This window comes from Streptomyces sp. NBC_00258 (genome assembly GCF_036182465.1).
In the GTDB taxonomy this organism is placed as follows: domain Bacteria; phylum Actinomycetota; class Actinomycetes; order Streptomycetales; family Streptomycetaceae; genus Streptomyces.
This window is the reverse complement of the sequence record NZ_CP108081.1, coordinates 2,064,571-2,120,446: the sequence shown is the minus strand read 5'-3', so window position 1 is coordinate 2,120,446 and position 55,876 is coordinate 2,064,571. Positions and strand designations below refer to the sequence as shown.

54 protein-coding genes and 2 pseudogenes (2 of these 56 running past the window's edge) are annotated in these 55,876 nt (G+C 70.4%); 22 read left to right on the top strand and 34 right to left on the bottom strand.

All coding sequences use genetic code 11. The features are described from left to right. Positions 1–202, top strand: partial view of a DUF6624 domain-containing protein gene (locus OG718_RS09845; protein WP_306936066.1) — the end only. The gene continues 539 nt to the left of window position 1, outside the view; only the last 202 of its 741 coding nucleotides appear in the window; its start codon lies beyond the left edge, outside the window; it ends in the stop codon at positions 200–202. A gap of 26 nt (positions 203–228) precedes the next feature. Here OG718_RS09845 and OG718_RS09840 read toward each other — a convergent pair whose 3' ends face one another. Next, positions 229–582 carry a hypothetical protein gene (locus OG718_RS09840; RefSeq protein ID WP_306936065.1) on the bottom strand — a complete coding sequence of 118 codons (354 nt, stop codon included), beginning with the start codon at positions 580–582 and terminating at the stop codon, positions 229–231. Between the two features lie 197 nt (positions 583–779). Then, a complete protein-coding gene (locus tag OG718_RS09835; RefSeq protein WP_260695519.1) occupies positions 780–1,607 on the bottom strand; it encodes a PaaX family transcriptional regulator in 828 nt (275 codons plus the stop codon). A gap of 400 nt (positions 1,608–2,007) precedes the next feature. Between OG718_RS09835 and OG718_RS09830 the strand changes: the two genes are divergently transcribed. The 4 genes from OG718_RS09830 to OG718_RS09815 are packed head-to-tail and all read left to right on the top strand — an operon-like array spanning position 2,008 to position 5,495. Further along, the gene (locus tag OG718_RS09830; RefSeq protein WP_143641141.1) at positions 2,008–2,985 is read left to right on the top strand and encodes an ABC transporter substrate-binding protein; all 978 of its coding nucleotides are present in this window, start codon (positions 2,008–2,010) and stop codon (positions 2,983–2,985) included. Next, positions 2,982–3,839 carry an ABC transporter permease gene (locus tag OG718_RS09825; RefSeq protein WP_186001338.1) on the top strand — a complete coding sequence of 286 codons (858 nt, stop codon included), beginning with the start codon at positions 2,982–2,984 and terminating at the stop codon, positions 3,837–3,839. Before OG718_RS09830 ends, OG718_RS09825 begins: the two co-directional genes overlap by 4 nt. Continuing rightward, positions 3,836–4,618, top strand: coding sequence for an ABC transporter permease (locus OG718_RS09820; RefSeq protein ID WP_328843926.1), 783 nt, complete (start codon positions 3,836–3,838; stop codon positions 4,616–4,618). The genes OG718_RS09825 and OG718_RS09820 overlap by 4 nt, the downstream gene beginning before the upstream one ends. Positions 4,619–4,655: 37 nt before the next feature. Further along, entirely contained in the window at positions 4,656–5,495 is an 840-nt protein-coding gene (locus OG718_RS09815; RefSeq protein WP_328843925.1) for an ABC transporter ATP-binding protein, read from the top strand. 73 nt (positions 5,496–5,568) lie between these two features. Here OG718_RS09815 and OG718_RS09810 read toward each other — a convergent pair whose 3' ends face one another. From OG718_RS09810 to OG718_RS09790, 5 genes are all read right to left on the bottom strand, one after another. Beyond that, a complete protein-coding gene (locus OG718_RS09810) occupies positions 5,569–8,586 on the bottom strand; it encodes a helix-turn-helix transcriptional regulator (protein ID WP_328843924.1) in 3,018 nt (1,005 codons plus the stop codon). Between the two features lie 127 nt (positions 8,587–8,713). Then, the gene (locus OG718_RS09805; RefSeq protein ID WP_328843923.1) at positions 8,714–9,007 is read right to left on the bottom strand and encodes a hypothetical protein; all 294 of its coding nucleotides are present in this window, start codon (positions 9,005–9,007) and stop codon (positions 8,714–8,716) included. An 88-nt stretch (positions 9,008–9,095) separates the two neighbouring features. Continuing rightward, positions 9,096–9,443: a UBP-type zinc finger domain-containing protein gene (locus OG718_RS09800; RefSeq protein ID WP_143641145.1), complete on the bottom strand. Its 348-nt coding sequence runs from the start codon at positions 9,441–9,443 to the stop codon at positions 9,096–9,098. Then, positions 9,440–10,888, bottom strand: coding sequence for an ATP-binding protein (locus OG718_RS09795; protein WP_143641146.1), 1,449 nt, complete (start codon positions 10,886–10,888; stop codon positions 9,440–9,442). Before OG718_RS09795 ends, OG718_RS09800 begins: the two co-directional genes overlap by 4 nt. After that, the gene (locus OG718_RS09790) at positions 10,885–12,561 is read right to left on the bottom strand and encodes an FAD-dependent oxidoreductase (RefSeq protein WP_143641147.1); all 1,677 of its coding nucleotides are present in this window, start codon (positions 12,559–12,561) and stop codon (positions 10,885–10,887) included. The genes OG718_RS09795 and OG718_RS09790 overlap by 4 nt, the downstream gene beginning before the upstream one ends. A gap of 179 nt (positions 12,562–12,740) precedes the next feature. Between OG718_RS09790 and OG718_RS09785 the strand changes: the two genes are divergently transcribed. Beyond that, positions 12,741–13,568, top strand: coding sequence for a DUF1206 domain-containing protein (locus OG718_RS09785; RefSeq protein WP_143641312.1), 828 nt, complete (start codon positions 12,741–12,743; stop codon positions 13,566–13,568). Between the two features lie 53 nt (positions 13,569–13,621). Here OG718_RS09785 and OG718_RS09780 read toward each other — a convergent pair whose 3' ends face one another. From OG718_RS09780 to OG718_RS09770, 3 genes and pseudogenes are all read right to left on the bottom strand, one after another. Further along, entirely contained in the window at positions 13,622–16,069 is a 2,448-nt protein-coding gene (locus OG718_RS09780) for a GH92 family glycosyl hydrolase (protein ID WP_328843922.1), read from the bottom strand. Between the two features lie 255 nt (positions 16,070–16,324). Next, positions 16,325–17,473 carry a S1 family peptidase gene (locus OG718_RS09775; protein WP_328847717.1) on the bottom strand — a complete coding sequence of 383 codons (1,149 nt, stop codon included), beginning with the start codon at positions 17,471–17,473 and terminating at the stop codon, positions 16,325–16,327. Between the two features lie 338 nt (positions 17,474–17,811). Next, positions 17,812–18,095: pseudogene (locus OG718_RS09770) on the bottom strand (endo-1,4-beta-xylanase); the annotation flags it as partial. A gap of 92 nt (positions 18,096–18,187) precedes the next feature. Here OG718_RS09770 and OG718_RS09765 point away from each other — a divergent pair. From OG718_RS09765 to OG718_RS09755, 3 genes are all read left to right on the top strand, one after another. Then, the gene (locus tag OG718_RS09765; protein WP_328843921.1) at positions 18,188–18,961 is read left to right on the top strand and encodes a L,D-transpeptidase family protein; all 774 of its coding nucleotides are present in this window, start codon (positions 18,188–18,190) and stop codon (positions 18,959–18,961) included. A 110-nt stretch (positions 18,962–19,071) separates the two neighbouring features. Then, entirely contained in the window at positions 19,072–19,767 is a 696-nt protein-coding gene (locus OG718_RS09760; RefSeq protein ID WP_143641150.1) for a response regulator transcription factor, read from the top strand. Beyond that, positions 19,767–21,641: a sensor histidine kinase gene (locus tag OG718_RS09755; protein ID WP_328843920.1), complete on the top strand. Its 1,875-nt coding sequence runs from the start codon at positions 19,767–19,769 to the stop codon at positions 21,639–21,641. Before OG718_RS09760 ends, OG718_RS09755 begins: the two co-directional genes overlap by 1 nt. A gap of 318 nt (positions 21,642–21,959) precedes the next feature. Here the strand turns inward: OG718_RS09755 and OG718_RS09750 are convergent, their stop codons facing one another. From OG718_RS09750 to OG718_RS09720, 7 genes are all read right to left on the bottom strand, one after another. Beyond that, positions 21,960–22,181: a hypothetical protein gene (locus OG718_RS09750; protein ID WP_055616422.1), complete on the bottom strand. Its 222-nt coding sequence runs from the start codon at positions 22,179–22,181 to the stop codon at positions 21,960–21,962. A 145-nt stretch (positions 22,182–22,326) separates the two neighbouring features. Further along, positions 22,327–22,890: a hypothetical protein gene (locus tag OG718_RS09745; RefSeq protein ID WP_143641152.1), complete on the bottom strand. Its 564-nt coding sequence runs from the start codon at positions 22,888–22,890 to the stop codon at positions 22,327–22,329. A gap of 192 nt (positions 22,891–23,082) precedes the next feature. After that, positions 23,083–23,388 carry an Atu4866 domain-containing protein gene (locus tag OG718_RS09740; RefSeq protein ID WP_143641153.1) on the bottom strand — a complete coding sequence of 102 codons (306 nt, stop codon included), beginning with the start codon at positions 23,386–23,388 and terminating at the stop codon, positions 23,083–23,085. Between the two features lie 84 nt (positions 23,389–23,472). Beyond that, entirely contained in the window at positions 23,473–25,149 is a 1,677-nt protein-coding gene (locus OG718_RS09735) for a hybrid sensor histidine kinase/response regulator (protein WP_328843919.1), read from the bottom strand. 8 nt (positions 25,150–25,157) lie between these two features. After that, the gene (locus OG718_RS09730) at positions 25,158–25,832 is read right to left on the bottom strand and encodes a response regulator transcription factor (RefSeq protein WP_143641155.1); all 675 of its coding nucleotides are present in this window, start codon (positions 25,830–25,832) and stop codon (positions 25,158–25,160) included. A gap of 281 nt (positions 25,833–26,113) precedes the next feature. Beyond that, positions 26,114–26,662, bottom strand: a complete 549-nt coding sequence (locus tag OG718_RS09725) for a HEAT repeat domain-containing protein (protein ID WP_260695497.1) — start codon at positions 26,660–26,662, stop codon at positions 26,114–26,116. An 83-nt stretch (positions 26,663–26,745) separates the two neighbouring features. Next, positions 26,746–26,958, bottom strand: coding sequence for a DUF4287 domain-containing protein (locus tag OG718_RS09720; protein ID WP_328843918.1), 213 nt, complete (start codon positions 26,956–26,958; stop codon positions 26,746–26,748). Positions 26,959–27,145: 187 nt separating this feature from the next. Here OG718_RS09720 and OG718_RS09715 point away from each other — a divergent pair, with 187 nt between their 5' ends. Further along, positions 27,146–27,943: a VOC family protein gene (locus tag OG718_RS09715; protein ID WP_306936051.1), complete on the top strand. Its 798-nt coding sequence runs from the start codon at positions 27,146–27,148 to the stop codon at positions 27,941–27,943. Between the two features lie 71 nt (positions 27,944–28,014). Here the strand turns inward: OG718_RS09715 and OG718_RS09710 are convergent, their stop codons facing one another. Continuing rightward, positions 28,015–28,824, bottom strand: a complete 810-nt coding sequence (locus tag OG718_RS09710; protein ID WP_143641158.1) for an SAM-dependent methyltransferase — start codon at positions 28,822–28,824, stop codon at positions 28,015–28,017. Between the two features lie 162 nt (positions 28,825–28,986). On the opposite strand from OG718_RS09710, the gene OG718_RS09705 reads away from it, so the two are divergent. Continuing rightward, positions 28,987–29,295, top strand: coding sequence for a GNAT family N-acetyltransferase (locus OG718_RS09705; RefSeq protein ID WP_200394181.1), 309 nt, complete (start codon positions 28,987–28,989; stop codon positions 29,293–29,295). Between the two features lie 76 nt (positions 29,296–29,371). Here OG718_RS09705 and OG718_RS09700 read toward each other — a convergent pair whose 3' ends face one another. From OG718_RS09700 to OG718_RS09690, 3 genes are all read right to left on the bottom strand, one after another. Continuing rightward, positions 29,372–30,400 (bottom strand): LLM class flavin-dependent oxidoreductase, encoded by a 1,029-nt coding sequence (locus tag OG718_RS09700; protein WP_328843917.1) that lies wholly within the window; start codon positions 30,398–30,400, stop codon positions 29,372–29,374. Between the two features lie 97 nt (positions 30,401–30,497). Continuing rightward, entirely contained in the window at positions 30,498–31,205 is a 708-nt protein-coding gene (locus tag OG718_RS09695) for an AAA family ATPase (RefSeq protein ID WP_328843916.1), read from the bottom strand. Positions 31,206–31,267: 62 nt separating this feature from the next. After that, a complete protein-coding gene (locus tag OG718_RS09690) occupies positions 31,268–31,693 on the bottom strand; it encodes a DUF5997 family protein (protein ID WP_328843915.1) in 426 nt (141 codons plus the stop codon). Positions 31,694–31,730: 37 nt separating this feature from the next. On the opposite strand from OG718_RS09690, the gene OG718_RS09685 reads away from it, so the two are divergent. The 6 genes from OG718_RS09685 (at position 31,731) to OG718_RS09660 (ending at position 37,415) form a co-directional block, all read left to right on the top strand. Beyond that, positions 31,731–32,522: a LysR substrate-binding domain-containing protein gene (locus OG718_RS09685; protein ID WP_328843914.1), complete on the top strand. Its 792-nt coding sequence runs from the start codon at positions 31,731–31,733 to the stop codon at positions 32,520–32,522. 80 nt (positions 32,523–32,602) lie between these two features. Next, the gene (locus tag OG718_RS09680; protein WP_328843913.1) at positions 32,603–33,829 is read left to right on the top strand and encodes a sensor histidine kinase; all 1,227 of its coding nucleotides are present in this window, start codon (positions 32,603–32,605) and stop codon (positions 33,827–33,829) included. After that, positions 33,826–34,494, top strand: coding sequence for a response regulator (locus OG718_RS09675; RefSeq protein WP_143641164.1), 669 nt, complete (start codon positions 33,826–33,828; stop codon positions 34,492–34,494). The genes OG718_RS09680 and OG718_RS09675 overlap by 4 nt, the downstream gene beginning before the upstream one ends. 76 nt (positions 34,495–34,570) lie before the next feature. Next, positions 34,571–35,512, top strand: a complete 942-nt coding sequence (locus OG718_RS09670) for an ABC transporter ATP-binding protein (protein ID WP_328843912.1) — start codon at positions 34,571–34,573, stop codon at positions 35,510–35,512. Then, positions 35,512–36,285, top strand: a complete 774-nt coding sequence (locus OG718_RS09665; protein ID WP_328843911.1) for an ABC transporter permease subunit — start codon at positions 35,512–35,514, stop codon at positions 36,283–36,285. The genes OG718_RS09670 and OG718_RS09665 overlap by 1 nt, the downstream gene beginning before the upstream one ends. 83 nt (positions 36,286–36,368) lie before the next feature. Next, positions 36,369–37,415 (top strand): alpha/beta hydrolase, encoded by a 1,047-nt coding sequence (locus tag OG718_RS09660; protein WP_143641167.1) that lies wholly within the window; start codon positions 36,369–36,371, stop codon positions 37,413–37,415. Positions 37,416–37,430: 15 nt separating this feature from the next. Here the strand turns inward: OG718_RS09660 and OG718_RS09655 are convergent, their stop codons facing one another. The 3 genes from OG718_RS09655 to OG718_RS09645 all read right to left on the bottom strand — a co-directional run bounded on the left by OG718_RS09655 (position 37,431) and on the right by OG718_RS09645 (position 39,125). Next, a complete protein-coding gene (locus tag OG718_RS09655) occupies positions 37,431–37,715 on the bottom strand; it encodes a twin-arginine translocase TatA/TatE family subunit (RefSeq protein ID WP_143641168.1) in 285 nt (94 codons plus the stop codon). An 86-nt stretch (positions 37,716–37,801) separates the two neighbouring features. Next, positions 37,802–38,434 (bottom strand): hypothetical protein, encoded by a 633-nt coding sequence (locus OG718_RS09650; protein WP_143641169.1) that lies wholly within the window; start codon positions 38,432–38,434, stop codon positions 37,802–37,804. Between the two features lie 115 nt (positions 38,435–38,549). Beyond that, positions 38,550–39,125, bottom strand: a complete 576-nt coding sequence (locus OG718_RS09645; RefSeq protein WP_143641170.1) for a TerD family protein — start codon at positions 39,123–39,125, stop codon at positions 38,550–38,552. 216 nt (positions 39,126–39,341) lie between these two features. Between OG718_RS09645 and OG718_RS09640 the strand changes: the two genes are divergently transcribed. Both OG718_RS09640 and OG718_RS09635 read left to right on the top strand, forming a co-directional pair. Then, complete coding sequence (locus tag OG718_RS09640) at positions 39,342–39,731, top strand: BlaI/MecI/CopY family transcriptional regulator (protein ID WP_186001339.1); 390 nt, start codon at positions 39,342–39,344, stop codon at positions 39,729–39,731. A gap of 6 nt (positions 39,732–39,737) precedes the next feature. Further along, complete coding sequence (locus OG718_RS09635; protein WP_328843910.1) at positions 39,738–40,670, top strand: M56 family metallopeptidase; 933 nt, start codon at positions 39,738–39,740, stop codon at positions 40,668–40,670. 89 nt (positions 40,671–40,759) lie between these two features. On the opposite strand, the pseudogene OG718_RS09630 reads toward OG718_RS09635, so the two are convergent. From OG718_RS09630 to OG718_RS09605, 6 genes and pseudogenes are all read right to left on the bottom strand, one after another. Continuing rightward, positions 40,760–40,837 (bottom strand): annotated as a pseudogene (locus OG718_RS09630) (Tellurite resistance TerB); the annotation flags it as partial. 135 nt (positions 40,838–40,972) lie between these two features. Continuing rightward, positions 40,973–43,882 (bottom strand): ATP-binding protein, encoded by a 2,910-nt coding sequence (locus OG718_RS09625; protein ID WP_328843909.1) that lies wholly within the window; start codon positions 43,880–43,882, stop codon positions 40,973–40,975. 177 nt (positions 43,883–44,059) lie between these two features. Further along, the gene (locus OG718_RS09620; RefSeq protein WP_306936040.1) at positions 44,060–45,085 is read right to left on the bottom strand and encodes a (-)-alpha-amorphene synthase; all 1,026 of its coding nucleotides are present in this window, start codon (positions 45,083–45,085) and stop codon (positions 44,060–44,062) included. Next, positions 45,069–46,448 carry a cytochrome P450 gene (locus OG718_RS09615; protein ID WP_260695503.1) on the bottom strand — a complete coding sequence of 460 codons (1,380 nt, stop codon included), beginning with the start codon at positions 46,446–46,448 and terminating at the stop codon, positions 45,069–45,071. Before OG718_RS09615 ends, OG718_RS09620 begins: the two co-directional genes overlap by 17 nt. Before the next feature lie 326 nt (positions 46,449–46,774). Beyond that, the gene (locus OG718_RS09610; protein ID WP_143641174.1) at positions 46,775–47,428 is read right to left on the bottom strand and encodes a TetR/AcrR family transcriptional regulator; all 654 of its coding nucleotides are present in this window, start codon (positions 47,426–47,428) and stop codon (positions 46,775–46,777) included. Between the two features lie 26 nt (positions 47,429–47,454). Continuing rightward, a complete protein-coding gene (locus OG718_RS09605) occupies positions 47,455–49,512 on the bottom strand; it encodes a galactose-binding domain-containing protein (RefSeq protein WP_373466116.1) in 2,058 nt (685 codons plus the stop codon). A 320-nt stretch (positions 49,513–49,832) separates the two neighbouring features. Between OG718_RS09605 and OG718_RS09600 the strand changes: the two genes are divergently transcribed. The 3 genes from OG718_RS09600 to OG718_RS09590 all read left to right on the top strand — a co-directional run bounded on the left by OG718_RS09600 (position 49,833) and on the right by OG718_RS09590 (position 52,039). After that, positions 49,833–50,435, top strand: coding sequence for a LamG domain-containing protein (locus tag OG718_RS09600; RefSeq protein ID WP_143641176.1), 603 nt, complete (start codon positions 49,833–49,835; stop codon positions 50,433–50,435). Between the two features lie 10 nt (positions 50,436–50,445). Next, positions 50,446–51,246, top strand: a complete 801-nt coding sequence (locus tag OG718_RS09595; protein ID WP_328843908.1) for a fibronectin type III domain-containing protein — start codon at positions 50,446–50,448, stop codon at positions 51,244–51,246. 109 nt (positions 51,247–51,355) lie between these two features. Further along, a complete protein-coding gene (locus OG718_RS09590) occupies positions 51,356–52,039 on the top strand; it encodes an NUDIX domain-containing protein (protein ID WP_143641318.1) in 684 nt (227 codons plus the stop codon). Positions 52,040–52,133: 94 nt separating this feature from the next. Here OG718_RS09590 and OG718_RS09585 read toward each other — a convergent pair whose 3' ends face one another. The 4 genes from OG718_RS09585 to OG718_RS09570 form a co-directional block, all read right to left on the bottom strand. After that, a complete protein-coding gene (locus tag OG718_RS09585; protein WP_143641178.1) occupies positions 52,134–52,901 on the bottom strand; it encodes a sulfite exporter TauE/SafE family protein in 768 nt (255 codons plus the stop codon). A gap of 217 nt (positions 52,902–53,118) precedes the next feature. Next, a complete protein-coding gene (locus tag OG718_RS09580) occupies positions 53,119–53,739 on the bottom strand; it encodes an L-threonylcarbamoyladenylate synthase (RefSeq protein ID WP_055611488.1) in 621 nt (206 codons plus the stop codon). Between the two features lie 129 nt (positions 53,740–53,868). After that, positions 53,869–55,272 carry a Si-specific NAD(P)(+) transhydrogenase gene (gene sthA / locus OG718_RS09575; protein WP_306936034.1) on the bottom strand — a complete coding sequence of 468 codons (1,404 nt, stop codon included), beginning with the start codon at positions 55,270–55,272 and terminating at the stop codon, positions 53,869–53,871. 64 nt (positions 55,273–55,336) lie between these two features. Next, on the bottom strand, positions 55,337–55,876 hold the 3' portion of the coding sequence (locus tag OG718_RS09570; protein WP_328843907.1) for a tetratricopeptide repeat-containing protein. The gene runs 2,124 nt beyond the window's last position; 540 of the gene's 2,664 nt are visible here — the last part of the coding sequence; the start codon falls outside the window, past its right edge; its stop codon occupies positions 55,337–55,339.

The window sequence follows — 55,876 nt, the reverse complement described above, 5'->3', positions numbered from 1 at the left end:
CTGCCCGGCGCCGCACCACGCGTACATCGCCGACCACTGCGCCGTCGAACTCGGCCAGCCGCAGTTCTACGGAACCCGCGTCGACCCCTCGACCTTCCTTCCGTATCCGGTCCGTCAGCCCCGGACGCTCGACGAGCGCCGTGAGGACGTCGGGCTGTGCCCGCTCGACGAGCAGATGCGGGCGCTGCGCCTCGGCGGCTGAAACCCGGGGCGGTGGCGGAGGCGGTGCTACGGCTCCAGCCGCAGCTGCCATTCCTGCTCCTGGTCGCCGGAGACCATCCCCTCCTCGCGGACGGTGAAGACGGAGGTCAGGGTCTCGTCGGCCCGCCGTACCGCCTCGGGGCTGCCCTGCAGGGTGACGGTCACGGGCGCGGAGAGTGGCGGCGTGGCCGGGGGTGTGACACCGGCACCGACCGGTACGTCGTTGTCGAACGCGGCCGTGTAGACCGTGGCGCCCCCGTCCCCGGGCATGTCCTCCGCCGCTCCGAAGGCGGATTCGAGGGTGTGGACGACCGCCCGCGCGTCGGCGGCCGTGCCGCCGCTGAGCGTGAGCGTCAGAGCGAGATGCGTGCCAGGCGTCATGACCAGCCACCTTTTCTTGTGCGGATGCGCGCCGTCCCGTTCGTGTAACCGGTCCTCCCGGCGACAAACGGCGGCCCGGCCCTGCGTGGGGCATGTCTCCATGACACCGCCATCCACCGGACCTCGCAGCCGCACCGCCCGGGTGCCGCGAGCCGCCGCAGGCTTCCCGCTCGGCTTCCCGTCGGTTTCCCGCCGGGTCAGGAGGGTCGCAGCGAGGTGGTCTCCATGAGGTGGGCGGCCATCCGGCGGGCGGGGTCCTCGGTCTGTTGCGCGATGCGGTGGAAGGTGTCGTGAGCCGATCGGGCCGGCCAGGCGGCGGGCAGGTGCCGGGCGGGCAGCCGCGGGTCCGTGCGGATGATCCGGAGCCACTCGCTGGTCAGGCGCAGCCGGGTCCCCAGCGGGTCCCCGGAGTCGGAGCCGAGCCAGTCGGTCCAGCGCTTGTCGAAGTCGGTGTACCGGGCGGCGACGCCGTCCAGGTCCCAGGTGTCACGGATCATCAGGCCGATGTCGGTGGCCTCGTCGGCCGTCGCATGGAAGATCTTGACGTGGGCCGCGAGCCCGAGTTCGGAGACGAGCGCGGACACGTCGAAGTCGCCGGGCGCGATCCACAGCCCGCTGTAGAGGGGGCCGAAGCCCGACCAGGCCAGCCGGGAGCGCAGATCGTGCCGCTGGCGCTGCCAGGACTCGGGCAGGGAGAAGCCGAGCAGCGTCCAGGTGCCGTCCCAGTCGTCGTTGACGGCGCCGGTGTCCCAGAGCCGCTTCTTGCCGTTCCAGAGGATCTCCGTGGCCTGCGGGGTCAGCCCGAAGTACATCCGGCGTCCCTCCCGCTGACGTTGCAGCAGACCACGGTTGACCATCCGGGTCAGCGTGGACCGCACCGCCTGCTCCCCGACCCCGGCGCGCGCCAGCACCTCGATGACGCTGCCGGAGTACACGCACAGCGGCCCCTCCTCCAGAACGTGGCCGCCGAAGAAGGCGAACATCAGCGACTGCGGGCGAAGCTGCGGTCCTTCGGGGAGGTCCATGGCCGCCTGTGGAGTCTCGTCGTGCACGTCGGGAAGGGTACGGCCGCCCACCTTGCAACCTCCCCTGTCCGGAGTACTGACAGCGCGAACATAGGTGTGTAGATTGCGGCCGTCAAGAAAGTGCACAACATCTGGACGGGTCGACTGGTCTCGACGAGGCAGCGGCGGCTACTCCCCGCTCCGCTGCCTCGCCGTCGGAAGTCCGCGCGTCCGGCGGCCGTGGCTCCGGGAGTGCCCGGGGCCGAGCCGGACATCGAAACCGGCTCGGCGTCCACTTCCGATGCGTTCCCGGAGCTCGCGGTTCTCCGCTCGACCCGCTCGACCCGCTCGATCCGCTGGACCTGTCCGGTCACGGCGGGGTGTGCACACCACCACAGGTGTTTTCCGTCAGGAGGAGCCCATGCAAAGGCGCATTCTCGGGCTAGCCATAGCCGTGGTCACGGTCGCAGGCGCGGCCGGATGCGGATCCTCGTCCTCCTCGAGCGGCGCTTCGTCGTCCTCCGGCGGAGGCAAGACCACGGAGGTCAAGGTCGGCATCATCCCGATCGTCGATGTGGCACCGCTCTATCTGGGCGACAAGAAGGGCTTCTTCAGCAGCCGGGGCATCAAACTGAAGATGGAGAGCGCCCAGGGCGGCGCCGCGATCATCCCCGGTGTGGTGAGCGGCCAGTTCCAGTTCGGCTTCAGCAACACCACCTCGCTGATGCTCGCCCAGACCAAGGGCGTACCGGTCAAGTCGGTGGTGAACGGAGCGGCCTCCAACGGCAAGATCGGCGCCGACGTCACCGGCGTCGCGGTCAAGAAGAACAGCTCGATCAAGTCGGCCAAGGACCTCGCCGGAAAGACGGTGGCGGTCAACACCCTGCAGAACATCGGGGACACGACGGTCCGCGAGTCGGTCCGCAAGGCCGGCGGCGACCCGTCCAAGGTCAAGTTCGTCGAGATACCGTTCGACCAGATGCCGGCCGCCCTGGACGGCGGGCAGGTGGACGCGGCCTGGATGGGCGAGCCCGCGACGACGATCGCCAAGGGGCAGGGCGCCCGTGTCATCGCCTCGCCGTTCGCCGAGACCGACCCGAAGCTCACCGTGGCCACGTACTTCACCTCGGCCAAGGTGATGCAGGAGAACCCGGACCTCGTGAAGAAGTTCAGCGAGGCGATGGCCGAGTCGCTGACCTACGCCTCCGAGCACCCCGACGAGGCGCGCCAGATCCTCACCTCCTACACCAAGATCAGCGGCGATGTGATCGAGAAGCTCATCCTGCCCAGCTGGCCCGCCGAGGTCGACATGGCCTCCCTGGAGAAGCTGGCCGCCCTCGGCGAGGAGGACGGCATCTTCGGCGACAAGAAGCCCGACCTGAACACGCTGTTCTCATGACCGGCCCCGCTCTCACCCCTGCACTGGCGGAGCCCGCCGGGACCGACACCGGTCCCGGCGGCGCACCCGCCCGGCGAGGTCCGGTCCCCGTAGCGGTACTGCGTGGCCTTGCCGGTCTCGCCGGACTGGTTACGGTGCTCGAAGTGCTGCCGCACACCGGCCTGGTGTCGGCCGACTACCTGCCGCCCGCCTCGGAAACCGTCCGCACCCTGGGGACCCTGCTCGCCGAGCCGGCGTTCTGGACCGCGCTCGGCGACACCCTGACCGGATGGGGCCTGGGGCTGGCCGTCGCCGTCGTGGCGGGCGTCGCCGCCGGAGTGGTCATCGGTTCCGTGCCCGTTCTGCGCGCGGTGACCGCCTCCACCATCGAGTTCCTGCGCCCCATCCCGTCCGTGGCCCTGATCCCCGTCGCGGTCCTGCTCTACGGCACCGACCTCAGGTCGAAGCTGCTGCTCGTCGTGTACGCCTCCTTCTGGCAGGTGATCGTCCAGGTCCTGGCCGGTATGCAGGACGTCGACCCGGTCGCCGAGGACACCGCCCGCAGTTATCTGCTCGGCACCTGGGGCCGGGTCCGCCATGTCCTGTGGCCGACCGCGCTGCCGTACGTGATGACGGGGGTGCGGCTGGCCGCCACCGTGGCGCTCATCCTCACCATCACCGCCGAACTCGTCATCGGCGCGCCCGGTCTCGGCCACGAGATCGCCGTCGCACAGGTCTCCGGAGCCGTGCCGCGGGTCTACGCCCTGGTCCTGGTCACCGGCCTGCTCGGCGTGGCCGTCAACCTGGCGGCACGAGCGGTCGAACGACGGGCACTGCACTGGCACCAGTCCGTACGCACGGAGGTGACCGCATGACCGCCCTTGCCGTGGCCCGACGCGGCCTGCTCGTCCTGGGCCTGCCCGCCGTCTTCTTCACCGTGTGGTGGTTCACCACCGCCGACAGCACCGACTTCTACTTCCCGCCCCTGGCCACCATCCTGGACAGCTTCGGGAAGGTCTGGACGACGGAACGGCTGCTGTCGGACGTGGTCCCGAGCCTGCTGCGCCTCGTGGCCGGCTATCTCCTCGCCGTGGTCGTCGGAGTGGGGCTCGGCCTGGTCGTCGGTATGCGGCGGGCCGTACGGGACGTCCTGGAACCGGTCCTCGAACTCTTCCGGGCCATCCCGCCACCCGTGCTGATCCCGGTGATCATGCTGTTCGCGGGCATCGGCGACACCATGAAGGTGCTCGTCATCGTCAGCGGCTGCATGTGGCCGATCCTGCTCAACACCGTCGAAGGCGTCCGCGCGGTCGACGAGGTGCTCGGCGACACCTGCCGCTCCTACGGCATCACCGGCGTCGCACGCCTGCGGCATCTGGTGCTGCGCGCGGCGAGCCCGCAGATCGTCACGGGCATGCGCCAGGCCCTGTCGATCGGGATCATCCTCATGGTCATCAGCGAAATGTTCGCCGCCAGCAACGGCCTGGGCTTCACGATCGTGCAGTTCCAGCGCTCCTTCGCCATCCCCGAGATGTGGAGCGGGGTCCTGCTGCTCGGCATCCTCGGCTTCCTCCTGTCCCTGCTCTTCCGGTTCGCCGAGAACCGAGCCCTGGCCTGGTACCACGGTCTGCGCCGCGCGCAGCGCAACCCCTGACGCACCCTCCGACGCAACGCCTGAGAAGGAGACGTCGATGCTCGACGTACAAGACCTGCAGAAGATCTACACCGGTCGGCACCGCAACGTCGAGGCGCTGCGCAACCTCACCTTCCACATAGCCGAGGGCGAACTGGTGTGTCTGGTCGGCCCGTCGGGCTGCGGCAAGACCACCCTGCTGAAGTGCATGGCGGGCCTGCTCGCCCCCACCCGCGGCGAGGTACGTCTCGACGGCCGCCCGGTCGCCGGACCGCCGCCCGGCATGGCGGTCGTCTTCCAGGAGTACGGCCGCTCCCTGTTCGCCTGGATGAACGTGCGCGACAACGTCGCCCTGCCACTGCGCCGCAAGAAGCTCGGCAAGGCGCGCGAGCGGGAGTTGGTGGACCACGCCCTGGCGGTGGTCGGCCTCTCCGACGCCCACGAGGCGTACCCCTGGCAGCTCTCGGGAGGCATGCAGCAGCGCGTCGCCATCGCCCGCGCGGTCGCGTACGAGCCGAAGGTGCTGCTGATGGACGAGCCCTTCGCGGCGGTCGACGCGCAGACCCGCGCCGAACTGGAGGACCTCATCCGGAAGTTGTGGCACGAACTCGGCGTCACCGTCCTGTTCGTAACCCACGACATAGACGAGGCGGTGTACCTCGGCCAGCGCACCCTGATCCTCTCCAAGTCCCCGACCGTCGTGCAGGAGGACCTCACCATCGACCTCCCCGACGAGCGCGACCAGTTGCACACCCGCTCCAGCCCCCGCTTCGCCGAACTGCGCGCCCACGTCTACGAGCAGATCCAACGGGCCAAGCACCACAGCGGGGACACGGCACCGGACGCGGTGGTCGCGGACCGCACCATGGAGCCCGTCCTCCAGAAGACCGAGTCCTGAGCGTCCGCCGCCGGCCGGTGAGTGAGACGCCGCCTCCGCGGCGGACGGCCGCTCTCCGGCGCCTCTTCCGTGATCACCCGGAAGCGGACGGCTCCGGCTCGACCAGTCCCTCGCGGTAGGCGATGGCCACGGCCTCCGTTCGGCTGGCGGCGCCGAGCTTGGCGAGGATGTTGGAGACGTGCACGCTTGCCGTCTTCCCGCTGATGAACAGCTCTTCGCCGATCTGGCGGTTGGTGCGGCCGCGGGAGAGGAGCAGCAGGACGTCGTTCTCACGTGCCGTCAGCAGCGGTGCTCTTTCCGACGTGGCCGCGGTCTCCGCGAGGCGGCCCCGGCGGATCAGCCGCTCGACCTCGTCGCGCAGCGGTACGGCGCCCAGCCGGACGGCCGTGTCGTGCGCGGCACGTGCGTGCGCGGCGGCCTCTTCGCGCCGATCCGCACCCAACAGGGCCTCCGCCAGCCGTAGTTGACAGCGGGCCTGCTCATAGACGTCTCCGTAGCCGAACGCCGCGACGGCCTTCTCCCAGGCCCCGACGCTCGGTTCGACGCCCACTCCGCCGTCCGGCCGGGCACCGGCCCGTGCCCACTCCGCCTCGGCGCGCGCCAGCCACGCCAGCCCCTCGGGCCCCTGCGGCGTACCGTCCTCGCCCTTGGCCGCCGTGACCCGGGCCAGCTCCACCAACTCCTTCCCGGTCTCCGTCCAGCGGTCGACCCCTTCTTCGTCGCCGGTCAGCCGGGACTCCACTACCGCGTCCCCGATCGCGGCCAGGGCGAGGGCCGCGAGCCGTACGGCCACATGGGGCGTGGTGCCGGCCTCGTCGATGAGCGCTGCGAGCGTCGTACGGAACTGTTCGAGAGCCCCCTCCGCGTCGCGTCGCAGTACCGCGGCGTCCGTCAGGAGGAGGCCCGCGACGAGCGTGGCCATCCAGTCGAACGGCCCGTCGAGCAGGGCTTGGGCCCGCTCGGCGGCACGCTCGTCGCCGCGCGCCAGGGCCACGGACAGGGCGGGCCCGATCGCGTACCTGCCCGCCGTCGGCAGCCGGTCGGCCTCGGTCTCCGCCGAGCGGACGCACTCGTCCCACTGGCCCAGGGTGTAGAGCATCAGGGAGCGCAGATAGCGCATCTCCACCGGGTACGGAGACGAGAGGAGCCCGGCGCGGCCCGCCCGCTCCAGGCCCTCGGTGAGCCAGGTCAGGCATTCGTCCAGGTCACCGGACTCGTGCGAGCCGATGGAGAGGTTGAAGAGCGCGCGCATCTCGACGGAGGCGTTGCCGGCGCGGCGGGCCAGCTCACGTGCCTCCCGCAGCCGGGCCCGCCCCTCGGGCGTACGCCGGCTCTGCCCTTCGAGACCGACCAGCGAGATCAGCAGATCGGCCTGCGCGTCGGACACGTCGAGTTCCTCGGCGATGCGCAGGGCCTTGAGGGCCACTCGGTGGGCGGCCTCGCCCTCGCCCATGTACGTCGCCGCCATGACATGGGTGGCCGCGGCCCACACCCAGGTCCGGGACGGAGGCTCGGCGGGGATCATCGCGAGCGCTTCGTTGCTGTACGTGAACGCGGCCGCGAGGTTGTCGATGCGCATGAGATTGCCCGCGAGCGTGTAGCGGACACGGGCGGCCAGTTCGGAGTCCTCGTCGTTGCCGACCCTCGCGAGCGCGGACCGCGTCAGCGAGACGGCCCGGTGGGTCTCACCGGCGTGCGCGGCGGCCGCGGAGGCGCGCAGCGTCAAGGTGACCGTGTCCAAGCCGTCGGGCCGTGCGGCCGCAGGCACCGCCGACCACAGGTCGAGGACCGCTTCCAGATGCCGCAGTTCCTCGGCGGGCGCCCGGACGCGGCCCGCGTGGTCGGCGGCCTCCAGCGACGCGGCCAGCGCGTCGGCCAGGTCGTGGCTCTCCCGGGAGTGGTGGGCGCGCTCCGCCGCGCTCTCTGCCCGGTGGCCGCGCCCGGCCAGCACTCCGGCGAACGCCCTGTGCAGCCGCACCCGTTCACCCGGCAGCAGATCGGCGTAGACGGCCTCGCGGATCAGGGCGTGCCGGAAGGAGTACGTGTCGTCGTCACCGGGGACGAGCAGCTGCCGCCCGACGGCCTCGCGCAGAGCCGACTCCAGTTCCTCCTCGGGCAGTTGGACTGTGTCGCGCAGCAGATCGTGCTCGACGCGGCGCCCCGCGACGGCCGCCGTGCGCAGCACCTGCTGGGCGGTCGCCGCGAGTTGCTCGAAGCGGATGAGAAGCACGTCGGCCAGCCCGCTCGGCACGGCGGACGCCGCCCCCGGCATGGTCTCGGAGGTGGCGGCGAGCAACTCCTCCGCGTAGAACGCGTTGCCCTCGGCGCGCTCGACGATACGGCGGACGGTGGCATCGGGCACTGGGGCGGCCTGCTGGGCACGGACGAGACGCGCCACCTCGCCGTCGGGCATCGGCCGCAGTTCGAGCCGCTCGACGACGGGCAGCCGGACGAGTTCGGCGAGCAGGGGGCGCAGTGGGTGTCTGCGGTGCAGATCGTCGGCGCGGTACGACGCGAACACCGCGAGCCGCTGACCGGGCGAACCGCCCGCGACCGCGTCCCTTCCCCTTGAGCGGACCCGGGACTGGAGGATCCCCCGGCTGAGCAGGAAGCGCAGCAGGTCGCGGGAGGACTGGTCCGCCCAGTGCAGGTCCTCCAGGACCAGCAGCAGTGGGGCGATCCCGGCGAGATCGGTGAGCAGACTCGCCATGCCCTCGAACAACTGCAGTCGTCCGCCCGCGTCCCGCGCGTCACCGCTCCCGTCGCCGAGCAGGCGGTCCACCACGGGATGCGAGGCCAGGGCGGCGGAGAACCGCTCGTCGTCGGCGAGCACACCCACGATCTCGGTGAACGGCAGATAGGGCAGACCCACGTCACCGAGGTCCACACAGTGCCCCGTGACGACGGTCGTGCCGGCCTCGATGGCATGCCCCGCGGCCTCGGCGAGCAGCCGGGTCTTGCCGACTCCCGCGTCCCCCGCGACGAGCACGGCACGCGCCTCACCGGCCCGGGCCCGGTCCAGGACTCGGGTCAGGCGGGCGAGTTCGTCCTCGCGGCCGATGAACGGCGTGGTGAATGAGGTGGTCGGCACACATCCATCCTGGCACGCACCACCGACACAACCACCGACGAGGCCACCGGCCGACCGCCGACGACCTGCGGAGGTCATGCCGCCGGTGAGGCCGACCACAGCAGTCGGCAGTGACCGTTCGCCGCCCTCACGGTCGTGTCGCCGGCCCCAGCAGCTCCGTCAGGCGGCGCCGGGTAAAGGCGAACGACTCCTCGACGTAGGAGCGAGTGCACTCGACGAGAGTCCCGGGCCGGACGTCACCGGCCCCGTCGGCGAACTCCTCGGCGACGGGCCGGAAGGCGGGCCGGCCGAGGATGTCGGCCTCCTCGAAGTGGTCGACCGACGCGCCGAGCCCGGCCGGCCAGTCGGCCACGGCCCGGCACAGCATGGACTTGCCGACTCCGGGGCTGCTCCCGATGACGGAGATGAGATGCGCGGTCATGACGGCAGTCCTGCACCCGTGCTGTCGCCCCGGACGGGGTGGGGCGGGCGGGCACCCCGCACGCTGTCCGCGCGGGGCGCCCTCGACTTCAGCGCAGGGTCTCGGCCCAGTTCGCCGGGACCCGCCCCGCGGGGCCGGGCGCGGGCTGGTCCGCCGGGTGGGCGAGCGGCGGAGCGAGCTCCGGACCGGACTCGTACAGCTCGGACGTCTCGAAGTTCCAGAACCAGCCCTCGCCCGGCTCGAAGCTGCGGATGATCGGATGGCCGGTGGTCTGGTGATGGGCCGTGGCGTGCTTGGCGGGGGAGTCGTCGCAGCAGCCCACATGACCGCACTGGGCGCACCGGCGCAGATGGAACCACCAGCCGTCCACCTCGTCGCATTCGACGCAGCCCGCGCCACTCGGCGGGACGCCGGGGTCGATTCCGTCCGTGGTCATGAGGCCTCCTGAGGGGCGTCGGGTTCGGCGGCGGTGAGCGGGAGGAAGACCTGGAAACGGGTGTCGCCGGGCTCGGAGTGGACCTGCAGATGCCCGTGGTGCTTGTTCACGACGATGCGCCAGGAGATGTCGAGCCCGAGTCCGGTGCCTTCGCCCACGGGCTTCGTCGTGAAGAACGGGTCGAAGATCCTGCCTCGGATCTCCTCGGGCACCCCGGGCCCGGTGTCGCGGAACTCGACGAGCAGCTGATCCCGTTCGAGCGCGGTCCGTACGGTCAGCACGCCCTCGCCGCCCATCGCGGAGGCGGCGTTGTCGATGAGGTTCGTCCACACCTGGTTCAACTCGCCCGGGTAGGCGGGGATCCTGGGCAGTTCGCGGTCGTAGTCCTTGACGATCCTGACGCCGGAGCCGATCTTCCCGGCGAGCATCATCAGCGTGCTGTCCAGCAGTTCGTGCACATCGGCGACCTGGTAGGGCGCCCGGTCGAGCTGGGAGTACTGCTTGGCCGCGTTCACGAGATTCGAGACCCGGGTCGTGGAGTCCGCGATCTCGTTCATGAGGAGCTCGGTCTCGACGGTGTAGTTCAGCCACCCGACGGCACCCGCCAGCATTTCCTCGTCCACGGCTCCCGCGACCTGCTCCAGCCAGTCGGTGTCGAGCCCCGCCTGCACGAAGGTCGGCGCGAGCCGCCAACCGCCCTCGATGCCGTGGTCGTCGAGCCAGTCGGCGAGCGCGTCCTCCCGGTCGGAGGCTTCGAGAGGGCTCAGGGAGGGCGCCTTGGAGACACGTTCGGCGGTGTTCTCCTGGATCTCGACCAGCGTCTTCAACGCCTCGCGCTGATAGGGACCCGAGGCGATCACACCGAGTTTGTGCCGCATGTGCGCGACCCGGTCCCGCAGCGCGGACGTGGCCCGTACGGCCGCCGCGGCCGGGTTGTTGAGTTCGTGCGTCAGCCCGGCGGACAGGGAGCCGAGCGCCAGGAGCCGCTCGCGCTGACCGATGGTCCGCTGGGTGTTCTGGCTGCCGAAGAACAGCCCTTCCAGCAGATGTACGGCCATCGGGAACCACTCGCGCAGGACGGCGGCGAACGTCTCGGCGGGCAGGATGAAGAACCGCGACGGCTCGGTCACCCGCAGGGAGCCCTTGTAGCGCGCGTCGTCCGGGACGGCCAGATAGGCCTGCATGGCTCCCGCGTACACCCCGCGCTGGGACGTGCGGCTGATCTCGACGTCGTCGCCGCCGACCCGCCGCGACATCACGAGTGTGCCTTCGAGGAGGACGAAGAAGCAGGTGGCCGGCTCACCCTCCTCGTACACATAACCGGGCTCGAACTTCTCCACGCGGCCTTCGCTGCACAGCCGCCCGAGCTGTTCCGGCTCCAGCTTCTCGAACAGGAACAGTGTGCTGAGTTCCGCCGCGTCGCACGGCATCGGCTGCCCGCTCACGACTGCTCCAGATACCGGTGGACGAGCATCACGGCCATGGCTCCCTCTCCGACGGCGGAGGCGACACGCTTGGCGGACTCGGCGCGGGCGTCACCCGCCACGAACACTCCGGGCACATTGGTCTCCAGGTGGTACGGCGCCCGGTCCAACTCCCAGTCGGGCGGCGGCTGTCCGCCGACGGCCAGGTCGGGTCCGGTGACGATGAACCCGCGTTCGTCCCTGAGCACGGTGCCGTCCAGCCAGTCGGTCAGCGGGGCCGCGCCGATGAACACGAACATCCACTGCGCGTCGACGAGTTCGGTGTGCCCGCTCTCGATGTCGCGCAGCGTCAGCTGCTCCAGGTGGTCGGAGCCGTGCACCGCCTCGACGACCGTCCCCGTACGCACGGAGATGTTGGACGCCTCCGTGATCTGCCCGATCAGGTAGTGCGACATCGACGCGGACAGGGAGGAACCGCGGACCAGCAGGGTGACCGACTTCGCACCCCTGGACAGGTACATCGCCGCCTGCCCGGCGGAGTTCGCACCGCCCACGATGTACACGTCGTGTCCCTGGCACGACGCCGCCTCGGTCAGCGCCGATCCGTAGTACACCCCGCACCCGGTCAGGTCCTCCGTGCCCGGCGCCTGTAGCTGCCGGTACGACACGCCGGTGGCCAGGATCACGCAGTGCGCGGCGATCGCGGAACCGTCCGAGAACCGAACGGTCCGCGAGGAGCCGTTGACCTCCAGACCGGTCACCTCGCGCGCGGTGAGGATCTCGGCGCCGAACTTCGACGCCTGACGTCGCGCCCGGTCGGTGAGCTGCGCCCCGGACACACCGTCCGGGAAGCCCAGGTAGTTCTCGATCCGTGAGCTCTGGCCGGCCTGTCCGCCGGTCGCGGAACGCTCCACGAGCACGGTCCGCAGCCCTTCCGAGGCCCCGTACACCGCTGAGCCCAGCCCGGCGGGTCCGCCACCGATGACGACGAGGTCGTAGAAGTCCTCGGCCGGAGTCGTGGCAAGCCCCACCTGGGCGGCCAGCTCGGGGTCGTCGGGCTCGACCAGCACGGCCCCGTCCGCGGTGATCACGAGCGGCAGCCGCTCCCCGTCCTGATCCGCGCAGGCCAGCAGCCGCTTGCCCTCCGGCTCGTCAGAGGAGTACCAGCGGTACGGCACCTGGTTGCGGGCGAGGAACTCCCGTACGTCCGAGGAGCGCGCCGACCAGCGGTGCCCGACGACCTTCGTGATCGGAACCGCCCGGTGGTCGGAGGTCCGCCAGGCGTCCAGGAGGTCGTCCAGGACGGGATAGAGCTTCTCCTCGGGCGGGTCCCAGGGCTTGAGCAGGTAGTGGTCGAGGTCGACGACGTTGATCGCGTCGATGGCCGCGTTCGTGTCCGCGTAGGCGGTCAGCAGCACGCGCCGCGCGCCCGGGTACACGTCCAGGGCCTGCTCGAGGAACTCGATGCCGTTCATCTGGGGCATCCGGTAGTCCGCCAGGATCACCGCGACGAGATCACCACGCAGCTTCAGCTCCCGCAGGGCCTCCAGCGCGCTCTCGCCGGACTCGGCGCGCACGATCCGGTATCCCTCGCCATAGCGTCGTCGCAGGTCACGGGCCACGGCACGGGAGACTCCAGGGTCGTCGTCCACGGTCAGGATGACGGTCCGTGCTGCGTCCGAGCCTTGTGCCATTCGTCTCCCACCCCGAGCGGTCGGCGTCCCGGGGCGGCCCTTCTGCGATGCCGCCCCAGTGCATGCCCATCGTATGTTCGATCGTCCTGCTTCGCTCCGAAACCGGGAGGTACCGCACGGTCGGCGCCCGCCCGGGTGTCGTACGGCCGGGCAGGGGCACCCGGAGACGGGAGGCAATGATGAACGCAAGCACGTTGACGCGAGGCGGCCGGACGGGGAAACGAAAGGCCGCCCCGGCGATCGAGGGCGCGGCCCGGGCAGGTTTCACCGCGCGCGGTGTGATCTACCTGCTGGTGGGCCTGCTGGCGCTGCAGATCGCCTTCGGCGGCAGCGGGAAGCAGGCGGATCAGGGAGGCGCACTCCAGGAGGTGGCCGAGAAGCCCTTCGGTGGGGTCGTGCTCTGGGCACTCGGCATCGGACTGGTCGGGATGGCGCTGTGGCGGCTGTCCGAGGCGGTCTTCGGCGCGGCGGGCCCCGACGGCGGCAAGGCGAAGAAGAGGCTGGCGTCGGCGGCACGAGCCGTGTTCTACGGGTTCGTCGCCTATACCGTGCTCTCCTTCGCCGCCGGTTCCGGAGGGAGCGGATCGAGCGACGGCAAGTCCCGGGACGCGACGGCCAGGGCCATGGACCTGCCCGCCGGGCAGTGGCTCGTGGCCGCGGCGGGCGTGGGCATCCTCTGCGCGGGTGTGTGGATGGTGGTGCAGGCCGCGCGCCGGAAGTACCACAAGCACATGAGGCTCGGTGAGATGTCGCACCGGGTGCGCCGGACGGTCGACGTGACGGGCGTCGGCGGCGGTGTGGCCCGTGGTCTGGTGTTCGCCGTCGCCGGTGGCTTCGCGCTCCGGGCTGCCGTGGAGTACGAACCGGACAAGGCCAAGGGCATGGACGACACCCTGCGCTCGTTCACCGAGACCCCGGTGGGGCCGTGGCTGCTGGTGTTCATAGCCGTCGGTCTGATGCTCTTCGGGGTGTTCTCGTTCGCCATGGCCAGGTACCGCAAGGTCTGACCCGTCGCACGGACGTTGCCCCGGATCCCGCCGGATCCGGGGCAACAGACGCGTCAGCGGGGCAGGCCGCCGGGTGCGGTCGCCCAGTCGGTGTCCGGCTCCCGCGAGAGTCCGAACGTGAGGGTGCCGCCGCCACGAAGGAAGCGGGCATCCGTCCAGGAGCGTTCGTGGGAACGGCCGTTGAGCCGGACACCGCTCACATACGGATGGTCGGCGTCGGCCGAGGGCGCGTCGATCACGATGTCGCCGCCACCGGGCCGGTCGACCAGGGCGTACGGGAAGAGCGGGGCGCCAAGCAGCAGGTTGCCGCTGCCCGGGGTCTGCGGATAGAGGCCGAGGGCGGAGAAGACGTACCAGGCGGACATGGTCCCGAGGTCGTCGTTGCCGGGGAGCCCGGCCGGTCCGGTGCCGTACACGGTGTCGAGGATCTGCCGGACCGTCGCCTGGGTCTTCCACGGCTGACCGAGCGCGTTGTAGAGCCAAGGAGCGTGGATACCGGGCTCGTTGGTCGGGTCGTACCGCAGGGCGTCACCGCCCTTCACCGACCAGGACCCGTCGGCCTTGTGGAAGAAGCCGTCGAGCCGCCGCGCGGCCGTCTCGCGTCCGCCCATCGCCTCGGCGAGCCCCTGGACGTCCTGCGGCACCATCCACGTGTACGTCGCGCTGGTGCCCTGCGCGAAACCGCGGTCGCTGCCCGGGCTGAACGGCGTGACCCATGAACCGTCGAGGTTGCGGGTCTGGATGTAGCCGGTGGTGCCCGCGCCGTCGGTGGCGCCCGGGTTGAAGACGTTGCGCCACCAGCCGCCCCGCTCCGCGAAGGCGGCGGCCTGCTCGTCGAGACCCAGCAGCTTCGCCCAGCGGCCCAGTGCGTCGTCGGCGACGGAGTCCTCAAGGGTCTCGGCGGCACCGCCCCAGCAGTGGCAGACGTCCTGCGCCGCGTACTGCGAACTCAAGTACTGGGCCAGATTGGGCCGTTGGCCGGTGCACTGGCCCGGGCAGCCCGCGTCGGAGAGCCCGTCGGGGTGCGGCACGGTGGCCTGGCGGGCCAGGGACTCGAAGGCGCCGCGGTAGTCGAAGTTGCGGACCCCCATGGCATGGAAGGTGGCGAGTGTGGCCGCCGACGGGTCGCCGGTCATCACATGCGTCGGGCCGTTGATGTGAACCCAGCGGTCCCACACCCCGCCGTTCTGCCGCGCGAAGTTGTAGAGGGACTGCGCGAAGTCCCCGGCGATCCGCGGCTTCAGCAGGGCGAGCAGCTGTATCTGCGCCCGGTACTGGTCCCAGCCCGAGAAGTTGCTGTACTGCGCCCCCTGCCCGCGCTCGACGCGATGCGCCTTGCCGTCCATGCCCGGATAGCGGCCGTCGGTGTCGCTGACCAGGTTGGGCTGCATGAGCGAGTGGTAGAGCGCGGTGTAGAAGGCGGTGCGCTGGGGCGTACTGCCGCCGCCGACGCGTACGGAACGCAGCTCGCGGTCCCAGGCCCGTGTCCCGGCCGTGGCCACCTGGTCGACGCTCGCCCGCGGTGCTATCTCCTCACGGAGGTTGGCCTCGGCGCCCGCCCGGCTCACGTACGAGATCCCGAGCCGCATGCGGACATCGTTGTCAGAGCTGGTGTCGAAGCCGACCCAGCCGCCCGAGCCGCGGCCCGCGCGGTCGGCGCCCGTGGCGTATCCCTCACCGCCTCCGCCCGAGGTGGCACCGGGGGAGAGGGTGCCGTCCTTCCACGTACCCGTGGTCGAGAACGCGCGGTCGAACGAGGCGCTGAAGTAGAGCCGGTAGTAGCTCTTGCGGTTGTTGACACCGCCGTTGGCGCGCCGCCCGCAGAACGCGCCGGTCAGTACCCAGCCGCTCACCTTGCGCCCGGCCCGGTCGATCTCGACATGGGAGTCCTCGCTGCCGTTGAGCGAGTTGGAGACCCGGAAGAGCAGGTTGGCGGGCTTGTCGGCGGGGAACGTGAAGTCGGCCACGCCGGCCCGCTCGGAGACGGCGAGGTCGGCGCGGGCGCCGGAGTCGAGCCCCACGGAGTAGCGGCCCGGCACGGCCCGCTCGTCGGCGTGCGAGAAGTTCGCGGCGTAGACGGAGTCCGTGGTGTCCGCCGACGGCGACGAGGTGACGTCTCCGACGAACGGCATGATCGGTACGTCGCCTGCGGCCCCCGGGTTGCAGCCCGCGCCGTTGACGTGGGTGAGGCTCAGCCCGCGCAGCCGGGTCGCGTTGTACTCGTAGCCGTTGGCGGCCCCCGTGCTGGTCTGGTCGCCCCGGGTGCTGGTCGGAGACCAGGCGATCATGCCGTACGGGAGGGTGGCACCCGGATAGGTGTTGCCCCCGTTCGTCGTGCCGATGAGCGGATCGACGTACGCGGTGGGGTGGGCCGGCGTGTCGGGGGCGCCGGCCGCGGAGGAGACCGGGCCGGGCAGTGCGGCGGCGAGCGCGGTGGTCAGCGCGAGAGCGGCGGCTCTTCTGCCGAACCTCCGCGCCACACCTGTGGATCCGAGGACCATGTAACGGAACCTTCCGTCAGGACGGACAGCGGGGCCCGGCTGCCCGTCGGGAATCCGGGCCCGCGAAATGCCGCCGAGCGTAGGCCGCCCGGACGCGGGGTGGAACGACAGAGGTGGCAGCGCCGGTGAACGGGCGGTGAATCCGGGGCACTTGGGCCGAGTGGGCGCCGGGCCGGCAGCGCGCGCCGGACGGGCAGGGCTCCGCCACCTGACCGGTGACGGAGCCCGTCGAGCCGTGCCCTGGAACCTTGCGGATCAGGCCGTGTGGAGCGTGAGGCCGTACCGGCTGAGGATCTCGTTGATGGGCTGGTACCAGGTCTCACCGCCGCCGGAGCAGTTGCCCCAGCCGCCGGAGGTGACGCCCTGCGCCTGGTCGCCGCTGATGAAGGAACCGCCGGAGTCGCCCGGTTCCGCGCAGACGCTGGTCTTGGTCATCTGATGCACCGCGCCCTGGCTGTAGTTGACGGTCTCGTTCTTGGCGAGCACCGTGCCGCAGTGCCAGTGCGTGGTCGACCCCGACCGGCAGATGGACGAACCGACGGGCGCCTCGTTGGAGCCGCGGACGAGCCGGTCGGAGATGGTGCCCCAGCCGAGCACGACCGGCACGGTCCACCAGCCGCTGCCGACGTTGACCCAGGCGTAGTCGTTGCCCGGGAACGAGGAGCCCTGGATGTTGCCTATGTAGGACCGGTCCCAGCCGCTGACGCCCTGTCCCGCCCCGCCGCAGTGACCCGCGGTGACGAAGCCGCCGTGCACCGAGAAGCCGATGGAACAGCGGACGTTGCCGGTGTAGAAGGGGTCGCCGCCGACCGTCCCGGCGGCGAAGGTCTCAGGTGCCGCTGCGGCCTCTTCGACGGTGACGGGTCCCGCGGCACGGGCCTTCGAGAGGAACGTGCGGACATCGTTGTCAGCACGCTGCGCGGCGACGACGGCCACGACGACCGAGCTCGCCTTGGCGTCGACGTACCAGTTGCTGACACCTTCGGGTGCGGCCAGCTTGTCGATGCGCGCCTTGGCCGCGTCGAGCTGCTTCGCGCTGTGCTTGACGGTACGGACGGTCGCGCCGGTCTCCCGTACGGAATCGACGGCGGCGTCGGAGGCGCGGGCCGTGACCGCGACGGTCAACTTCCCGCTCTTGGTGTCGAACCAGGAACCGCCGTACGCGGCTCCCGCCGCGCGCCGGGCCTCCGATTCGACGGCCGTCGCCGTCTTCTCGGCCGCGAGCCGCGCTTCGGCCTGGGTCTTCGTCAGGCCGAAGTCACGCTGCATGGCGTCGAGGAGACCGGCGGAGGCCGGAGCGCCGGAGGTGCGGGTGGGTTCGGGGGCACCGGCGGCAGAGGCGGGTCCGGCGGCGAAGGTTGCCCAGGCGCCGACGACGAGGAGTGCGGACAGGCCTGTGCGCATGGTTGTGGTGCGTCTCAAGGCAGTAGCCCTTCGTTGTTCCAGCGTGGTGGGGGTGGAACAGCTGAACTGTGAGAGCGCTCTCATTGCATGGCGGAGCAGAGCCTAGCGGCAGTTCATGGTCAGGTACATACCAAAATTGGCGCTCTCTTTGCCGAAAACCGCCGAGGCGCCGGGTGCCTGTGGTGTCCGGGTGCACGGCGGGAACGAGAACACGAACGAGAACGGGTGCGTGGAGTGGGAGTGGGAGTGGGAGTGGGAGTGGGTGCGTGGCGCGACGACCCGAACCGCCGCGCCATGCCCTGTCTGACGCCGAACTCCCGCACGGGCGGGGCCCGTTCTCAGGACGCGGTACAGGAACCGACCGACGGGGCGGAAGAGCTGCCGTTCTTCATGACGGTGAACCCGAAGCTCGTCGACGCTCCGCCGAACCGCCCGCGGTCACGGTCACCCTGCCGTTGCAGCGGTCGCTCCAGTCGTCCGTCCTGCTGTACGACACCGTGCAGGCGGCGCCGCCACCGCCGCCCGAGCCGGTCCCGCCGAGCGCGGTGAGCGTGGCGTTGTAGGCGGGCTTCTTGTTGTAGTTGTTGTCGAACGGCAGGGGTGTGCCGCCGGCCCGCCACGAAGAGGGAGGGTCAGGAGGACAACCGAGTGATTCTGCGGCACCGCCCGAACCGACCTGACGAGTTCCTCACATGTACCGGTCAAGGTCGACGCATGATCACATCCACTCAGGGTGCCGTGCGCCGCCCCCTCGCCGTTCTGGCCGCCTCTTTTGTCCTCGTCGGATGCGGCGGCGGAGGAGCGGTGACGACGTCGGACCAGAGACCCGGCACGACTCCGGTGAACGGCAGTACGGGCGCGCCACCAGCCCCCGCACCCCGCGTCGCACTGAGCGTGGCGCCTCAGCAACTGCCCGGCCTGGGCCCCAAGACGTGGGGCAAGGTGCCCCCGAAGACCCGTCAGGCCCTGGTGGTGACGGGCCGGGGCAGGAACTCGTCGATCTCCACCGCGGTGCTGTACGAGCGGACGGCGGCCGGCTGGCGGGCCGGGGCCAGCTGGCCCGCGCACAACGCCCTCAAGGGCTGGACCGACCACCACCGGGCGGGGGACCTCCGCTCACCCGTCGGCGTCTACGCGCTCACGGACGCGGGCGGCCTGCGCCCCGACCCGGGCACGAGCCTCCCGTACGACCGCTCCGGCGGCTTCAGCATCGGCGGCACGGGATTCGAGGGCGAGCCCCTGGCCGGCTCGTTCGACTACGTCATCGCGATCAACTACAACCGCCAGGCGGGCACCACACCGCTGGACTGGACCCGCCCTCTCGGAGCGGGCCGGGGCGGCGGCATCTGGGTGCACGTGGACCACGACGGCCCCACCCAGGGCTGCGTCAGCCTCCGGAAGAACCACATGAAGGAACTCCTGCGCGCCCTCGACCCCGACCACGATCCCGTGGTCGTCATGGGCGACGCGGCCGCGCTCAGACGCTGACCCGGACCGCCGGACCCAGCACTAGCAGGCGGTTGTGAGGAAGATGTCAGGGCGTGGGAAGCCCCTCACGCACGGTCCCACCGCGGCCCGGGGCGCTTAGCATCGGCCCCGTGTGCGCACATGTGATGGTTGCCGAGGACGACGAGAAGCAGGCGGAGCTGATACGCCGCTCCCTGCTGAGCGAGGGCCACACCGCCACCGTGGTCCACGACGGCGGAGCCGCCCTGGAGGCGGCCCGGCAGCGGCGGCCCGACCTCGTCGTCCTGGACCTGATGCTTCCGGTGATCGACGGCTTCGGCGTGTGCCGTGCGCTGCGCCAGGACGACGACATCCCCGTCCTCATGCTCACCGCACGCTCCACGGAGGAGGACGTGCTGCTCGGCCTCGAACTCGGCGCGGACGACTACATGACCAAGCCGTACAGCCCGCGCGAACTGATGGCCCGTATCCGCACCGTGCTGCGCCGCAGTGGACGCCAGGCCGCCGGGCACCGCGAGGACCCGGTCGTACGGGCCGCCGGGATCGCCGTGGATCCCCTGCGGCACGAGGTGGTGTGCGACGGATCGCCGGTGGACTGCACCCCGGCCGAGTACGAGATCCTGTTGGCCATGGCCGCCGAGCCGGAACGGGTCTTCTCCCGGCAGCAGTTGCTGCACCGCACCCGGGGCATCGACCGGGCCTCGACCGAACGGGCGGTCGACGTGCACATCATGAACCTGCGCAAGAAGATCGAGGCGGATCCGCGCAGACCGGTGCGGCTGCTGACCGTCTTCGGCGTGGGGTACAAGCTCAGCGGAGACCGCTGATGGCCCGCGCGATACCGCTGCGCAAGAGGCTGCTGGTCCGGCTGCTGATCACGTCGGTGCTGATCGCCATCTGTTCGGTCGCGGCGACGGCCTGGCTGGCGGTGGAGACCACGACCCGGGCGATCCAGGAGGAGCAGGGCCAGGTACTGACCGAGGACATGGACATCCTCCGGCAGTTGAGCGGATACGCGGCCACCCATCGCGACTGGTCCGGCGTCGGGAAGACCGTCCGTGCTCTGTCGGACAGGACCGGGCGGCGCATCGCCCTGACGGCCCCGGACCGCACGCCGATCGCGGACTCCGAGACACGGGACACGGCTCTGCCGCCCAGGGCCGCCGCCGCGGTGGATCCCCTGCACACCGACACCTTCACCGAGCCCGGAGCACAGCGGACCGGCATCGACCCGCGCGCGGTGGGTCCGTTCCGGCTGCCGCGCGCGGAGCGTGAGCACGTACGGCTGCTGGCCGAGAAGCGCCGGGCCTGCTTCTCGAGCAACGGTGTCGAGACCGGCATCACGCAGATGCCCAGCGGCCGCTCCTTCCTCATCGACGAGGATGGCACCGTGGACGGAGGCCAGGTACCGACGCCGTGCGCCGACGGAGTGCTCAACACCCCGACCGCGACGGAGGAGAAGGCCCTGGCGGAACTCAACACGTACGCCGGGGACTGCCTGGAGCGTGCCGGCGGGAAGTTCCCCTCGCTCTTCGCCGCCACGGTCGACTTCACGGACCGGTCCATGCCCACGCGCTACCTCGGCCGGAAAGCGGAGACGGGCATCGACACCACTCGCGACCAGGACAAGAAGGCGCAGGAGTGCGTCGACCGTGCCCGGCGGCAGCAACTGGAGCCCTACGTCGCGCCGGCCGCGGAACTGTTCCTCGGCCGCGGCGACGGCGCCGTCCCGCACTTCGACATGTCGGCCGCCAACAAGGCCAAGGTCACGGGCGTCGCCGGCCTCGTCCTCGCCCTCACGGTGGCCGTGACGGTGCTGGTCGCCACACGGCTCGTACGGCCGCTGCGCGCCCTGACACACGCCGCCCAGCAGCCGCCGGAGCAGCACGTACGCGTACCCGTGACCACCCAGGACGAGACGGGCATCCTGGCCGTCGCGTTCAACGACCTGACCGAGCGCCGCGAACGCATGGAGGCGCAGCGCAAGGCGATGGTCGCCGACATCGCCCATGAACTGCGCACCCCGCTCACCAACATCCGCGGCTGGCTGGAGGTGACCCGCGACGGCGTCGTCGACCCCGACCCCGAACTGCTCGCCTCCCTGCACGACGAGGCGATCGTGCTCCAGCGGGTCATCGACGACCTCCAGGACCTCGCGGCCGCCGACGCGGGCACACTCAGGCTGCACCGCGAACCGGTCCGCGCCGACGAACTGCTCGAACAGGTCGTCGCGGCGCACCGGGTGGCCGCCGAGGCGGCGGGAGTCCGGCTGCACACGGCCGTGCACGACCCAAATGGCTCGGGCGGCTTCGACGGCTCCGACGGCTCCGACGGCTCCGACGGCACACCTTGGCTCGACGCGGATCCGGTCCGGATGCGGCAGGCACTGGGCAACCTGGTCTCGAACGCGATACGCCACACGCCCGCCGACGGCACGATCACCGTGTCCTCCCGCCGCCACGACGACGAGGTCGTCTTCGAAGTGGCCGACACCGGCAGCGGTATCGCCCCGGAGGATCTGCCCAGCGTCTTCGAACGGTTCTGGCGGGCGGAGAAGTCCCGCAGCCGGCGCACCGGCGGCAGCGGCCTGGGTCTGTCGATCGTGCGTCAACTCGTCACGGCCCACGGCGGTACGGTGACGGTCAGCAGCGAACTCGGCGCCGGGTCGGTCTTCACCCTGAGGCTCCCCGACGCCCGCTGACCGGCGGTTCGTCACCCGTTGACTGGTGGTTCCGGTACCAGGATCCGCGGTCCTGCACACAACAGTGATCTGGTTGCCCCGGCACCGATGGCGCAGTGTTGCCCCATGAACACCACCAAGCACCCGGAGGTCAGGATCCGCGTGACGCCTCTGCGTCGCCTCAGGGGCGACACATACGTCCCGCGCACCGTTCGAGCAGTTCCCGCACAGGCCGACGAGGAGTCCCTGCGCGCACGGAGCCGGGAACGGCCCATGCGATCGGACGGCCGTCGCCCCGCATGTGACTGAGCGTCAGGAGGGCCGGTTCGCCCGGCTCCTTCAGCCGTCCACGGCATGCACGCCCGGGGTCAGGATCTCGTCCAGCACCTTGCGTACGGCCTCATAGGCCTGGCCCCGCACGTCGGCATCGCGTGAGCCACCGGGATCGCCCCGCCTGAGGTCGTCGCTCCGCGCCTTCCACGTCTCCTCCTCCCGCTCGGCCCAGGCACGAGCGCGCTGGATACGGCGCAGGAGTTCGTCGGAGTCCACGACATCAGCCATGGCATACGGGTACCCGCTGGAGCGCTTTCGACAGCCCGCGTGCCCCGCCGATCCGGGCGGGGCACGCGGGCTGTCGATTCGCACCGACCGGTTGTCGTCCCGGAGGGGCGCGCGTGTCGCCGCGGCGCACCCCGCCGGTGTGCGACTACTCGGTCGGCGCCGGGACGCTCGGCAGAGCGGGCAGACCGCCGCCGAGGAGCCCCGTGACCACGCCGATCACGTTCGTCAGCACCTTCGGCACCTCGGCGACCACTCCTCCCACGTCGAGGGAGGTCAGAGCCGAGAGCAGCCCGCCGAGTGATTCCTGAAGTCCCGCCACCGCGTCCGACACCGGATCGGCCGCGACCCGGTCGGCGGGACGGTCCATGCTCTCCAGACGCTCCTCGACGGACGCGGTCGCCTCCGTGACGGCCTTGTTGTGCTCGGCCGCCTCGGCCGCGTCGAGCGGGCCGTGCCCCCTGTCGGCCAGAGGGGTCAGCGCGTCCAGGAGGGGCGTCAGGACGTTTCCGTGATCCGCCGCCTCCAGGAGGTGGATCCGCTCCAGCGTCACGTCGGCCGCGTCGACGGACAGCGGGGCCACCGCGACGGGTCCGCCCGCAGACCCCGTGGACACATCGGAGGCGGCAGTGGCCGTAGCGACCGGCCCGCAGACGAGAGCGGCACAGACGAGGGGCGGGAGAAGGAGCCCGCGGGATACCAGGGCGCGCATACCGGTTCCTTTCGAGGACGGCAGTATCTGGGCCCCACCGTGTGAAACCCGCCGACCCACCGCAACCGATCACACACCCACCGTTAGGGCCCGGCACGCGCCCACCAGGGCGCCGACCTGCGCTTTTCGTCGGCGCACGCCCGCCTCCCCGGGAACCGGCCCATACCGCCGTCGGGGTACGGCGGCCCCGAGTCAGCTGCGCCGCGTCCGTTCGCGCCCCGGAGCCGCCTCGCGGTAGAGCACCAGGTGTTCGTGGTACAGCACCCCGTCACGGACATCGCCCGTGGCGGTGAAACCGATGTCGTCGACGTAGTCGATGTGGCTGCCGGTCACGGTGTAGCTGCCGGTGTACGCGCTCCGCCGCTCGCCGCGGGCCTCGTCGTAGCGGCCGTTCGGCAGCAGTTCCTGGCGGATGCGGCCGTCGGCGGTCACCCACATCCCGACGTACGGATGCGGATCGCGGGACGTGTCGTCGTTCGTGCTCGTTCTCGTGGTCATGGCTCCACGGTCGCCCCGGCGGCGCGGGCCGACCAGGCCGCCGTCCTCCCAGGTGGACGCCTCCTGGGTGCCGCACACCCAGGGTCAGCGCTCCAGCAGGTCCAGCAGATCCGCCAGCGGCAGCGGCTTGGCCAGGTGTGCGTCGAATCCGGCCTCGTCGGCCAGCGTCCGGTCGGTGCCCCGGCTGAAGCCGGAGACGGCGATGAGGCGCAGCCCGGCGCCGTGCGGACGGGACCGTACGGCACGGGCGACCGTGTAGCCGTCCATGTCGGGCAGCCCGAGATCGCACAGCACGACGTCGAACAGGTGGGCCTCGGTGGCTGTGACGGCGTCGGCGCCCGTGTGGACGACCGTGACGTGATGCCCCTGGCGCTCCAGCAGCGCGCGGTAGGTCGCGGCCAGGTCCGTGTTGTCCTCGACGATCAGGATGACGAGCTGCCGTTGCGCACGGCCGGCGGTCGCGGGACGGGCCGGCTGCGGGGCGTCCGAGGAGGCGTTCGGCAGCAGCACGCTGAACGAGGCACCCTTGCCCGGCCCGTCGCTGTGCGCGGAGATCCGGCCGTCGTGGAGTTCGACGATGGTCCGGGCCACCGCGAGCCCGAGTCCGAGCCCCTCGGGAGTGTGCGGCCCGGCGGGAGCCGCCCGTGTGAACACCCCGAACAGTTCCTCGGCCTGCCCGGGGTCGAAACCGATCCCGTCGTCCCTGACCGTGAGCTGCGCCCGCCCGTCGACGGACGACAGGCATACGTCCGTACGGCCGCCCGGCAGCGTGTACTTCAGCGCGTTGGACAGGAGGTTCGTCAGTACCTGGGCCAGCCGCAGCCGGTCGCCGTCGACGAGTACAGGACCGTCGGGCAGCCGGATGCCGAGGGCCCGTCCCTCATGGCCGAACAGGCCGCGCATGTCGGCGCAGGCGCTCTCGACGGCCGACCTCAGATCCATTCGCTCGGGCACCAGCTCCAGGCGACCGGTCAACGCGCGCGTGCCGTCCAGCAGGTCGTTGCTCATCCGGGCCAGGATGCCGAGCTGCCGTTCCAGGACGGAGAGCGCCGGATGGCCGCCGGGCAGGTCGAGCGCCAGCAGCTCGGTCGCCGCGGTGGCGGCGGCCAGCGGATTGCGCAGCTCGTGCGAGAGCGTCGCGATGAACCGGTCCTTGGCCCGCTGCTCCTCCCGCAACTGCCGTCCGGCGGCGTCGAGTTCGCCGTTGACCCGGCGCAACTGCTCGTTGACCTCCCGGATCTCCCGCGCGCGGACGAACAGATCGATCTCCATGTCCTCCGCGCGCATCTGCGCCTCGGCGGCCGCCCGCTCGCGTTCGTGCCCGGCCCGGCGCAGCCGCACGAACTCGGTGACGTCCTCGACCCGGTGGATGATGTGCGTCACCCGGTCGTCGGCGTCCAGGACCGGTGTGTTGACCGGGCTCCAGTAGCGCTCGGCGAAACCGCCGTCGTCGCCCGTCGGGATGTCGTACCGCTGCAGCGCCATCGTGTCCGTGCGGCCCGTGCTCACCACCGTCTCCAGCGAGCGGCGCAGGTTGGTGACACCGTCGGCCGACGGGTCCTCGGGGTTGTCGGGGAACACATCGAAGATGGGGCGCCCGACGATGCTCCGCCGTGTGCGCGTGGCCGTCAGATAGGCGCGGTTGACCTCGACGATCGTGAAGTCCGGGGTGAGGATCAGCAGCGGGGAGAGCGTGGAGTCGAACAGGCGCCGGAAGTCCGGGGCGGGCTGCGGGGTGCTGGACGGACGGCTCGTGGACATGGCGGCCCTCACGGATCGAGACGGTATCCATAGCCGCGCACCGTGGTGATCCGTGGTGCGGGCGCCGGGAGTCGGGAGAGTTTGCCGCGCAGCCGGTACACGTGCTCGATGACGGTCGCGGACTGCTGCCAGGACGCTCCCCAGATCAGCTCCAGCAACTGCTCGGCGGAGAAGACCCGGCCGGGGGAGCGCGCGAGGGCCTCCAGGAGGGCGTACTCCTTGGGACGCAGGTTCAGCAGGACACCCGTCCCGCTCGCCTGGCGTGCGGCGGTGTCGACGCGCAGCGTCCCGACGTCGAGGACGGACGGCAGCTCGGGCGGCCGGCACCGGCGCAGCACGGCGCCGATACGGGCGACGAGTTCGCGCTGCGAGAACGGCTTGACGAGATAGTCGTCCGCGCCGATCTCCAGGCCCGCCACCCGGTCCGTCTCGTCTCCGCGACCGCTGACGACTATGACCGGAAGCCGACTGGTGGAGCGCAGCGCCCGCAGCAGTTCGAGGCCGCTGCCGTCGGGAAGTCCCAGGTCGAGGACGACGAGATCGATGCCGCCGTCGTGCATGACGGCCTTGCCGGCCCGGGCGTCCATGGCCCACGTGACGGTGAAACCCTCACGCTCCAGATAAGTACGGCACATCAGTGCGAAGTCGGGGTCGTCCTCGATCAGCGCGAGGTGTGGACGCACTCGTCATCACCCGGCCCAACTGCCGCCCGCACGTTGTGTCGCTGGTGAGCGGGCGTTGATGCCCCGACCATGTGGCGAAGGTAGAACAGTAGGCACCCACGGTTCAAGGGGGAGCCGCCCGGGGGAGTTCCGGCGCGGGCGCGTGCGGCGCGGGGAGCACATGACGCCGCACCAGCCCGTGCCGGAACATGGGTCACAACCGGCCACGGAAACCACTCCCGTCGTGCCGATAACGGTCCCGACAGGTCGAATCCGGTCCCGTCAGGCCGGGAGCCTCGCAGTCAGCGAGGCCTGCGGGCCGGTCGCGGTGCGGTCCTGCGGTGGATTGGTCCGCCCGGCGCGTACCAGCCTGCCTTCTTCCGGACAGCGGGCGACGGATCGTCGTCCCGGGCCCGGACCAGGGCGGCGACCGCCTCCGTGTGGGTGTGCACCGACAGCCCGACGAGCTCCGCGGCGAAGTTGCGTACCTGGGCGTCCGGATCCCTGCTCAGCAGCTGGATCCCAAGGGGCAGCACCACGGCCCGGTCGGGGCGGCAGGCGTCGCTCTTGCACCGGTCACAGGCCAGCGCGTGCACCGCGGCGATCCGGACCTGAGGGCTGGGGTCGCCGAGCATGGCGATCAGATCGTCCAGCGCCTCGGTCACGAGCAGGTGGTCCAGCAGCCTGCAGCACTGCTCCCGTACCAGCGCCTCGGGGTGGGCCAGGCCCCGCCGGATGGCTGGCACTGCGGCGGAGCCGAGCCGTATCAGCTCACGGAAGGCCCCCGGCCTCCTCGGCTCGCTGCCCAGCGCATGTACCAGAGCGTCCTCGTGTGTCTCCGTGGCCGACATGGCGCCTCCCCGTCTCCGGCTCCTCTCGTCGACGAGTCTGCGAAGGCCCTCTCAGTGATCGCAACGCGTTTTCTCCCGGTGGATCACCTGCCGCTGTCCTCGGCGAGCGTGTGCGCGACGAGTGCGTTGGCGTGGCCGTGACCCATGCCGTGCTCGGTCTTGAGCCAGGCCACGAGTTCCATGTGCCTGGTGAGGGGCGAGGAGCGGATGAGGCCCTTCCACTCGGCTATGGGACGGCCGTACTTCTTCTCGATGAAGGGGAAGTAGCTCGCGGGCCCTTTCACGGTCTCGCTCATGTCGGTGTCCCATCCTCTGGTCTGCTGCTGCGACTGGTGTCGCAGTGTTGGACCGAGGCGGTCACGGAACATCATCGGCGTGCAAAAGTGACCTGCGTCACGTGTCTCGTGGCGTTCGCCGCGCGCGTCCGTCGATGGCTGGCTAGCGTGACAAGCCAGGGCCTTCAATGACGAGGGAGTCAGTGCCATGGCCGTACAACCTGAGGGAACACCGTGCTGGGCCGATGCGATGTTCAGCGATGTCGAGGGTGCCAAGAGCTTCTACGGTGACGTGCTGGGGTGGACGTTCGGCGAGGCGTCTTCGGAGTTCGGCAACTACACACAGGCCTACGCGGACGGCAAGGCGGTGGCCGCGGTCGTGCCGCCCATGCCCGGCGCGGAAGGCCAGTCGGCTTGGTGTCTGTACCTCGCGTCGCCGGATGCCGCCGCCACCGCCGAGAAGGTACGCGCCAACGGCGGCCAGGTCCTGATGGAACCGATGAAGGTCGGCGACTTCGGCACCATGCTGCTGGCCCAGGAGCCGAGCGGCGCCGTCTTCGGCGTGTGGCAGGCCGGCGTCCACGAGGGCTTCGAGGCGACGGCCGTGCCGGGTGCCTACTGCTGGGGCGAGGTCTTCACCAGGGAGCCCGAGAAGGCGGACCCCTTCTTCACCGCCGTGTTCCCCTACCGCGCACAGCAGATGGAGGACGACGCGATCGACTTCCGGATCTTCAACGTCGGCGAGGAGACAGTTCTGGGCCGGATGAAGATGACGGACGAGTTCCCGCCCGAGGTGCCGTCCTACGTCAACGTCTACTTCACGGTCGAGGACTGCGACGCCGCCGTGGCGAAGGCGACCGAGGGTGGCGCGACCCTGCGGTTCGGCCCGATGAGCAGCCCCTTCGGGCGGTTCGCGGCGCTCTGCGATCCCCAGGGAGCGTCGTTCTCGGTCATCGACGTCACCACGACCGAGGGCGAGATGCCGAAGGTGACCGACGTGTCCTGAGCGCGGGCGCGCACCCGAGCCGCACGGGCGGGGCCGGACCCGTCCGGGACGGGTCCGACCATGACGTCGCGCTACGGCTTGCGGCCGACCCCGCCATAGGCGTCGACCACCGAACCGGCGGCCTCCGGACGCCACTGGGTGACCTGCACGACGCCGGGTTCGACCAGATCCAGCCCGTCGAAGAACCCGGCGATCTCGTCGACGCTGCGCACGTAGTACGGGACGGCGCCACTGGAGTTGTACGCGTCCGACGCGGCGATCATGCCCTCGCTGGTGGCGGTGCTGTCGCTGATCACCAGGTAACTGCCCGACGGCAGGCCGGACATGAGTCGCGAGACCAGATCCCGGGCCTGGTCGTACTCGGCGACATGGCCGAGCGTGTTGAGGATCATCAGGGCGACGGGCTTGGAGAGGTCCAGTGTGTGCGCCGCGGCCTTGAGGACGGCCTCGGGCTCGTAGAGATTGGCGTCGAGGTACGCCGTCTCGCCCTCGGGCGTGCTGGTGAGCAGCGCGCGGGCGTGGGCCAGTACCAGGGGGTCGTTGTCGACGTACACGATGCGTGCGTCCGGGGCCACGCGCTGGGCGACCTCGTGGGTGTTGTCGGCGGTCGGCAGACCGGTGCCGATGTCCAAAAACTGCCGGACGCCCTGCTCGACGGCGAGGTGTTTCACAGCGCGTCCGAGGAAGTGACGGCTCGTTCGCGCCACGTCGACCAGACCGGGGAAGATCTCCTTGATGTGGTCCCCGATCTCACGGTCCACCTCGTAGTGGTCCTTGCCGCCCACGAAGTAGTTCCAGAAACGAGCGGAGTGCGGCTTGTCCGTGTCGATCCGGGCCCGTATCTCGGCAGCTGCGGCGAGTTCGGGTTCGTGGTCTGTCACGAGAGGGCCTCCTGCGGATCGTTGTTCGGCAATCGAACGTCAACTTAGCCGAATGATCCGCCAGCGCGTCTGCGCTCCGGAGGGCAACTCGGGCGGACCGTACGGGTTTTGGCCACTGTGGGCTAGTGTCGTGCACCGGCTCAACGGGTTCAAGGAGGAGACATGGCGATCGAGATCAGTGACGTGGCCGAGGCGCGTCGCTACGAGGCCCGGATCGACGGAGCGTCGACGGTCGCCGGCTTCGCGCAGTACATCCGTACCGACGAGCTGATCGCGTTCGTGCACACCGAGGTGAGCCCGGAGTGTGAGGGCAAGGGCGTCGGGTCCGCGCTGGTCCGGGCCTCCCTGGACGAGGCGCGTGCCGCCGGCCTGCGGGTCCTTGCCACCTGCCCCTTCTACGCGGGCTGGATCGCCCGCCACCCCGCGTACGGAGACCTGCTGTACCAGGCGCGCAGCAAGGTCAGCGACTGACACCGCGGAACACACCGAAGACGCCGCACCCGCCGAACAGTCGACGAGCCGACCGGCCCTCTGTCCGACGAGCCCTCTATCCGGGCTGGGCCGACGCCTGCCAGCCGAGTGCCGGGCCAAGGCGGGTGGCGATGTCGGTGAGGATCTGGACGTAGTCGTCGTGCTCGAAGGTGAAGGGCAGCGCGAACGCCACCTCGTCGATCTCCCGGAACGCCGCGTGCGCGTAGAGCCGTTCGGCGATCTCCGCGGACGTGCCGACGAGGTCCGGTGCGAACATCAGGCGGGCCGGTCCCTGCGGCACGGCGGTCCGCGGCAGCCGCTTCTCGGCGTACGCCTCGTACTTCGCGCGCTGCTCCGGTGAGGCGCTGTCGGTCGGGATGACGACGAGCCCCTGGGAGACACGGGCACGGTCGCCGTCGGGGTGGTGGGCACGGAAGGCGCGTACGTGGGACAGCTGGACCTCGGCGAAGTCCTCGGACTCCTCCGCCTTGACGACGCTGCTGGTCAGGAAGTTCATCGCGTGCTCACCGGCCCACTGGGCCGACCGCAGGCTCCCACCGCCGTACCAGAGGCGGCGGCCCAGACCGGTCGCGTGCGGCTGGACCCGATCCGAGAACACCTCGAAACCTTCGACACCGCTGAAGTCGGTGGCCGGTTTGCCGCGTACGAAGTCCAGCAGCCGGGCCACCCGGTCGTACCCGAAGTCCTCGGCGTCGGCGGTGTCCGGATACAGCGCCTGCTTGACCTGGTCGTAGTGCATCGGCGGGCCGACGCTGATGCCGGGGTTGAGGCGGCCGCCGGACAGGATGTCGACCGTGGCCAGGTCCTCTGCCAGCCGCAGCGGGTTCTCCCAGCCCAGCGGGATGACCGCGGTGCCGAGCTCGATACGGGTGGTGCGCTGCGAGGCCGCGGCAAGGACGGCCACGGGGGAGGAGATGCCGTACTGGAGATGGCGGTGGCGCAGCCACGCGCTGTCGAAGCCCAGCCGCTCACCGAGCCGGATGATCTCCAGCGTGGACTCGTGGCCCTTGCGGGGGTCGGCCTCGTCGAACAACCCGATGGTCAAGAAGCCCAGCTTCCGCAACGGTTGTGAGGGCAGCGGCACGGGGCTCCTCCATCGTCTGGGGCGGGTCCTGTCGAACGCCTGCGCTGGTCGTCATTCTGGCAGGCGATCACTGCGGGCCGCGCTCGCGGGTTCGTCCTCAGCCGAGGATGTGCCGGAGATAGGCGTGCGGGTCGGCGAGATAGCGGCGCCAGTGGTCGACCAGGGCGAGATCCTGCCAGGCCACCCGGCGCATCCCGTGGTCGCCGACCTCGATGATGTCCGCACCCGGCAGTGCGGTCAGCAGCGGCGAGTGCGTGGCGCAGATGACCTGCCCGCCCTGCTTGGCCAACTGGTCGAAATGGCCGAGCAGTTCGAGGCACGAGCCGAACGACAGCGCTGCCTCAGGCTCGTCCAGCACATACAGCCCGGGCTCCAGGAACTTCCCGCGGAACGCCGCGAGGAAGCCCTCGCCGTGACTGACCGAATCCGGCGCGAGCCCTTCCCGGTCCAGCGCGTCCATCGCCGTCTCCGCCCGCAGGAAGAACCCCTTGCGGGCCGACCAGCTGCCGAGCATGCGCCGTCCGCGCGCCGCCGCGTCGAAGCGGACCCGCTCGCCGAGCACCGACTTGGGCCGGGGGCTCGCGTACCGCCAGTCGTGCGAGCCGCCCCAGGAGTCCAGACCGAAGCCCTCGGCCAGCGCCTCGACCAGGGTCGACTTGCCCGAGCCGTTCTCACCGACGACAAAGGTCACCGGTGCCGTGAACCGCACCCCGTCCGCCAGCAGCCCGCGCACACACGGCACGGACCAGGGCCACGCGTTCTCGTCGTGCGAGGCCACGTGTACGTACGCGCGTTCGATGATCACGGATCGAGTCTTCCACAGCGTGTGGCGGTGGTCCAAGGAGTGCCGCGGCGGTCCGAGGGCCGCTACTGACGCGGCTGATCGCCCTTGTCGTCGCGCTCCGCGTTCTTCTCCTTGATACGGACCGCTTCCTTGCGGACCTCGGCCTGGGTGGCGCGCTCCTTCTGGAGCCACTCGGGCTGCTGGTTCTTCAGCGCCTCGATCTGCTCCGTGGTGAGAGCCTCGGTGACACCGCCGCGCGCGAGCCCCGCGATGGAGACGCCCAGCTTCGACGCGACGACCGGACGGGGGTGCGGACCGTTGCTCCGCAGGTCCTGCAGCCACTGAGGGGGGTCGGCCTGCAGTGCGGTGAGCTCGGAGCGCGAGACGACACCCTCCTGGAACTCGGCGGGGGTGGCCTCGAGGTACACACCCAGTTTCTTGGCCGCGGTCGCGGGCTTCATCGTCTGGGTGTTCTGGTGCGACGTCATGGTGTCCAGGGTATCGAGCATGTGAACCACCGCCGACCACGCCGGGTAACCTGGCCAGGTGACAGGCTCGGAAGATTCCCCTTCGTTCCGGCTCGCGTATGTCCCGGGAGTGACGCCCAGCAAGTGGGTGCGGATCTGGAACGAGCGGCTGCCCGACGTCCCCCTCACCCTCCTCGCGGTGTCCGTCGCCGAGGTCTTCGACGTGCTGCGGGGCGGCGACGCCGACGCGGGATTCGTACGGCTGCCGGTCGATCGCACGGACCTCAGCGCGATCCCCCTCTACACCGAGACGACCGTGGTCGTGGTCCCGAAGGACCACGTCGTGGCGGCCGTCGACGAGGTGACCGCCGAGGACCTGGCGGACGACATCGTGCTGCACCCCCTCGACGACACCCTCGACTGGGAGCACCTGCCGGGCCGCCCCGCGATCGAGCGCCCCGCGACGACGGAGGACGCGATCGAACTCGTGGCGGCGGGGGTGGGACTCCTGGTGGTCCCGCAGTCGCTCGCCCGCCTCCACCACCGCAAGGACCTCACCTACCGGACGGTCACCGACGCCCCCGAGTCGCGCGTCGCCCTGTCCTGGCCGGAGGACCGGACCACGGACCTTGTCGAGGACTTCATCGGCATCGTCCGCGGCCGGACCGTCAACAGCTCCCGGGGCCGTTCCGCGGCCCAGCCCCAGCCGAAAAACGAGTCCCAGTCCAAGAGCAAGGGCTCCGACAAGGGCGTCGCTCGTCGGAAGCCCGCCGCGGGCAAGGCAGCGGGCAAGCCGACCGGCAGGAGCCCACGGACAGGGTCCGGCGCCCCCAAGGGAACGAAACGCGGCAAGCCCCGTCGCAAGTCCTAGCGACTGCGGAGGTCGACGAGTCTCGCGGGCTACTCCCGGCGGCGTATGCGCCGGGGTGATCCGGCCCATACGGTGATGACGTGACGACCTTCGACGGACTGGTGGAGCGGGCGCGATCACTTCCGCCGCTGACCACGGATCTGCTGGTGGTCGCCATGGTCGGGCTGTTCACGGCGCCCGACGCCGCGTCCAACGACCCCGACTACCAGCAGGCGGACGGGCTCACCTGGCTGCTGCTCGCGGTCTCCCTGCTCGCCCTCGTCTGGCGCCGGCGGTGGCCGGTCCCGGTCGCGATCGTCACGGGCGCCGCGTGCGCGGGCTGGGCACTGCACGGCCACATCGGGGAACTGCTCAACCTGCCCGTGATCGTCGCCCTGTACACCGTCGCGGTGCTGGGCGACCGGCGGCGCACCCTGTGGACCGGGCTCGTCGCGTCCCTCGTCTCGGGCGCGGTCGCGCTGCGGGTGGGTCGTGACGTGGCCAACCCGCAGGGGCTGCCGATGCTGGAGATGATCTGGCCCCTGGTGCCCCTGCTCCTCGGCGAAGTCATCCGTACGCGGCGGCAGTTGATGGACGAGTACGCGGCCCGGGCCGTCCGTGCGGAGGAGGAGCGGGAGCGGGAGGCGGCGCGCCGGGTGCACGAGGAGCGGCTGCGCATCGCCCGCGAACTGCACGACATCGTCGCGCACACGGTGACCGCGATGACGGTGCAGGCCGGAGTCGCCCTCGACGCACTCGACACCCGCCCGGAGGTCTCCCGGCAGGCGATGCGACAGGTACGCGACTCGGGCAAGGAGGCCGTGGGGGAACTGCGGGCCACCGTCACCGTGCTGCGCGACCACGACCGCGACTCCACGGCGCCCGCTCCGGGACTCGCCCAACTGCCCGAACTGGTCGGCCGGTTCAGCGACAGCGGCGTGGACTCGGTGCTGCGCCACGACGGCCCGGCGGACGGGCTCTCGCCGATGGTCGAGCTGGCGGCGTACCGGATCGTGCAGGAGGCGCTGACCAATGTGGTCAAGCACTCCGGCGCACGGCACGCGGCGGTCTCGGTCGCCCGGCACGACGACCGGCTGTGCGTGGAGATCGTGGACGACGGACCACCCTCGCAGATCGGGCCACCGTCGGAGGTCGAACCACCGTTCCGGCCGGCGACCGGAGGCTTCGGACTCGTGGGCATGCGGGAGCGGGCCGCCGCGGTCGGCGGCAGCGTCGAGTACGGTCCGGTGTCCGGCGGCGGCTTCCGGGTACGGGCCTCACTCCCGGTCGTACTCCCGGCCGAGGCACTCCGTGGAGGACGGCCATGACCGTGCGCGTGGTGCTCGCCGACGACCAGACCGTCGTACGGGCCGGCTTCCGGGCCCTGCTGGACCTGACCGACGACCTGGTGGTGGTCGCGGAGGCGGCCGACGGGACGCAGGCCGTCGAGGCGGTCCGGCTGACCCGGCCCGACGTGGTCCTGATGGACATCCGGATGCCCGGCGTCGACGGCATCGAGGCCACCCGCCGCATCGCAGCCGACCGCACCCTCGACGGAGTACGCGTCGTCATGCTCACCACCTACCAGGTCGACGCGTACGTCTTCGAGGCGCTGCGGCACGGCGCCGCGGGCTTTCTGCTGAAGGACATCGAGCCGGACGGGCTGCGCGCGGCGATCCGTAGGGTCGCGGCCGGACAGAGCCTCCTCGCTCCGGCGGTCACGCGGTCGGTCGTCGAGGAGTTCGCCCGGCTGAGGGCTCCGGAGGCGGCCGGCGCCGAGCGGCTGGCCGTGCTCACCGACCGCGAGCGAGAGGTGATGGCCCTTGTCGCGGCCGGACTGAGCAACGAGGAGATCGGCCGGCGGCTGATCATGAGCCCGTTGACCGCGAAGACCCACGTCAGCCGGGCGATGACCAAGCTGGGAGCGCGTGACCGGGCGCAGCTGGTGGTGCTGGCGTACGAGACGGGGCTGGTCCGGGCGGGGGAGCGGTGAGGGTACTTCCGCGGGAGTAGCGGCCGCCTCCCGGCGACGGATGTCCGGGGTGTCGCCGCTCCCTACCGTCGAAGGCATGATCGAGGCACGCGAACTCACCAAGAGGTACGGCGACAAGACCGCCGTCGACCAGCTGTCCTTCACGGTCCGGCCCGGCCGGGTGACCGGCTTCCTCGGCCCGAACGGCGCCGGAAAATCCACCACCATGCGACTGATCCTCGGCCTGGACGCGCCCACGTCCGGCGCGGTCACGGTCGGCGGGAAGCCCTACGCCGAACTCGCCGCGCCCCTGTGTGCCGTCGGCTCGCTGCTGGACGCGAAGGGCGCGCACGGCGGGCGTTCGGCGTACCGGCATCTGGCCGGGCTCGCGGCGAGCAACCGTATCCCGCGCCGCCGCGTCGACGAGGTGCTGGACCTGACCGGTCTGACCGAGGTCGCGGGACGCCGGTTCAGTGGCTTCTCGCTCGGCATGGGCCAACGGCTCGGTATCGCCGCCGCGTTGCTCGGTGATCCGGAGGTGCTGATCCTCGACGAGCCGGTGAACGGGCTGGACACCGAGGGCATCCGCTGGATCCGCGATCTGATGAAGTCCCTTGCCGCGCAGGGCCGTACGGTCTTCCTCTCCAGCCATCTGATGAGCGAGATGGAGCTGACCGCCGACCATCTGGTCGTCATCGGACGCGGTCGGCTCCTCGCCGACACCACGATGCGCGACTTCATCGAGACCAACTCCCGCGCCCATACGCTCGTCCGCTCCCCGGAACCCGAGAAGCTGCGGGGCCTGCTGGAGGAGAAGGGCGCCGACGTCCGTCTCGACCCGAGGGGCGGCTGGCGGGTGGACGGTCCGGACGCCGCGGCCATCGGTGACGTGGCCCGCGACCACGGTCTCGCGATCCATGAACTCACCCCTGCCCACTCCTCGTTGGAGGAGGTCTACACGGCCCTGTCCCAGGACTCGGCCGAGTACCGGACGAAGTACCGGACGAGCGAGGTCCGGATCCGGAAGGAGACTGTCTGATGGCGACCGCGACCCTCACCACCGCCCGGGCCGGCTTCCCACAGGCCCTCGCCCATGAATGGATCAAGTTCAACAGCGTGCGCTCCACGGTCTGGACGACACTCGCGACCGCCGTCGTGCCCGTGCTGGGTGCGGTGTTCGTGGCCGCGACCGAGAGCCTGCAGCCGGACGACACGGTGCTCGGCGGCAGCCTCACCGCTTCCGTCCCCGCCCAGATGCTGGCCGCGGTGGTCGGTGCCCTGCTGATCACGGGTGAGTACGGCAGCGGCACCGCCCGAACCACCTTCGCCGCCAACCCGCGCCGCGCCACCGTGCTCGCCGCGAAGGCCGCCCTGATCGCGGCCCTGATGTACGTCCTGGCCCTCATCTCCTGCACCCTCGCCTACCTGATCGGTGGCGCGATGCTCGACAACGACCGCTATGCCCAGGGCGAGCCACTGCCGGCCCTGTTCGGCATCGCCGCCTCTTTCGCCGTCGCAGGGCTCCTCGGCCTCGCGGTCGGCACCCTCGTACGCCACTCCGCGGGAGCCGTCACCACCGTCATCGGCGTACTGCTCCTGCCCTCCCTCCTCGGCCCGCTCTTCGGCGACGCCCAGCGCTGGATCGCGGGCGTCTCCCCGACGAGCGCCCTGGAGAAGCTGATCCAGACCTCGGACGCGACCGCGGAAACCGTCGGCAGCCTCGGCCCCTGGCCGTCCCTGCTGCTGGTGGCGGGCTACACGACGGCACTGCTCCTGCTCGCGACCGGGGTTCTGCGCGGCCGCGACGTCTGACGGCCCCACGACCGGCATCCGCCGACTCGCACCCAACAGCCCAGTACGACACGAGCCGAGTACGACTGAACGGAGGAGCGCCCATGCCATCGAGCGCCGCTCGCCCACGCACCCTGCTCGCCCTGGTGATCGTCGAACTCCTGCTGCTGGCGGCGGTGTCCGCCACGCGCGCCGAGGCGACCGCTTCCGCGCCGCACGGCGCCCGGATCATCGCCGAGGAGGAAGTCGGTGAGCGCCTGGTCGATCTCACGGTGGACTCGCCCGCGCTGGGCCGCACCGCGAAGGTCCGGCTCCTGACCCCGGACGGCTGGGAGGAGCGACGGCCCGGCGAGACCTGGCCGACGCTCTACCTGCTGGTCGGCGGCGACGGCAACTACAGGGCCTGGACCGAGGACTACGACGCCTGTCTCCAGCCACTGCCCGACCTGCGGGACGTACTGGTCGTGATGCCGGAGATGCCGCTGTTCGGCTTCTACAGCGACTGGTTCAACAGCGGCGAGGGCGGTCCGCCGGCGGTCGAGACCTTCCATCTCAGGGAAGTACGCCCCCTTCTGGAGCGCCGCTACGGAGCGGGCGTCCGGCGCGTGGCCGCGGGGGAGTCGCAGGGCGGATTCGGTGCCCTGTCCTACGCGGCACGCCACCCCGGGCTGTTCCGGGCGGTCGCGAGCTACAGCGGATTCGTGCATCCGCTGCGGCATCCGCACGCGGTCCGGGCCGGGATGACCTACCTCGGCCTGGACTGGACGGCGCTGTGGGGCGATCCGGTCGCCCAACGGGCCAACTGGCAGGCCCACGACCCCTATTACCTGGCCGACCGGCTGCGCACCACCCCGGTCCACCTCTCCGGCGGCGACGGCACGGCAGGTGTCCTCGACCCGCCCGGCACCCCACCGGACGTGGAGATCCCGGGTCTCGAGGACCCTGCCGACCCGTTCCCCGAGGACGCGATCTCCCCCACGGAGACCCTGATGCAGCGCCAGTCCCGGTCTCTGGCCACCCGCCTGGAGTCCTTCGGAACTCCGGTGACCACCCACTTCTACGCCGGGACGCACTCGCCCGCGTACTGGAAGCGTGAGCTGTACCGCTCACTCCCCATGCTGCTGCGTGCCCTGGGGATCCGTGATCGGTGACCGTGACGCGCGGCCTCAGTCCCGCGGACGGGACTGGCCGGAGTCCGGCTGTATGGGGTCGGGCGCTGCGGAGGGCCGGGCGGTGTCGGTGGGAGCGGTGCCGTGCTGAGGGCCGACGGTCTCGCCCGGGATGACGCGGGGAGCCGTCTGCCCGGCCGGCTCGTCCTGCGCCGCCGCGGCCTCGGCCTTGAGGATGCGGGCCGACTTGCCTGCCGAACGGGCAAGGTCGGGAAGCTTCTTGGCGGCGAGGACGAGGATGACGACGACGAGGATGATCGCGATTTCGCTCAGTCCGAACATTCGGGTCCTGCCTTCTTCTCTGCCCGGGCCGGTCGGGGCGCGAGCACAACGGGGAGGGGTGAAGCGGTGGCGGGCGGCGCGGGGAGTCAGTCGAAGCGAGTGGCGGCGAGTTGCCGGCGGAGGTAGGGCAGCGCGCCGCGCTCCAGCAGCGCCCGCTGCCACCTCGCACGGGCATGGTGCAGGTTACGGGCCGACGCCCCGGTCCGGTCGCCGTGTCCGGGGCGGGTGCGCAACGCGGTGCACAGCAGGGCGGTCAGCCCGGCGAGGGTGCTCGCGGCCGCGATGAGCGCGAACACCCAGCCGGCGGTGACCAGCGAACCGCCCGTCGGGCCCTGCGCGTCGGCGAGCCGAAGGCTGTACCCGAGCACGAGCAGGACCGCCGCCGCCGTGGCGGCGATCGGCGGAGTGAGCGCGGCGAGTGCGGGCAACAAGGCTCTGGGGCTGGCAGGCCGGGACTGCCCACCGTGCGCCACGGTCGTGCGGGACTGCCGGTTGTGCTCCACGGTCGTACGCGCGGCGAGGTACTCACGGTACTCGTCACCGGCCGCCGCCGTGATCTCGTCCACGGCCCGAAGCGCCTGTGCGCGCAGCCGTGTGGCGGTCGCGCTCGTGGGATCGGCGAGCAGCGCCGTACGGATGTCCGTCGTGCTCAGCGCCTGGCGCAGTACGTCCTCGAAGTCCGCTCGGTCCTCCGGGCGGAGGCGGGGCGGGCCGGGCAAGTGGTCTCCCTGGGTGGCTCGAACGATGGAGGTGCGGCCCCGCTTCAGGCGGGGTACGGGCCCGCCCCCGGTGAAGGGGACGGGCCCGTGGATACGGAGGGCGCGAGCCGCTGTCTCAGACTCCGACGCCGAAGTCGGAGGCGATTCCGGCCAGGCCGGACGCGTAACCCTGGCCCACGGCACGGAACTTCCACTCCGCGCCGTTGCGGTACAGCTCGCCGAAGACCATCGCGGTCTCGGTGGCGGCGTCCTCGGACAGGTCGTAGCGGGCGATCTCGGCGCCGCCGGCCTGATTGACGATCCGGATGAAGGCGCCACGGACCTGGCCGAAGCTCTGGCCGCGGTTCTCGGCGTCGTGGATGGACACCGGGAAGACGATCCGGGTGACGTCGGCGGGCACGCCGGCGAGGTTCACCTTGATGACCTCGTCGTCGCCCTCGCCCTCACCGGTGAGGTTGTCACCGGTGTGCTCGACCGACCCGTCAGGGCTGGTGAGGTTGTTGTAGAAGACGAACTGCGTGTCGGAGGCGACCTTTCCGGCCTCGTTCAGCAGCAGCGCGGAGGCGTCGAGGTCGTAGTCGGTGCCCGTCGTCGTCCGGACGTCCCAGCCCAGGCCGACCAGGACCGCGGTGAGGCCCGGAGCCTCCTTGCTGAGCGAGACATTGCCGCCTTTGGACAGGGAAACTCCCACGCTGCTCTCCTTCATGCTCGGTTGTGCGGTGCCGGGTCCGTCTGGTGGACCCGAAAATAAATCTACATCACTGTAGAAATATGGGAGGCGAGTCGGCCGCAATCGCTCGCGAGGCCGTCCCGAACGAAGGAGCGGTTCGCGGGCGAGTGAAGCGCGAGCGGATCTCTATACGATGGACCACCCGTGAAGTGCGCGGCAGCGGAAGGGAGACAGGGCGTGACGGATCACCGGCGACGTCCCCGGCGGCGGGGACAGGGTGAGCTGGAGATGCAGGTCCTGTCGGCCTTGCGGGAGGCGGAGGGGCCGGCGACGGCGGGCTGGGTCCAGGACCGCCTCGGCGGGGATCTCGCCTACACGACCGTGATCACGATCCTCACCCGGCTGCTGGCCAAGGGCGCGGTGACCCGGGAGCGCGCGGGACGGTCGTTCGCGTGGACACCCGCGTCGGACGAGGCGGGACTCGCCGCGCGGAAGATGCGCAAGGTGCTGGACGGCGAACCGGACCGGGAGGCGGTGCTGGCCAGCTTCGTCACCGCGCTCTCGCCGGACGACGAGCGGCTGCTGCGTGAACTGCTCGGACACCCCGAGACGGAGAGGGAAGACTGAAGCCTCATGGGGGTGTTCGTCTTTCTGCCCTTGGTCCTGCCCCTGACGGCCTGGCCGATCGCCCGGCTGGCCGAGCAGCGCCTGCATCCGCTCACCGCCACCCGGCTGCTGACCGGCGTGGCCGGTGTCATGGCCGTCTGCAGCACGGTGTGCCTGGCGCTGCTGATGGTCGTCGGCACCGCGCAACTGCCCGGAAACCCGCTCCCCGACGGATGGTCGGACCCCGAGGTGCGCGCGGCCGTCCCGTACGACGAGATCGCCGGACGAGCGGCCATCCCCGCTCTTCTGGCGGTGGCCGTGGTGTGCGTGGGAACGCTGTGGAGGCACGGCAGGGTGCGCCGCCGCGCCCACCGCGCGCTGGCCGGACTGCCCGGTACGGGGGTCGCGGTGCTGCCCGACGAGGCGCCCTACGCGTACGCCCTGCCCGGTGGAGACCGGGACCGGGTCGTGGTCACCACGGCCCTGCTGTCCTGCCTCCAACCCGCCGAACGGCGCGCCCTGTTCGCCCACGAGCGCGCACATCTGACGGCCCGCCATCACCGCTTCCTCCTGGTCGTACAACTCGCGGCCCGCGCCAACCCGTTCCTGCGACCCCTGCGTACGGCGGTCTCCTACACGGCGGAACGCTGGGCCGACGAGGAGGCGGCCCACGCCGTGGGCAGCCGCAGGGTCGTGGCGTGCGCGATCGGCAAGGCGGCGCTGGTGTCCCGGGGCACCTCACTCCCGACACTCGCCGGCTTCGCCCCACCGGGCCCGGTGCCCCGCCGGGTGGCGGCTCTCCTGGAACCCGCGCCCGCCGTACGCAACTGGCCCTCCCTGTTCACCACGGTGGGCATGGCGACATGGGCGGCGGCCGTCGGTACGGCACTCTCCGCGATGTCGTCGGCCAACTCCGCCGTGACGATGTTCCTCATCCTGCACGCCGCGACACCACTCTGAGCCCTTGGCCGGTCAGGCCCTCCGGGTGACGACAGGCCGGGCCGTCGCCCTTGGGAGTGCGGCGGCCCGGCCTGCGGAGGGCGTTCCGGTCAGAGGTCGAACTCGTCGGGCGGCAGCTCCAGGGTGAAGCACGCCTCGCGGACGACGGCCTGCTCGGCTTTGTCGAAGAACGACACCATCGACCCACCCGCGGGGCGGCGGCCGGTGTGGCCGTCCCGCGTGGGTGAGCCGCTGGGAGAAGAGGTCGGAGGCTTGGGACCGCGCGTCGGGACGGTCCCGACCCGGGGCTCCGGACCATCAGGTCACGGACGAGGGCGAGGGAAGGTCTCCAGGGCTCTGGCGAGGCCGGCGGCGTCGGTGCCGATCTTGCGGTAGACCGAGGAGAGCAGTCGCGTCACTCCCTGCTCGGTGAGGCTCAGCGCCTTCGCGACCACCGCCGCCGGGAGCCCCTGGGCCGTCATCTCGGCGGCCTTGCGTTCCGGAGCGGTGAGCGTGTCCGTCTGCCCGTAGCGAAGGGGCAGTGGCCGCAGTCCGGCTGCCGAGAGTTCTGCCCTGGCCCGGGTCGCCAGAGCCTCGGCACCGCAGTGGACGGCGCCTTCCTGACCTTGGTAGAGACGGTCCGCGGCTTCCTGCAGCCTGCCGTTCCGGGAGAGCGCGGCCCCGTGACCGACCAGCGCACGGGCCAACTCGTACGAGGCGGGCGACCGTTCCAGATGCTCGACCGCCTCCGTGTACAGGTCCAGCGCCGCGGGCCCGCCGGTCACCTCGGCCTCGGTGTGGAGCGCCTGGCCGATCGCGGATGCCGCACCGAAGTCACGGGCCCGCTTGACGGCGTCCTGGGCGAGACGGATCGCCCGGTCGGGAGCGGTGTGGACGACGGCGGACGCCAGATTCAGCTGCCAGGGGCACCACGTCGGGTTGCGCCAGGATCGTGACTCCAGCCATTCGCCGACCGCGGACAACAACTCCTCGGCTTCGGAGCGCCTGCCCTCGGCCAGGAGCAGTTCGGCGTACACCGTGCGGGGATCCGGGTAGATGACGGCGTTCGGGACGACCTCGCCGTAGTGGTAGAAGTCGGCGAGCTGCCGCGCTTCGTCGGTCCGCCCTCGGGCGAGGAGGACCTGAATGAGGATGCCGATGGCGAACCACTGGGCGGGCACCGCTCCTTCCACCCGGTCGGCGGTGCGCAGTCCCTCACGTACGAATTCCTCTGCCTCGGTGAGGCATCCGCGGCGGTAGCGGATGTAGCCGAAGAGGGTCTGGCCGACGGCAAGGTGGGAGCCGCGCCAGCCTTTGGTCTCGCACTCGGCCATCCCCTTGGTGAAGAGTTCCTCGGCCCGTCGTGGCTGGTCGCAGTACATGAAGACGAGGGCGACGGAAACGGGCAGCTCGAAGCCCCGGTTCTCAGAGGTCCAGCTCAGCCCGCCCCGCAGTGACTCCTCGGCACACTCAAGAACGGTTTGTCGCGGCTCGCCTCGCATCATGGCGTCCCAGGACCGCAGGCCCAGGATGTACCGCTCCTCCAGACCACGGCCGGTCAGCCGCTCGGCCAGCCGTGCCAGCCTGCGCGAGCGGGCGGACGAGTCGGGCTCGTCGGTACGGAACGCGCTCCATACGAAGTGGTCGGCCTGCATGCGCAGCCGGATGCGCGGATTGGTCGCCTGCCGCGCCTCGTCGGCGGCCACGGCCGCGGCCTCGGCCACCCGGTCGAGGTGGGCCAGCGCCTGGGTCAGCCGGTAGACGATGGAGGCGCGCAGATCGGGGTCGACGCCGGGCTCCGCCAGCGCCGCCCGGAGATGGCTGACGGTGGCCGCGGGTTCGATCAGGAAGGTCGAGCACGCGAGTTCGTGGAGGAGTTCCGCACGGTCCTCCGGAAGGGGCGGCTCCTGCAGAGCCCGGGTCAGGACGCGACGGGCGGCCTCCGGAGCCCCGGCGCTGAGGTACTCCCGGGCGGCCTCCCGCAGGCACGCGACCGCCTCGGGCCTGCCCTCGCACGGGACCTCCAGCAGATGCCGGGAAGCCGCGGTGGGCCCGAACCCCGCGGCGTGGACCGCCTCCGCCGCCGCATTGTGCAGGCCGACCCGCAGACTCGCGGAGATGTCCCGGTAGACCGCCGTGGCGATCAGAGGGTGTACGAACTCCAGGCCGCCCCTCTGGCCTGGGGCGTCCTTCAGGATCCGGGCGGTGCGCAACCTCTCGGTCGCCTCGGCGGCCTCTTCGCTGCCGACCACGGCGATGGTGGCGGCGAGGTCCGGCGAGATCGACGTACCGAGGACGGCCGCGGCCCACGCGAAGCGGACGGTGGTCGTACCGAGCCGGTGCAGCCGGTCGAGCAGCCCGGGTCCCTTGACCGCCGAGGCGAGGTCCCGCATCGCGGACAACTCGGCCTGTGTGCCCTTCATGCGGCGCTCGCCGAGTCGGATGGCGAGCTCGACGGTCTCGAACGGGCTTCCGCCGGTTGCCGTCCAGCATTCTTCGCAGAACTCGTCCTCGGCTCCCTCGCCCACCTCGTCCCTGACGATGCGTGCCACGCTCGCGGACGTGAGCGGTGAGAGGGAGTAGGGGCGGTTCCGGTGGCGTTCGACGAGTGTGCGGAAAGGCGCCGCCTCGTTCGGCAGTTCGTCGGGCCGGTAGGCCGCGATGATCAGCAGCGGGAGGTCTTCGGCCCGTGGGGCGAAGGAAGCGAGCCAGTTCAGGGACTCGACATCGGCCCAGTGCATGTCGTCCAGGAGCAGGATGACGGGCGCCTTCATCACCGTGAGGCGCGTCATGACCCAGTCGAGCCCGTCGCGCACTCCGGTCGGGTCCGGCACCCGGGCGGTGCCCGTCGCCTCCAGACCGAGCGCGGCGGCGACGATGTCGTACCAGCTCCCCAGGAAGGCCCGGCGCTCGGTCTCCTCCATCGCCGCCAGGACGGGTTGCACGAGTTGGCGCACCACGTGGAAGGCCAGCTCCTGCTCCTTCTCTCCGCCCTTGCCCGAGAACACCGTCAACCCGTGTGCCACGGCCCGGGCGCGTGCCTCCGTCATGAGCGCCGTCTTGCCCAGCCCGGCCGAGCCGGTGAAGGAGAGCAGTCCGGTGTGCCGCGGTCGCGGCACACCGTCCCCTGTTTCGCTGAGGTCGGCCAACGCGGCGTCGATCGCACGAAGTTCCCTATGGCGCTCCAGCAACAGATGGCTCTCGGGGTCCGGTTGCCGCAGCTCATGCGCCATATGCCCTACCGCTTCCTGTTCGTTGATCCTTCGGAAGGCAGCGACGAGCGTACGCCCTTGCGGACATCGGGTGGTCGTATTGAGCAATGAGTACACAGGGAAGGGCGAATCATGCGACGAAGCGGTTTGGACGCCTTCCCCTCAGGTAATGTTGTTTATTTGGCCCTTCCTGTGGGATCAGTTGTTGAGGGCGACAGCTCGTGGGACGTATGCCGCCGCCGCATCGGCGTAGCGTGGCACGGAGCGAGACCAGTAGTAACACCCGCGGATCCAGCCGGCCATGCCATCCATGTAGCCGATGCCGGCCGGGCTCAGTTCCGGCTCGGTCTCCCTGTAGAGCCGCTCGAACTCGCGGATCGTGCTGTTGATCCGTTGGACGGCGAGCATGACGGCCTCTGGCAGGGAGCAGTGGTTCGCACGCTGGTAGGCGAGGGCCAGATTGATCATTCCGCCCGCCCGTTGCTCCTTCACCGAGGAGAAGAGGTCGGCTGTCCACACTGCCGCATCGACCGACAGCCGCCTCAGGCGCCGCATCGTGGCGTGATGGAGGTCCTCGGGGGCGAGTTCGCAGGGTTGCGCGGCTTCGTACAGCGGATAGAACGGCTCGATGCCCGCCGTGAGTGAACGTATCGAGTTGCACAACCCCATCCGCACGGGAGGAGAGTGCGACTGGGCCACCGCCTCGTACAGCAACCCGTGCACGTACTCACGGCTGTTCCAAGCCCATCGCGCGGCTTGTGCGGGCGTGCACCGTTCCTGTACCTGGCGGTAGAGGTCGGTCAGCGCCGCCCCGAGGGGGGTGCTGGGCGGCTGGCCGTCGCGCAGGATCCCGACGCTCTCGCTGAGCATGGGCAGGAGGCGGCCCGGCCACCGTCGGCCGACCTCCTCCGCCAGGTCGTCGAAGACGAACTGGTAGGCGATTTGGTTGGCCACGATCTGAAGGACGTCGCGATCCACGGTCGGGCTGTTGTAGGAAGCGAGTTCCGCCGGCCGAGTTTTGGCGATCATGGCCGCCACCGCCGGGTCGTCGGTCAGCCCCCAGGTACGCAGCCATGTGTCGACGCCTGCCGCCGATTCGGATTCGTGGGGGTTGCTCAGGAAAGGGAACGGCATGTGGAGATTGGCGTCGATGAGGTCCTTCAAGTTGTCCGCCGGAATTTCTTCTCGCAGGGCGACCGTGATTTCCTCATGCGTCGTCGACACCGTTGTCACCTGCCGTTCGAGGGTCCTGTGTGCGGGATGTCACCGTGGTTCGGGGAACGAGAGAACGGGCGCGAGGCGGTGTGCCGGCCGGTACGGGTGAGCGTGGTTCACAGATCATCGGCAGCGACCTCGGACCCAATGTCACGGCGGGGCGCGGTTGTTCGACCGGTCCGGGCGGGTGGCGCAGCCGCCACCGACCGGAGATGGTCGCAACGGCAACCGTGGCCTCCGCCATTGCGAACGCGTCCCCGATGCACTTGCGGCTTCCTGTGGCGAAGGGGAGCATCGCGCGGTGCTGTACGGCAGTGATCTGCTCCGAGCCCGGCAACCAGCGCTCGGGCAGGAACAGTTCGGGGTCGGGGAACGAGGCGGGATCGTGGTGCAGGAGGTAGGGGCTGTACAGGACGGTGGCGCCCCGGGGGAGCCGGCACCCGGCGAGCTCCGTCTCCCTGGTCGTGACGCGGGTGAAGAGCCAGCCCGGTGGGGAGTGGCGCAGCGTCTCGGTGACGGCGGCTCGGGTGTGGACGAGCCTCGACAGGTCGTCGAGGTCGGGCCGTCGCCGCCCGGCGAGCACGGTGTCGACCTCGGAGTGCAGGCGGTGCTCGGGCTCCGGGTGCTGTGCCAGGAGGCTGAACGTGGAGGCGATGCAGAGCGCGGTGGTCTCCACGCCTGTGAGCAGGAGCGTGATGAGCTGGTCGTGGACTTCCTGTTCGGTGACCGCTGCGCCCTCGCCCCCGTCGCGCGCGGCCGTCAGCAGGGTCCCCAGAAGGTCGTCGCGGGGAGTGCCCCGCCGCCGCTCCGCGATGACGGAGTCGATGATCCCGTGCAGGCGGTCGACCGCACGCCGATAGCGACGGTTCGCCGGTGTGGGGACACGGAACGGGGCGTCGACCGGCACGACCGTGCGGACGAACAGGCCACGGACGATGGTGCCGAGAGCGTTCCGCATCTGGGCGGCCCTGGCGTCGTCGAGCGAGTCCGAGAGGAGGACGCGGCTGGTCACCCTTGTCGTCAGGGCCATCATCGCCGCGCTGACGTCGATCGTCCGCCCGGGCCGCCATGTGCGGCACACCGACTCGGCCTCCTCGCCCATCAGTTCCGTGTAGTCGGCGACACGGGAGGCGCGGAAGTCCGGCTGGAGCAACGTGCGCTGCCGTCGGTGAACCTCCTGGCGGCAGGTGACCACACCGTCACCCATCAGGGCCCGGAGCCTGTCGTACTGCGGACCTCCCTTGTCGAAGGTGCGCGCGTCCATGAGCACTTGGTGCACCAGCTCCGGGTGGCACACCATCCAGGCCCGCAGCGGGCCCAGGCGTATCTCGACCAGATCGCCCCGGGCAGGCAGGGAATTCAGAAAAGCCAACGGCCGACGGAACAAAGCGATACCGTGGCTGATGCTCGGGAATATGCCTGGCGCAGTGCCCACAGTCCATAGTCGATCCGGTTCGGGCATGGCTTCGCTCATCGAATACCACCTGCCTCAGTCGACTCACGTAAATCGGTGAACGTGCCACCGGCTCGGTGCTTGAGTCATGTCCTGCCCAGTTCAACTGCTGTCGGCTCGCCAGATCCACTTTCCGTGGGGGCGCACAGGAGCACAAAGAGGCGTTGGGTGAAACATTGTTGATGCATGCTGCATTTACTGCAATTGCCTTTCGTCACTCAAGTGGCCTTTTGTAAAGGGTCACATCAGGGGGACGAAAAAGAGGAACCGGCGGGCCCGGATCCTGTACGAGGCCGGATTTCGTCCGCGTCGCGAACGAGGCCCGCCACATGGTCGGTGATCGTGTCGAGGATGTCCGCCCAGGCCGCGTCGTCGCCCAGCACGAGGAAGTTCAGGGTCAGCCCGTCGGTCATGGCGGCCAGGTAGCGGGCCAGCACGGGGACCGGGACGCGCAGTTCGAAGTCCATGCCACGGGCGAGCTGTTCGATGAGCTCGGTGTAGGCGTCGCAGTACAGCTGGTACTGCCGCCGTGCCAGATGCTCGAACCCCGGCTGACGCAGGGCGTACTGCGTCAGCTCGTACGTGAGCATGTGCTCGCCGGGATGCGCGGACACATGGTCCCAGTAGGCCTGGAAGCCGGCCCGGACGGTCTCCCGAAGGGTGGCCTTCGGCCTGATCGCTTCCCTGACCACCGTGACGGAGTGCTCGGTGATCGTCGTGATGACGGACTCGATCAGGGCCTGCTTGGAGTCGAAGCAGTAGTGGAAGACGCTCAGGGACAGACCGGCCTCCGCGGCGATGGACCGGGTCGTCGTCCTGGAGACGCCGTCCCGGGTCATCGCGCGGATGGCCGCTTCGGTGAGCTGCCGACGCCGTTCGGCCGACGGCATCCGTGCCATGGGTGTTCCCTTCGTTCCGGTGGGCGTCAGCTGCTGTAGACGCCCACCTCTTGAAGGGAGTAGCCCCAGTCGGTGCCCCGGTCCAGCCCGTGGATCCGCACATAGCGGGCCGGCACGCCGTTGAACCGGGCCGTGTCCAGACCGCCGTCGCCTGCGGTGGTGGACCAGACGGACTGCCAGGTGGTGCCGTCCTTGGAAACCTCGACGCGGTACGACTTCCCGTAGGCGCGCTCCCATTCGAGGGTGACACGCTTGACCGTGCTCGTGGAGCCGAGGTCGATCCGGAGCCACTGGTCGTCGCTCCAGTCGCTCGCCCAACGGGTGTCCGTGTTCCCGTCCACGGCCCGGCCGGGGGCGTAGCTCGTGAACGGGTTGGACTCCGACGAACTGGCCGACGCGGACGAGCCCTTGGCGAGGTTCGCCCCCGCCTTGTGCCCCTCGGACGCGCCCCAGGTGTCGAGATACGACTCGGCGCCCCGGAAGAGGTCGTCCACGACGTCCTGGCCGCCGACTTGTCTGATGTCCTCGATCCAGTCCGGGACCAGCCCGTAGTGCGAGGCGCCGTCGGTGTTCAGGTCCCAGGTGCGCGAACCGGTCGTCTGCTTGTCGATGACCGAGCCGCCGTCGGTGCTGCGGAAGGGGTACGTCACGGGGTTCGAGGCGTCCGCGCCGCGCGGGGCCGGCCAGCCGCCGACGCCGTTCATGTCGGTTCCGTAGCCGTATCCGACGTCGTACTTCTCGCGCAGCGCCTTGGTGCGGTCCGCCTCCGCGCTGAACCCCTCGGATCCGTGCATGTACTGGGCGATGAAGCCGCCGAGACCGTAGACGCGCTCGGTCCAGTTGAGGTCCATCCAGCTGTGCGAGGAGAGCACGCCGGGGTAGGACTCCGACTCGAAGATGTCGAGGGCCCGGCCGGTGGCCTTGACGCTCATGTGGTCGACCTCGAGCATCATCTTGCGCTGCATCATGCCGCGTACGGCGTACTCGCCCAGCTCGGTCAGCCCGCGTTTGTTGCACTGGGCGTCGTCGTTGTACGACGGGACCTCGACCCCTGCCGGCAGCTCTTCCTCCGCGCTCGGTGCCGCCGCGCCCCCGATCGGGTTGTCGTGCTGCGGGCCCTTGCACTTCTCCGTCTGCCAGAAGGTGCCGGTCGACAGGAACTGGCCGACGTTGATCGCCGTACCGAGGCCGCCCTCGTCGAAACGGACCCCGCAGAGCGCGTTGTCGAACTTGTGGCAGAGGAACATGCTGCGTACGCCCAGGTCGTACAGCTCGTCCAGGCCGGCGTCGATGTCGCCCTTGTCGCACTGGGCGATGTCGAGGATCTGCTTGCAGCCGAACGGCTCGGACGTCTCGACGCCCAGGACGACGGCCAGCTTGCCCTGCTCGACGACGCTGCGGGCCTGCTCGCTGTCGGTGACGATCCGGAACCAGCCCTTGCCCGTGCCGCCGTACATCTTGTCGATGTAGGCCTGCATGTCGTACGTCAGCTTGGCCTGCAGACGGATGGAGGTCATCTCGTCGCAGCTGCGGTCCTTGAAGGGGTAGACCGAGCAGATCACGCCGTTGGTGACGAGGTCGTTGACGAGTACGCGCTGGCCGCCGCGCCAGGCCCGCTCCACCCAGGCGTAGTAGTTCTGCTGGTGGGTCAGCGAGTCGTAGGCCGGCCAGTCCTTGAACGTGGGCCAGCCGTCGGGGTCGTGCTTGCCGTCGCCGCCGTTGGTGATGAAGTCGAAGATCGCGAGCGAGCCGTCGGGATAGTGCTCGGGGCAGTCCTTGAGCGCGTCGGCCACTCCCGCCTCGGAGAACGGCTTGCCGCAGATGAGCCGGCCGCCGAAGGCCTCGTTGGCCATGATGTGGTTGTGCGCGTCGACGAACCCGCGTACCTCGCCCTGGGAGTTGGTCCCCTTGAAGGGCTCGCCGGTGACACCGATCTGCGAGTCCGGTGCCGGCCGCGCGACCGGGTTCCACCAGTCGGTCCCTGCCGCGGAACTGGGGGTGGGCCCGAGCGTCACGGCCATGACGAGCAGGAGCAACGACAGAACCGTGACGGGTCTGCGCCTGTGGTGCGGCTGTTGAGTCATGGTCATCACCCACGTCTTCGGTCGGCGGACAGCGCAGTCGATGAGCCAGCAAGCCGGGGTTCGACACCCCACGACTGGTTGTCATGACTCGTGCAAACGATGGGTCGAGAATCGCGACTGCGGTGAACGGAGTCAAGAGTCCGGGACGGATGACCTGATGGTTCGTCGGCCGTGACGGGTCCCAGGGATGAACAGCCGGTGCACGTGGGCCTCTTGACGGCCTGTTGGTCTAGTCCTACCTTCCAGTCAGTCGTTCAAAAAGGCAGTCATCGTTCATGTCCATGAATATCGACTGAGCCCCCCACGCCCAAGGAGCCGACATGCTCACGCGCTTTCGGGCGCTCACCGTGACCGGTGCGGTGTGCGCTTCAACGTTCCTGGCCCTGCCGAACGCCGTCGCCGAGGTGGAACCCGGCGGCTGGACCTCGGTCTCTCCGACCCACACCGTCCAGGAGCGAGGCTGCGGACAGGTCGACGGACTGACCTTCCGGCTCACCTGCTCGACGGCCAGTGGCGATCAGCGGGCCGAGCGGCGGTACGCCACCTACACCGGCGGCACCCGCCAGTTCGAGGGCCACTTCCGGATCAGCAGTCTCAGCGGCACCCGGATCAGCCTCAAGCAGACCTTCAACGAGTCCGCGGCAGGACCGTACTTCATGCTCGCCGTCGAACGCGGCGGGCGCCTGTACGCGGTCCACGGCGGCGACACGCTGTCGAACGCCGGCACGGTCGGCGCCACGGTCCGTGTCAACACCGTTCACCAGGTGGGCAGTTCGCACCGCACGTACATCAACGGCTCGCTCCAGCACACCTACGCGAGCCCCGGCGGCAGCTTCTACGACAAGTTCGGCGCCTACCGCACCAACAGCGGCAACGGGCCGGCCACCGTCGTGTGGAGCAACGTCCGCTTCTGGCGCAAGTAGCCGAGAACCCATGAGCGTCCCCGTACGCATCGCAGCGTCGACAGCGTTCGTCCTCGCTCTCGTCCTGGCGCTGTCGGCCTGCTCCGCCACCCGGACGACGGACGAGGGCGAGGCGGACAGTCGTCCCGCGACCGCCCGGCACCCTGTGGCGGGGAAGGCCGATGCCGCCTCGGGAGTCGTGCTTCGTGGCGAGCGCACCACACCCACCGACATCGATCTGCGCTGGCAGGGCGGCGGTTCGGGTGCCTCCGGCCACGTCCTCGAATTCGCGACGGAGGAGTCGGGACCGTACACCGTCCTGCGGTATCTGCCGCCTCGGGTGACGAGCTATCGGCACCCCGACCTGATCCCGAACACCACCTTCTTCTACCGGCTGCGCGCCTTTCGCGGTCCTGCTTCGGAGCCGGTGACCGTCACTCTACCGAAGGGGGAACTGACGGCGGCGGACGAGAACTCCAGCCACGACTGGCTGCCCGCTCGCAGGGATCCGGAGCGGACGGTCCCCGGCCGACCGCTCCGTTCCACAGGTGCGGGAGCCCCCACCGGGTTCAAGGCCACGGTCAAGCATGCGAACGGCATCCTCTTCACATGGACGGACCATGCCTCCGACGAGGCGGGGTTCCTGCTGGAGGCCCGTACGAGGACGGGCTCGGCCCACGAACCCGTCGTGGTCCTCGATCCCGACACCAATTCGACGGGCCTGATCACCCTGCCCACCGAGAAGGAGGCGTCCTACCGGGTCCGGGCCTTCACCTACGGCGAGCGGTCGAACGTGGTCCGGCTGACCACCGGCGAGTCCACCGGTCCCTGACCTGCCTGACACGGACCGGACCAGGATGGTAGAAGCAGGGCATGACCACTTGTTCCACCTGCATGTTCACCTCCGGCACCACCCGCACCTCCTCCCCGGCCGGCGCACGATGACCGCGGGCATCGACACCCCCGACAGCAGGGGCCGCACCGGACTCGACCGGGTCGGCCTGGACCTGACGGGAAACCACCGGGTCAAGGTGCGGGACGTGAAACTGCTGTCCTGCCACTGGTACGTGGAGCGCACCACGACCTTCGACTTCCAGCACGCCGACGGCACCTGGTCCACCCAGGAGCGCGAAACCCACGATCGCGGCAACGGCGCCACGATCCTGCTCTATGACGAAGACCGCGAAACCGTGCTGCTCACCCGGCAGTTCCGCTATCCCGTGTACGTCAACGGCCACCCGGACGGGATGCTCGTCGAGACACCTGGCGGGCTGCTGGACGAGGACGACGAACACCCCGAGGTCGCCGTACGACGAGAGGTCATCGAGGAGACCGGCCACACGGTCGGCGACGTCCAGCGGGTCTTCGACGTCTATATGAGCCCGGGGTCGGTCACCGAGCGCGTGACCTTCTACGCCGCCTCGTACGGACCGGCCACCCGCACCCACGAGGGCGGCGGCCTCGACGAGGAGGGCGAGGACATCGAGACCGTCGAACTGCCCTTCCGACAGGCCCTGGCCATGATCCGCTCCGGTGAGATCGCCGACGCGAAGACCATCATGCTGTTGCAGTGGGCGGCGCTGGAAGGGCCGTTCAGCGGGAAGGACGCGTCCGCCGCCGAGTAGTCCACCCGGGCCCGCATGGGAAGAAGAGGTCCTCCGCACCGGTGCGGAGGACCTCTTCCATACGAGCCCGGCGGAGCAGTGGTTCCACGCGGGTTCAGCGGAGCAGGAGTTGGACGATCGCGACGGTGCCCACCGTCACGATGAGGGCCCGTAGGACCGCGGGGCTGAAGCGGCGGCCGATCCTGGCTCCGAACTGGCCGCCCAGCGCGGAACCGCAGGCGATCAGTGCGACGGCCGTCCAGTCGAAGTCCGCGACGAAGAGGAAGAACGTCGCGGCGGCCGTGTTGACGACGGCGACCAGGACGTTCTTGACGGCGGTGAGTCGCTGCAGCGACTCGTCCAGGAGCGTCCCCATCACCGCCACGTAGATGATTCCCTGCGCGGCGGCGAAGTAGCCGCCGTAGACGCTGGCGAGGGTCATGCCGGTGAACAGCAGAGGACCACCCTCCTTGCGGGCCGGGACGCCGGTCCGTGCGCGGCGGCCGCGCAGGTACTTGCCGATCAGGGGCTGGAACGCGACCAGAACGAGGGCGAGCCCCACCATGACCGGCACGATCCGCTCGAACGCCGTCGCCGGGAGGGCCAGCAGGAGCGTGGCGCCCGTCAGGCCTCCCAGCAGGGAGCCGACGCCCAGTTTCAGGATGCGCCGGCGCTGGCCGCGCAGTTCCTCCCGGTAGCCGAAGGCTCCGCTGATGTTGCCGGGGATCAGCCCGAGCGCGTTGGAGACCGTGGCGGTGACGGGCGGCAGCCCGGTGGCGAGCAGCACCGGAAAGGTGATCAGCGTCCCCGAACCGACCGCGGTGTTGATACCGCCCGCGCCCACCCCGGCGGCGAACACGGCGAGACCTTCCAGCGGTGTCACGCGGCGCCCTGCCCGGCGTGATCGCCACCCGTGGTCGGCTCGACGGCAGGGAGAGTACGGCGGACGAGGCGCCGGGAGACGTTCATGGAGCCGACGCTAAGCGGCGGACACTTCGGCATCCGCCGAAGTGTCCCGGCTGCTCCCACCCGGCTCCCGGCCCGGCCGCGCGTCGACGTGCGGCGCGGCTCCACCGTGGGCCGCACCGCCGAGCGGCGTATCACTCGAACCGTGCCGTGTCGCCCGCTCCCTTGCGCACGATCTCGGCCTCGCCGCTGGAGAAGTCGATGACCGTGGTCGGCTCGGTACCGCAGTCCCCGGAGTCGATCACCGCGTCGACGACGTGGTCGAGCTGTTCCTTGATCTCCCAGCCCTGGGTCATCGGCTCCTCCTCGTCGGGCAGGAGCAGGGTGCTGGACAGGAGCGGTTCGCCGAGTTCGGCGAGCAGGGCCTGGGCGACCACGTGGTCGGGGATACGGACCCCGACCGTCTTCTTCTTCGGGTGGAGCAGCTTGCGCGGCACCTCCCTGGTCGCGGGCAGGATGAACGTGTAGCTGCCGGGCGTCGATGCCTTGATGGCGCGGAACACGTCGTTGTCGACCTGCACGAACTGCCCGAGCTGCGCGAAGTTCTGGCACACGAGGGTGAAGTGGTGCCGGTCGTCGAGCCGGCGGATCGACCGGATCCGGTCGATACCGTCACGGCTGCCCAGCTGACAGCCCAGTGCGAAGCAGGAGTCCGTGGGGTACACGACGAGCGCGCCCGCGCGGATGGAGTCGGCGACCTGGCTGATCGTCCGCTGCTGAGGATTTTCGGGATGAACGTCGAAGTACTTGGCCACGTGCCGAGCTTATGCTCTCGGCCCCTGCGGCCGACGCAGGCCCGGTGCGGAGGTCCGGTGCGGGTATCTGCGGGGCGCTGGTGAGCAGGGGCTCACCAGCGCCGTGAGCGGGTTTCGCGTGCAGGGGCGTCAGTCCCTGAGGCGGTCGATCTGCCGGATCTTGTTGGTCGCGTCCAGGGCGGCCACCTTGTACGACTCGGCGAGCGTCGGGTAGTTGAAGACGGCGTCGACCAGGTAGTCGACGGTTCCGCCGCAGCCCATCACCGACTGCCCGATGTGGATGAGCTCGGTGGCGCCCGTGCCGAAGCAGTGCACGCCGAGCAGCTTCCGGTCCTCCGGGGAGACCAGCAGCTTGAGCATGCCGTGCGAGTCGCCGATGATCTGGCCCCGGGCCAGCTCGCGGTAGCGGGAGATGCCCACCTCGAACGGCACGCAGTCCTCGGTGAGTTGATCCTCGGTCTTCCCGATGAAACTGATCTCAGGAATGGTGTAGATGCCGATGGGCTGGAGGTCGTGCATCCGGTTCACCGGTTCGCCGCACGCGTGGTACGCCGCCGTACGCCCCTGCTCCATCGAGGTCGCGGCCAGAGCCGGGAAGCCGATGACGTCGCCGACGGCGTAGATGTGCGGCACCTCGGTGCGGTAGTGCTCGTCGACGGTGATCCGCCCGCGCCGGTCGGCGGACAGCCCAGCCTTGTCCAGGTCGAGCTCGTCGGTGAGCCCCTGCCGGCCGGCGGAGTACATGACCGAGTCGGCGGGGATCTTCTTGCCGCTCTCCAGGATGGTGAGCGTGCCCTTGGGGTGCTTTTCGACCGCGGCGACGGTCTCGCCGAAGCGGAACGTGACCGCGAGGTCCCGCAGGTGGTACTTGAGCGACTCGATCACCTCGACGTCGCAGAAGTCGAGCATCCCGGGCCGCTGTTCGACCACGGTGATCTTGCTGCCGAGGGCGGCGAACATGGAGGCGTACTCCATGCCGATCACGCCTGCCCCGACGATGACCATGGAGCGCGGTACCTGCTCCAGGTTGAGAACGTTGTCGGAGTCCAGGATCGTCCGCTCGTCGAACTCGACGGTCGCGGGCCTGGCCGGGCGGGTGCCGGTGGCGATGACGATGTTGTCGGCGCTCAACATGCGGTCGTGGCCGGTCACTTCACGCAGGGCGACGGTGTGGTCGTCGACGAAGCGGCCGGTGCCGGCGAAGAGGGAGACGTGGTTGCGGGAAAGCTGGTTGCGGATGACGTCGACCTCGCGGCTGACCACGTGCGAGGTGCGCGCGGTCAGGTCGGCGACGGTGATGTCCTCCTTCAGGCGGTAGCTCTGGCCGTAGAGATCGCGCTGGGTGAGACCGGTGAGATAGAGGACCGCCTCGCGCAGAGTTTTCGAGGGGATGGTCCCGGTATGGATGGAGACCCCACCGACCATGTCGGGGCGGTCGACGACGGCGACCCGGCGGCCGAGCTTGGCCGCGGCGATGGCGGCCTTCTGGCCGCCCGGGCCGGATCCGATGACGAGCAAGTCGAAGTCGCGCACCCTCCGGAGTCTGTCAGCCCGAGGCTCTCGCCCGAAAGGGTGAACGGGTGTCGGTTCTTCCCGCTCACTGGAATCCGGCGAGCTCCTGCCGGGTGCGCAGGGTCCACGAGTGCTCCTCGCCGAGGTACCTGACACGGTCCTGGAGTATCTGCCGCAGCAGCCGAGCGGCACGAGCCCGGTCGCCCGCCTCACCGACACAACGGGCGTGGGCGTTGCGGCTGCCCAGGGTGGCGGGGTGGTCGTCGCCGAGGATCCGGGTGCGGTCCTGTACGAGGATCTCCAGCAGGTCGGCGGCCTCCGCGGCGCGGCCGACGGCGCCCAGGCCGCGCGCGTGACCGCTGCGGGCGGCGAGCGTGTGCGGGTGGTCGTCGCCCAGCACCAGCCGGCAGTCGTCGACGAGGCGCTCGTACAGCTCCACGGCCTCCCGCGTCCGGCCGCGGCGGCTCGTGCTGCGGGCGTGCGCGGCGCGGATCGCGAACAGATGGGGGTGGCCGTCGTCGAGCACGGCTCGGCTGTCGGTGAGCAACTCGTCGAGCAGCCGCGCGGCCTGGTCGGGATCACCGGCCTCCCCGGTGAAGAAGGCACGGTAGCGCCGCCACACCAG

What these genes read in the sequence shown, in the direction of transcription:
- OG718_RS09635 (WP_328843910.1), top strand. Translation starts at nt 39,738, where the DNA reads ATGGGGGTGTTCGTCTTTCTGCCCTTGGTCCTGCCCCTGACGGCCTGG.
- OG718_RS09805 (WP_328843923.1), bottom strand. Translation starts at nt 9,007, where the DNA reads ATGACCGCGCATCTCATCTCCGTCATCGGGAGCAGCCCCGGAGTCGGC.
- OG718_RS09610 (WP_143641174.1), bottom strand. Translation starts at nt 47,428, where the DNA reads ATGGCACGGATGCCGTCGGCCGAACGGCGTCGGCAGCTCACCGAAGCG.
- OG718_RS09705 (WP_200394181.1), top strand. Translation starts at nt 28,987, where the DNA reads ATGGCGATCGAGATCAGTGACGTGGCCGAGGCGCGTCGCTACGAGGCC.
- OG718_RS09600 (WP_143641176.1), top strand. Translation starts at nt 49,833, where the DNA reads ATGCTCACGCGCTTTCGGGCGCTCACCGTGACCGGTGCGGTGTGCGCT.
- OG718_RS09835 (WP_260695519.1), bottom strand. Translation starts at nt 1,607, where the DNA reads ATGGACCTCCCCGAAGGACCGCAGCTTCGCCCGCAGTCGCTGATGTTC.
- OG718_RS09840 (WP_306936065.1), bottom strand. Translation starts at nt 582, where the DNA reads ATGACGCCTGGCACGCATCTCGCTCTGACGCTCACGCTCAGCGGCGGC.
- OG718_RS09725 (WP_260695497.1), bottom strand. Translation starts at nt 26,662, where the DNA reads ATGTCGGCCACGGAGACACACGAGGACGCTCTGGTACATGCGCTGGGC.
- OG718_RS09715 (WP_306936051.1), top strand. Translation starts at nt 27,146, where the DNA reads ATGGCCGTACAACCTGAGGGAACACCGTGCTGGGCCGATGCGATGTTC.
- OG718_RS09785 (WP_143641312.1), top strand. Translation starts at nt 12,741, where the DNA reads ATGAACGCAAGCACGTTGACGCGAGGCGGCCGGACGGGGAAACGAAAG.
- OG718_RS09590 (WP_143641318.1), top strand. Translation starts at nt 51,356, where the DNA reads ATGACCGCGGGCATCGACACCCCCGACAGCAGGGGCCGCACCGGACTC.
- OG718_RS09735 (WP_328843919.1), bottom strand. Translation starts at nt 25,149, where the DNA reads ATGTCCACGAGCCGTCCGTCCAGCACCCCGCAGCCCGCCCCGGACTTC.
- OG718_RS09595 (WP_328843908.1), top strand. Translation starts at nt 50,446, where the DNA reads ATGAGCGTCCCCGTACGCATCGCAGCGTCGACAGCGTTCGTCCTCGCT.
- OG718_RS09660 (WP_143641167.1), top strand. Translation starts at nt 36,369, where the DNA reads ATGCCATCGAGCGCCGCTCGCCCACGCACCCTGCTCGCCCTGGTGATC.
- OG718_RS09800 (WP_143641145.1), bottom strand. Translation starts at nt 9,443, where the DNA reads ATGACCACGGACGGAATCGACCCCGGCGTCCCGCCGAGTGGCGCGGGC.
- OG718_RS09750 (WP_055616422.1), bottom strand. Translation starts at nt 22,181, where the DNA reads ATGGCTGATGTCGTGGACTCCGACGAACTCCTGCGCCGTATCCAGCGC.
- OG718_RS09625 (WP_328843909.1), bottom strand. Translation starts at nt 43,882, where the DNA reads ATGGCGCATGAGCTGCGGCAACCGGACCCCGAGAGCCATCTGTTGCTG.
- OG718_RS09690 (WP_328843915.1), bottom strand. Translation starts at nt 31,693, where the DNA reads ATGCTCGATACCCTGGACACCATGACGTCGCACCAGAACACCCAGACG.
- OG718_RS09665 (WP_328843911.1), top strand. Translation starts at nt 35,512, where the DNA reads ATGGCGACCGCGACCCTCACCACCGCCCGGGCCGGCTTCCCACAGGCC.
- OG718_RS09780 (WP_328843922.1), bottom strand. Translation starts at nt 16,069, where the DNA reads ATGGTCCTCGGATCCACAGGTGTGGCGCGGAGGTTCGGCAGAAGAGCC.
- OG718_RS09605 (WP_373466116.1), bottom strand. Translation starts at nt 49,512, where the DNA reads ATGACTCAACAGCCGCACCACAGGCGCAGACCCGTCACGGTTCTGTCG.
- OG718_RS09790 (WP_143641147.1), bottom strand. Translation starts at nt 12,561, where the DNA reads ATGGCACAAGGCTCGGACGCAGCACGGACCGTCATCCTGACCGTGGAC.
- OG718_RS09765 (WP_328843921.1), top strand. Translation starts at nt 18,188, where the DNA reads ATGATCACATCCACTCAGGGTGCCGTGCGCCGCCCCCTCGCCGTTCTG.
- OG718_RS09670 (WP_328843912.1), top strand. Translation starts at nt 34,571, where the DNA reads ATGATCGAGGCACGCGAACTCACCAAGAGGTACGGCGACAAGACCGCC.
- OG718_RS09745 (WP_143641152.1), bottom strand. Translation starts at nt 22,890, where the DNA reads ATGCGCGCCCTGGTATCCCGCGGGCTCCTTCTCCCGCCCCTCGTCTGT.
- OG718_RS09675 (WP_143641164.1), top strand. Translation starts at nt 33,826, where the DNA reads ATGACCGTGCGCGTGGTGCTCGCCGACGACCAGACCGTCGTACGGGCC.
- OG718_RS09825 (WP_186001338.1), top strand. Translation starts at nt 2,982, where the DNA reads ATGACCGGCCCCGCTCTCACCCCTGCACTGGCGGAGCCCGCCGGGACC.
- OG718_RS09830 (WP_143641141.1), top strand. Translation starts at nt 2,008, where the DNA reads ATGCAAAGGCGCATTCTCGGGCTAGCCATAGCCGTGGTCACGGTCGCA.
- OG718_RS09815 (WP_328843925.1), top strand. Translation starts at nt 4,656, where the DNA reads ATGCTCGACGTACAAGACCTGCAGAAGATCTACACCGGTCGGCACCGC.
- OG718_RS09740 (WP_143641153.1), bottom strand. Translation starts at nt 23,388, where the DNA reads ATGACCACGAGAACGAGCACGAACGACGACACGTCCCGCGATCCGCAT.
- OG718_RS09655 (WP_143641168.1), bottom strand. Translation starts at nt 37,715, where the DNA reads ATGTTCGGACTGAGCGAAATCGCGATCATCCTCGTCGTCGTCATCCTC.
- OG718_RS09775 (WP_328847717.1), bottom strand. Translation starts at nt 17,473, where the DNA reads ATGCGCACAGGCCTGTCCGCACTCCTCGTCGTCGGCGCCTGGGCAACC.
- OG718_RS09755 (WP_328843920.1), top strand. Translation starts at nt 19,767, where the DNA reads ATGGCCCGCGCGATACCGCTGCGCAAGAGGCTGCTGGTCCGGCTGCTG.
- OG718_RS09720 (WP_328843918.1), bottom strand. Translation starts at nt 26,958, where the DNA reads ATGAGCGAGACCGTGAAAGGGCCCGCGAGCTACTTCCCCTTCATCGAG.
- OG718_RS09820 (WP_328843926.1), top strand. Translation starts at nt 3,836, where the DNA reads ATGACCGCCCTTGCCGTGGCCCGACGCGGCCTGCTCGTCCTGGGCCTG.